53 protein-coding genes, 1 tRNA gene and 1 riboswitch (1 of these 55 running past the window's edge) are annotated in these 57,671 nt (G+C 48.5%); of the genes, 32 read left to right on the top strand and 22 right to left on the bottom strand.

Annotated features, from left to right (window positions below):
* Positions 1-588, top strand: the 3' portion of a protein-coding gene (locus tag Psch_RS15750; RefSeq protein WP_190258758.1) for a hypothetical protein. The gene continues 153 nt to the left of window position 1, outside the view; only the last 588 of its 741 coding nucleotides appear in the window; its start codon lies beyond the left edge, outside the window; the stop codon is at positions 586-588.
* Positions 589-674: 86 nt separating this feature from the next.
* Here Psch_RS15750 and pssA read toward each other — a convergent pair whose 3' ends face one another.
* The gene (gene pssA / locus Psch_RS15745) at positions 675-1,178 is read right to left on the bottom strand and encodes a CDP-diacylglycerol--serine O-phosphatidyltransferase (protein WP_190258757.1); all 504 of its coding nucleotides are present in this window, start codon (positions 1,176-1,178) and stop codon (positions 675-677) included.
* A gap of 13 nt (positions 1,179-1,191) precedes the next feature.
* Entirely contained in the window at positions 1,192-1,866 is a 675-nt protein-coding gene (locus Psch_RS15740; protein WP_345789086.1) for a phosphatidylserine decarboxylase family protein, read from the bottom strand.
* Positions 1,867-2,054: 188 nt separating this feature from the next.
* Between Psch_RS15740 and mnmL the strand changes: the two genes are divergently transcribed.
* The gene (mnmL, locus tag Psch_RS15735) at positions 2,055-2,996 is read left to right on the top strand and encodes a tRNA modification radical SAM protein MnmL/YtqA (RefSeq protein ID WP_190258756.1); all 942 of its coding nucleotides are present in this window, start codon (positions 2,055-2,057) and stop codon (positions 2,994-2,996) included.
* A gap of 341 nt (positions 2,997-3,337) precedes the next feature.
* Positions 3,338-4,030 carry a cell wall hydrolase gene (locus tag Psch_RS15730; RefSeq protein ID WP_243124150.1) on the top strand — a complete coding sequence of 231 codons (693 nt, stop codon included), beginning with the start codon at positions 3,338-3,340 and terminating at the stop codon, positions 4,028-4,030.
* A gap of 30 nt (positions 4,031-4,060) precedes the next feature.
* Here Psch_RS15730 and Psch_RS15725 read toward each other — a convergent pair whose 3' ends face one another.
* The 5 genes from Psch_RS15725 to polA form a co-directional block, all read right to left on the bottom strand.
* On the bottom strand, positions 4,061-4,627 hold the full coding sequence (locus Psch_RS15725; RefSeq protein ID WP_243120756.1) for a lytic transglycosylase domain-containing protein: 567 nt from the start codon (positions 4,625-4,627) through the stop codon (positions 4,061-4,063).
* 66 nt (positions 4,628-4,693) lie between these two features.
* Positions 4,694-5,311, bottom strand: coding sequence for a dephospho-CoA kinase (gene coaE, locus Psch_RS15720; RefSeq protein WP_190258755.1), 618 nt, complete (start codon positions 5,309-5,311; stop codon positions 4,694-4,696).
* A gap of 132 nt (positions 5,312-5,443) precedes the next feature.
* The gene (gene ytaF, locus Psch_RS15715; protein ID WP_190258754.1) at positions 5,444-6,088 is read right to left on the bottom strand and encodes a sporulation membrane protein YtaF; all 645 of its coding nucleotides are present in this window, start codon (positions 6,086-6,088) and stop codon (positions 5,444-5,446) included.
* 115 nt (positions 6,089-6,203) lie between these two features.
* Complete coding sequence (gene mutM / locus Psch_RS15710) at positions 6,204-7,031, bottom strand: DNA-formamidopyrimidine glycosylase (protein WP_190258753.1); 828 nt, start codon at positions 7,029-7,031, stop codon at positions 6,204-6,206.
* Positions 7,032-7,043: 12 nt separating this feature from the next.
* Complete coding sequence (polA, locus tag Psch_RS15705; RefSeq protein WP_190258752.1) at positions 7,044-9,788, bottom strand: DNA polymerase I; 2,745 nt, start codon at positions 9,786-9,788, stop codon at positions 7,044-7,046.
* Between the two features lie 182 nt (positions 9,789-9,970).
* On the opposite strand from polA, the gene Psch_RS15700 reads away from it, so the two are divergent.
* The 7 genes from Psch_RS15700 to Psch_RS15670 all read left to right on the top strand — a co-directional run bounded on the left by Psch_RS15700 (position 9,971) and on the right by Psch_RS15670 (position 16,747).
* Positions 9,971-11,410 (top strand): S41 family peptidase, encoded by a 1,440-nt coding sequence (locus Psch_RS15700; protein ID WP_190258751.1) that lies wholly within the window; start codon positions 9,971-9,973, stop codon positions 11,408-11,410.
* An 81-nt stretch (positions 11,411-11,491) separates the two neighbouring features.
* Positions 11,492-12,964 carry a DUF7986 domain-containing protein gene (locus Psch_RS15695; protein ID WP_190258750.1) on the top strand — a complete coding sequence of 491 codons (1,473 nt, stop codon included), beginning with the start codon at positions 11,492-11,494 and terminating at the stop codon, positions 12,962-12,964.
* A gap of 100 nt (positions 12,965-13,064) precedes the next feature.
* A complete protein-coding gene (locus Psch_RS15690) occupies positions 13,065-13,667 on the top strand; it encodes a DedA family protein (protein ID WP_427910114.1) in 603 nt (200 codons plus the stop codon).
* A gap of 230 nt (positions 13,668-13,897) precedes the next feature.
* Entirely contained in the window at positions 13,898-14,482 is a 585-nt protein-coding gene (locus Psch_RS15685; RefSeq protein ID WP_190258748.1) for a phosphatase PAP2 family protein, read from the top strand.
* A gap of 93 nt (positions 14,483-14,575) precedes the next feature.
* Positions 14,576-15,499: an N-acetylmuramoyl-L-alanine amidase family protein gene (locus Psch_RS15680; RefSeq protein ID WP_190258747.1), complete on the top strand. Its 924-nt coding sequence runs from the start codon at positions 14,576-14,578 to the stop codon at positions 15,497-15,499.
* Positions 15,496-16,128, top strand: a complete 633-nt coding sequence (locus Psch_RS15675) for a coenzyme F420-0:L-glutamate ligase (protein ID WP_190258746.1) — start codon at positions 15,496-15,498, stop codon at positions 16,126-16,128. Before Psch_RS15680 ends, Psch_RS15675 begins: the two co-directional genes overlap by 4 nt.
* Before the next feature lie 112 nt (positions 16,129-16,240).
* A complete protein-coding gene (locus Psch_RS15670) occupies positions 16,241-16,747 on the top strand; it encodes a YhcN/YlaJ family sporulation lipoprotein (RefSeq protein ID WP_190258745.1) in 507 nt (168 codons plus the stop codon).
* A gap of 37 nt (positions 16,748-16,784) precedes the next feature.
* Here Psch_RS15670 and Psch_RS15665 read toward each other — a convergent pair whose 3' ends face one another.
* The gene (locus Psch_RS15665; RefSeq protein WP_190258744.1) at positions 16,785-17,534 is read right to left on the bottom strand and encodes a polysaccharide deacetylase family protein; all 750 of its coding nucleotides are present in this window, start codon (positions 17,532-17,534) and stop codon (positions 16,785-16,787) included.
* A 91-nt stretch (positions 17,535-17,625) separates the two neighbouring features.
* Between Psch_RS15665 and Psch_RS15660 the strand changes: the two genes are divergently transcribed.
* On the top strand, positions 17,626-18,756 hold the full coding sequence (locus Psch_RS15660) for a D-alanyl-D-alanine carboxypeptidase family protein (RefSeq protein ID WP_190258743.1): 1,131 nt from the start codon (positions 17,626-17,628) through the stop codon (positions 18,754-18,756).
* A gap of 171 nt (positions 18,757-18,927) precedes the next feature.
* Here the strand turns inward: Psch_RS15660 and Psch_RS15655 are convergent, their stop codons facing one another.
* A complete protein-coding gene (locus Psch_RS15655) occupies positions 18,928-19,188 on the bottom strand; it encodes a YjcQ family protein (RefSeq protein WP_190258742.1) in 261 nt (86 codons plus the stop codon).
* Between the two features lie 422 nt (positions 19,189-19,610).
* Here Psch_RS15655 and Psch_RS15650 point away from each other — a divergent pair, with 422 nt between their 5' ends.
* From Psch_RS15650 to Psch_RS15635, 4 genes are all read left to right on the top strand, one after another.
* Complete coding sequence (locus tag Psch_RS15650; protein WP_190258741.1) at positions 19,611-19,805, top strand: hypothetical protein; 195 nt, start codon at positions 19,611-19,613, stop codon at positions 19,803-19,805.
* 198 nt (positions 19,806-20,003) lie between these two features.
* Entirely contained in the window at positions 20,004-20,570 is a 567-nt protein-coding gene (locus Psch_RS15645; protein ID WP_190258740.1) for an IS607 family transposase, read from the top strand.
* Positions 20,560-21,660: an RNA-guided endonuclease InsQ/TnpB family protein gene (locus tag Psch_RS15640; RefSeq protein WP_206663785.1), complete on the top strand. Its 1,101-nt coding sequence runs from the start codon at positions 20,560-20,562 to the stop codon at positions 21,658-21,660. The genes Psch_RS15645 and Psch_RS15640 overlap by 11 nt, the downstream gene beginning before the upstream one ends.
* Positions 21,661-21,885: 225 nt before the next feature.
* Positions 21,886-21,960 (top strand) — tRNA-Val (locus Psch_RS15635).
* Between the two features lie 73 nt (positions 21,961-22,033).
* On the opposite strand, the gene Psch_RS15630 is transcribed toward Psch_RS15635, so the two are convergent.
* Positions 22,034-22,474 carry a GNAT family N-acetyltransferase gene (locus Psch_RS15630; RefSeq protein WP_190258739.1) on the bottom strand — a complete coding sequence of 147 codons (441 nt, stop codon included), beginning with the start codon at positions 22,472-22,474 and terminating at the stop codon, positions 22,034-22,036.
* 125 nt (positions 22,475-22,599) lie between these two features.
* On the opposite strand from Psch_RS15630, the gene Psch_RS15625 reads away from it, so the two are divergent.
* On the top strand, positions 22,600-22,803 hold the full coding sequence (locus tag Psch_RS15625) for a hypothetical protein (RefSeq protein ID WP_190258738.1): 204 nt from the start codon (positions 22,600-22,602) through the stop codon (positions 22,801-22,803).
* 61 nt (positions 22,804-22,864) lie between these two features.
* On the opposite strand, the gene Psch_RS15620 is transcribed toward Psch_RS15625, so the two are convergent.
* Positions 22,865-23,245, bottom strand: a complete 381-nt coding sequence (locus tag Psch_RS15620) for a hypothetical protein (RefSeq protein WP_190258737.1) — start codon at positions 23,243-23,245, stop codon at positions 22,865-22,867.
* A gap of 170 nt (positions 23,246-23,415) precedes the next feature.
* Here Psch_RS15620 and Psch_RS15615 point away from each other — a divergent pair, with 170 nt between their 5' ends.
* Positions 23,416-23,727 carry a hypothetical protein gene (locus tag Psch_RS15615; RefSeq protein ID WP_190258736.1) on the top strand — a complete coding sequence of 104 codons (312 nt, stop codon included), beginning with the start codon at positions 23,416-23,418 and terminating at the stop codon, positions 23,725-23,727.
* A 214-nt stretch (positions 23,728-23,941) separates the two neighbouring features.
* Here the strand turns inward: Psch_RS15615 and Psch_RS15610 are convergent, their stop codons facing one another.
* Positions 23,942-24,469, bottom strand: coding sequence for a hypothetical protein (locus Psch_RS15610; RefSeq protein ID WP_190258735.1), 528 nt, complete (start codon positions 24,467-24,469; stop codon positions 23,942-23,944).
* 156 nt (positions 24,470-24,625) lie between these two features.
* Between Psch_RS15610 and Psch_RS15605 the strand changes: the two genes are divergently transcribed.
* Both Psch_RS15605 and Psch_RS15600 read left to right on the top strand, forming a co-directional pair.
* Complete coding sequence (locus Psch_RS15605; protein ID WP_190258734.1) at positions 24,626-24,805, top strand: hypothetical protein; 180 nt, start codon at positions 24,626-24,628, stop codon at positions 24,803-24,805.
* Positions 24,806-24,974: 169 nt separating this feature from the next.
* Positions 24,975-25,157 (top strand): histidine kinase, encoded by a 183-nt coding sequence (locus tag Psch_RS15600; protein WP_190258733.1) that lies wholly within the window; start codon positions 24,975-24,977, stop codon positions 25,155-25,157.
* A 481-nt stretch (positions 25,158-25,638) separates the two neighbouring features.
* Here Psch_RS15600 and Psch_RS15595 read toward each other — a convergent pair whose 3' ends face one another.
* Positions 25,639-25,989 carry a DUF1657 domain-containing protein gene (locus Psch_RS15595; RefSeq protein WP_190258732.1) on the bottom strand — a complete coding sequence of 117 codons (351 nt, stop codon included), beginning with the start codon at positions 25,987-25,989 and terminating at the stop codon, positions 25,639-25,641.
* A gap of 700 nt (positions 25,990-26,689) precedes the next feature.
* On the opposite strand from Psch_RS15595, the gene Psch_RS15590 reads away from it, so the two are divergent.
* Positions 26,690-28,294, top strand: coding sequence for a class I adenylate-forming enzyme family protein (locus tag Psch_RS15590; RefSeq protein ID WP_190258731.1), 1,605 nt, complete (start codon positions 26,690-26,692; stop codon positions 28,292-28,294).
* An 87-nt stretch (positions 28,295-28,381) separates the two neighbouring features.
* On the opposite strand, the gene Psch_RS15585 is transcribed toward Psch_RS15590, so the two are convergent.
* The 5 genes from Psch_RS15585 to malQ form a co-directional block, all read right to left on the bottom strand.
* On the bottom strand, positions 28,382-29,599 hold the full coding sequence (locus tag Psch_RS15585; protein ID WP_190258730.1) for a glycosyltransferase: 1,218 nt from the start codon (positions 29,597-29,599) through the stop codon (positions 28,382-28,384).
* A gap of 89 nt (positions 29,600-29,688) precedes the next feature.
* Positions 29,689-32,529, bottom strand: coding sequence for a malto-oligosyltrehalose synthase (treY, locus tag Psch_RS15580; RefSeq protein ID WP_190258729.1), 2,841 nt, complete (start codon positions 32,527-32,529; stop codon positions 29,689-29,691).
* A 1-nt stretch (position 32,530) separates the two neighbouring features.
* On the bottom strand, positions 32,531-34,960 hold the full coding sequence (locus Psch_RS15575; protein ID WP_190258728.1) for a DUF3536 domain-containing protein: 2,430 nt from the start codon (positions 34,958-34,960) through the stop codon (positions 32,531-32,533).
* A 5-nt stretch (positions 34,961-34,965) separates the two neighbouring features.
* Complete coding sequence (gene treZ / locus Psch_RS15570) at positions 34,966-36,816, bottom strand: malto-oligosyltrehalose trehalohydrolase (RefSeq protein ID WP_190258727.1); 1,851 nt, start codon at positions 36,814-36,816, stop codon at positions 34,966-34,968.
* Between the two features lie 4 nt (positions 36,817-36,820).
* Positions 36,821-38,881 (bottom strand): 4-alpha-glucanotransferase, encoded by a 2,061-nt coding sequence (gene malQ / locus Psch_RS15565; RefSeq protein WP_190258726.1) that lies wholly within the window; start codon positions 38,879-38,881, stop codon positions 36,821-36,823.
* Positions 38,882-39,155: 274 nt separating this feature from the next.
* Between malQ and Psch_RS15560 the strand changes: the two genes are divergently transcribed.
* Positions 39,156-40,451 carry a glutamate-5-semialdehyde dehydrogenase gene (locus Psch_RS15560; protein WP_134219860.1) on the top strand — a complete coding sequence of 432 codons (1,296 nt, stop codon included), beginning with the start codon at positions 39,156-39,158 and terminating at the stop codon, positions 40,449-40,451.
* 352 nt (positions 40,452-40,803) lie between these two features.
* Positions 40,804-41,088 carry a zinc ribbon domain-containing protein gene (locus Psch_RS15555; protein WP_134219859.1) on the top strand — a complete coding sequence of 95 codons (285 nt, stop codon included), beginning with the start codon at positions 40,804-40,806 and terminating at the stop codon, positions 41,086-41,088.
* Between the two features lie 187 nt (positions 41,089-41,275).
* Here Psch_RS15555 and thiC read toward each other — a convergent pair whose 3' ends face one another.
* The 3 genes from thiC to Psch_RS15540 all read right to left on the bottom strand — a co-directional run bounded on the left by thiC (position 41,276) and on the right by Psch_RS15540 (position 44,552).
* Entirely contained in the window at positions 41,276-42,571 is a 1,296-nt protein-coding gene (gene thiC / locus Psch_RS15550; protein WP_134219858.1) for a phosphomethylpyrimidine synthase ThiC, read from the bottom strand.
* A gap of 294 nt (positions 42,572-42,865) precedes the next feature.
* Entirely contained in the window at positions 42,866-44,317 is a 1,452-nt protein-coding gene (locus tag Psch_RS15545; protein WP_134219857.1) for an IS200/IS605 family accessory protein TnpB-related protein, read from the bottom strand.
* On the bottom strand, positions 44,301-44,552 hold the full coding sequence (locus Psch_RS15540; protein WP_134219856.1) for a MerR family DNA-binding transcriptional regulator: 252 nt from the start codon (positions 44,550-44,552) through the stop codon (positions 44,301-44,303). The genes Psch_RS15545 and Psch_RS15540 overlap by 17 nt, the downstream gene beginning before the upstream one ends.
* Positions 44,553-44,734: 182 nt before the next feature.
* Positions 44,735-44,833, bottom strand: a riboswitch (TPP riboswitch).
* A 380-nt stretch (positions 44,834-45,213) separates the two neighbouring features.
* On the opposite strand from Psch_RS15540, the gene Psch_RS15535 reads away from it, so the two are divergent.
* From Psch_RS15535 to Psch_RS15500, 8 genes are all read left to right on the top strand, one after another.
* The gene (locus Psch_RS15535) at positions 45,214-45,357 is read left to right on the top strand and encodes a hypothetical protein (protein ID WP_190258725.1); all 144 of its coding nucleotides are present in this window, start codon (positions 45,214-45,216) and stop codon (positions 45,355-45,357) included.
* 147 nt (positions 45,358-45,504) lie between these two features.
* Positions 45,505-46,389 carry an FAD binding domain-containing protein gene (locus Psch_RS15530; RefSeq protein WP_190258724.1) on the top strand — a complete coding sequence of 295 codons (885 nt, stop codon included), beginning with the start codon at positions 45,505-45,507 and terminating at the stop codon, positions 46,387-46,389.
* Between the two features lie 3 nt (positions 46,390-46,392).
* Entirely contained in the window at positions 46,393-46,893 is a 501-nt protein-coding gene (locus Psch_RS15525) for a (2Fe-2S)-binding protein (protein WP_134219835.1), read from the top strand.
* Entirely contained in the window at positions 46,886-48,205 is a 1,320-nt protein-coding gene (locus Psch_RS21470; RefSeq protein WP_190258723.1) for a xanthine dehydrogenase family protein molybdopterin-binding subunit, read from the top strand. Before Psch_RS15525 ends, Psch_RS21470 begins: the two co-directional genes overlap by 8 nt.
* Positions 48,198-49,196, top strand: a complete 999-nt coding sequence (locus Psch_RS21465) for a xanthine dehydrogenase family protein molybdopterin-binding subunit (RefSeq protein WP_190258722.1) — start codon at positions 48,198-48,200, stop codon at positions 49,194-49,196. Before Psch_RS21470 ends, Psch_RS21465 begins: the two co-directional genes overlap by 8 nt.
* A gap of 265 nt (positions 49,197-49,461) precedes the next feature.
* The gene (locus tag Psch_RS15510) at positions 49,462-51,276 is read left to right on the top strand and encodes a thiamine pyrophosphate-binding protein (RefSeq protein ID WP_190258721.1); all 1,815 of its coding nucleotides are present in this window, start codon (positions 49,462-49,464) and stop codon (positions 51,274-51,276) included.
* Positions 51,277-51,493: 217 nt separating this feature from the next.
* The gene (locus Psch_RS15505) at positions 51,494-52,147 is read left to right on the top strand and encodes a hypothetical protein (protein ID WP_190258720.1); all 654 of its coding nucleotides are present in this window, start codon (positions 51,494-51,496) and stop codon (positions 52,145-52,147) included.
* A 72-nt stretch (positions 52,148-52,219) separates the two neighbouring features.
* The gene (locus tag Psch_RS15500; RefSeq protein ID WP_190258719.1) at positions 52,220-53,461 is read left to right on the top strand and encodes an MFS transporter; all 1,242 of its coding nucleotides are present in this window, start codon (positions 52,220-52,222) and stop codon (positions 53,459-53,461) included.
* Positions 53,462-54,005: 544 nt separating this feature from the next.
* On the opposite strand, the gene Psch_RS15495 is transcribed toward Psch_RS15500, so the two are convergent.
* Positions 54,006-54,968: a LysR substrate-binding domain-containing protein gene (locus Psch_RS15495; RefSeq protein WP_190258718.1), complete on the bottom strand. Its 963-nt coding sequence runs from the start codon at positions 54,966-54,968 to the stop codon at positions 54,006-54,008.
* Positions 54,969-55,407: 439 nt separating this feature from the next.
* Between Psch_RS15495 and Psch_RS15490 the strand changes: the two genes are divergently transcribed.
* Both Psch_RS15490 and Psch_RS15485 read left to right on the top strand, forming a co-directional pair.
* Complete coding sequence (locus Psch_RS15490; protein WP_190258717.1) at positions 55,408-56,823, top strand: sodium:solute symporter family protein; 1,416 nt, start codon at positions 55,408-55,410, stop codon at positions 56,821-56,823.
* Between the two features lie 62 nt (positions 56,824-56,885).
* Positions 56,886-57,335 carry a hypothetical protein gene (locus Psch_RS15485; RefSeq protein WP_190258716.1) on the top strand — a complete coding sequence of 150 codons (450 nt, stop codon included), beginning with the start codon at positions 56,886-56,888 and terminating at the stop codon, positions 57,333-57,335.
* Positions 57,336-57,671 lie beyond the last annotated feature (336 nt).

The raw sequence follows: 57,671 nt of genomic DNA, 5'->3' as shown, positions 1-57,671 counted from the left end.
CTTAAGAAGCACAACACTCTTCTAGACTTTGGAAAGGCGCTTTTAACCCACGGGTTTGTGCCCAAAGGGCTCGACTACTACGGGGATGAGAAATACCTGGATTTTGAAAAGGGTTACTGTTTTGAAAAGGCCAAGCCGTTTATTTTAGAGACTGTGGAGGCCTGCAATATTCCGCTGTCCATGGGCTGGTGGAAGGCGCATAATATTGTCGAAATGGGTATTGAGCTGCTGGTCAGTTCGCGTGATTTTTACAGCGAACGATTTAAGAGCGCCTTTGCCAACCGTGTTTTAATATCCGAAGTTAACGAGATGTTACACGACCTTTGGAAACGTAATGACATAAAATTACCTTACAGGGTTGAAAAGTTTGCCGGGCTAATTGAACAAGATAAGGCCGACGCAGAGTCCCTGGCCGAAAAATACAGGCTTCAAATGTTCTTTAAACACAAAGTGGAAATAGACACCAAAAAGGTGGCGCTCCTCATTGAAAAAGCTGCGGCAAGCGTAGATAATGAGCTGGACGAGTTCTTCAGTACGACCGGGAATCTGGTCAAGAATAATATTACAAGCTTTATCCAGAGGGCCTAATAAAGAAAAACCTAAAGAAAGATAAAAGCGCCTGGACCACATCCAGGCGCTTTTGCGATAATTGTTAATATATGTACCTAAATGATTTAGATTTTGGGAATGCGAATGCTGCTTACCATCAGGAGCGCCAAAATGATGCTGAGAATTAACACCGCAGGAGTGCTGGGTACCAAGAGCACCAGTATAGACAGTATAGCGCCGGCAGCAGTGATAGGGACACCCAGAAAAAAGGTTGTCGACTGTGTTACGTTAAATCTGGCCAGTCGCAGGGCGCCGCACAGTGTGAAGAGCAAAAAGCAAAGCAACCCCGGGGTGCTAAGGTGGTGCGCCAGCGCACTGCTGTAGAGCAGAGCGGCGGGGGCCACACCGAAGGAAACCAGATCGGCTAGAGAATCAAACTCCTTGCCAAAATTCGATACAGCGTTGCAGCGGCGGGCTAAAATCCCGTCAACCCGGTCCAAAACGGCGGCCAGTACAATAAGGACAACGCTTAACTGGAAGTTGTAGTTTATTACAGAGGTGATGGCAGATACGCCGAGCAGTAAATTAGCGGCTGTACATAAGTTTGGCATTATCTCCATCCTGCTCATATGTTCACCCCCATCATTTATTATCGTCTAAGCCGGGCGGGAGCATTCCCAGGGCACTTTCTCCAGCCTTGACCTTATCACCTTTTTTGACATATAAATCAGAGCCGGTAGGAATGAATATTTCAGTACCCGAGCCAAATTTTATGATACCAATTAATTCTCCAACTGCCAACCTTTTCCCTTCGTCCGCCCAGCACTTAATACGGCGGGCGATGAACCCGGTAATCTGGCAGACCAGCACTTTAAAATCGCCGCTTTCTATGCCTATAAAATTCTTCTCATTTATATCTGAGGCGTGGCTTTTAAAGGCCGGGATAAACTTGCCCGGTCGATAGTACCTGTACCTTACCTCACCTTGCAAGGGGGAGCGGTTGAGGTGAACATTTAGAATAGATAGAAAGATGCTGATGCGTATAGCAGGACCCTGGATAAACCTGTCTTCAATCACCTCGTCAATCTCCATAATCACGCCGTCCGCCGGAGAAAGAATACAGTTCTTGTCGTCAGGGACATTCCTTTTAGGATTACGGAAAAAGAATAAAACAAAGACGATCAGAACTACCGGTACAACTGCCAGGGTTGGAAATATAAGGTAAAACACTGCTGCCAGCACGCTGAGGGCAACAATATAATGCCAGCACAGCTTTAGGGTTAAAGCGAAACGGGACAGCATATTTTCATTAACCACTCAGCCACTTTTCCCCTTTACCTAAATAAAAGATTTTGCCGCTCAAAAATAATCTTAGTCTATAATAACCTGTGAGGCAAAGCATTGCAAGATTAAAGCTGTCTTCCACAGACTGGAAAGGCTGGATTTTCCAAACTATTATCCACGTGGTAATATAAATTTATATTTCAATTAAGGTGGGGGAGCCAATGGGGAAAAACCGCTACAACCTGTATTCAGAACACCTGGTCAAGAAATTTGGAGAAAAGGTATACAAACTCCCGGTCAACCTGCCTGGGACCTGCCCCAATCGTGACGGAAAAGTCGGTTGGGGCGGGTGCATCTTTTGCGATGAAGATGGTTCAGGGTTCGAGTGTTTGTCCAATGATCTGGCAGTAGGACAGCAGGTGGCCATGAATAAAGCGTTCTTTCGCAAACGATACAATGCCGGAAAATTTATTGTTTACTTTCAGGCATTCACCAATACATACCTGCCGTTTGACCGCTTCAAGGCAAATATTCTGGACGCTTTGGACCAGGACGTGGTGGGCATATCCGTCTCAACCAGGCCTGACTGTGTAAACGACAGTTACCTGGATTTTTTGTATGCGGTAAAGGAAGACCATGGTGTGGATATCAATATTGAGCTTGGCCTGCAGACGGTTAACTATCGCACCCTGGCCAGGGTCAACCGGGGACATACCCTGGCGGAGTTTATCGATGCCGTACTGAGGATCAAAAAACACGGGTTTGCTGCCTGTGCGCACCTGATCCTGAATCTGCCCTGGGACGAACTGGCCGACACTGTGGAAAACGCTAAAATCCTTTCCGCCCTCGGTGTGGAATATGTAAAACTACATTCCCTGTATGTGGTGCGGGGAACAGCGCTTGGTGACATGTTCGAGCGCGGAGAGTTTGAGGTTATATCATTGCAGGATTATGTGGAAAGGGTGGGGGAATTTTTGGCCTACCTGGAGCCGTCCGTTGTAATCCAGCGACTGGTTGGCCGCGGCCCCAAGGACAGCCTTCTATTCAGCAACTGGGGCGTCAGTTGGTGGCTGGTAAAACAGCGTATTGAGGAGTATTTGGAGCAGAAGGATATTTACCAGGGGAAGAAATTCGATTACCTTAATGGAAAAGCGCTGAGATGAACTAACTTTGCTTTTTAATCTCACATTATATTGGTCTTAACCAGTTATGATGAAGTGTTATTTAATCACACTTGCTCTGTCCAGCAGTTTAAGGGATTTATACTGTATTCCTTTGAGGTCTTGTGCGAATGAATTCGCACCTACATATTTTTTGTATTTGATTGAATTAGAAAGAACAAATGAATTCTATCTTAAGTTCTTTAGTTGATGTTTTCAAAGTTGCTTGAAAAACAGTCTATCAGCTGTAATTTTAATTTGTCTCAAATATTACCTTTGACTATCATAAATCCTTAGGTTATACTCATAAAGTCCCCGGGAAAATGAAAATGGGGTGATATGATATGAAGATATCCAAGCTAATGAACCATATCAGGTTGGATTTAATGAGATTGTTGAAGGTTTGCAAGCGTATTAAACTTGAACAGCTTAAGATAGTAATAGGCAAGCTTTGCAGACAATATGACCAAACTAAGATGGGTATATGCCTGGCAGCATGTGTAATGTTGCTTCCGGCCGCTCTGTTGCTGCATCAGGGAGCAGCCCTTCAGAAAATCATGAAACCGGTTAAAGAGGAGCAGCAGATTATTTCTGCGCCGCCGGAAGAGCTGTCCGGGGACGTGCAGCAACCGGCGCAAGCCGGCCGGAGCGGGGTTCCCGAAACCTCCAGAGGCGGCCAGGTGGACCGCGCCAGTGTCAACCTGTTGGCCCAGGTTATCGAGGGTGAGGCTGCCGACGAACCGTATCAGGGCAAGGTAGCGGTAGGCGCTGTTATCTTGAACCGGACCGAAAGCGGTGAGTTTCCACACACTATCCCGGGGGTTATCTATGAACGAGACGCTTTCGAGTCGGTCAGCAACGGCCAGTTCCAGAGGCCCTTGAGCCGGGACTCGATGAATGCTGCAATTGAAGCCTTAAACGGCAGTGATCCCACCGGCGGGGCCCTTTACTTCTGGAACCCGGCCAAGTCCAGCAGCCAGTGGGTATGGTCCCGGCCAATCGTGACCCAAATCGGCAGGCACGTGTTTGCCCGCTGAGCGTGCGGTAGGGAGGCTAAATAAGCCTCCCTACTTGTATAAGTAGCTGTAGAGCCGGTAATAAAGTAAAACCTTTTTCACATAGTGTCTGGTTTCAGGAAAAGGGATCTGGGAAATGGAGGCTTCGGGGTTAATCAGGGTCTTTCCTGCAAGCCAGTCTTTGACATTCCCGCGCCCTCCGTTATAAGCCGCGAGAATCAGAACGGTACTGCCGTCGAACTCTTTGCCCAGGTCGGAAAGATACCAGGTCCCGAGCTTGATGTTGGTTTCCGGGTCGAAAAGAAATTCGCTGTCAAATGCAGATTCACCCGTCTGGCTGGCTGCCCAGAGGCCGGTCTCGGGCATAATTTGCATCAGTCCCCTGGCTCCCCGCACCGAAACCGCTTTGCTGTTGAAGTTGCTTTCAGCTTTAATCACAGCCGCAATCAGCGCAGGGTCCACATTGTAGACCTTGCCGTAAAAGGTTATGGTGTCATGATAAGGGAGCGGGTTAAAAAAACGGACGATGCTGTCAAAGTTGAGTATTGCCAGCAGTAAGAGAAAAATAAGGAGTATTCTGCGTTGCATCTTCTTCTTGTTGATCCTTTTGCGAGACACTGCCGACAAACATATCACTCCGCTTAGATTTTTGAGCTTATATAATGTTTATATGCTGCGCTTACCCTAGAGATGTTTTTTTTGGAATTCATCCCAGTTATGTTCCACTTGTTTTCTCGTGGCTGAAAAATCACCGCTGTTATCTATGACTCTTTTGGCGTACTTTAGCTTAACGGCCTGAGGAAGCTGTGCGTCCATCCGGCTGCGGGCTTCCTGGTCGGTCAGGTCGTCTCTTTCAACCAGCCGCTCGACCTGCTTGTCCTCGTCAACTTTTACCACCCATACCTCATCAACATCCCGGTCCAGTCCCACTTCAATCAGCAGGGGGGCCTCGATGACCAGTACCCCGGCAGGAGAAGAGGCATGCGGGTCCTGCCTGAAACAGGTGATGACACGGTCGATTGCCTCCTTAATGCGGGGGTGGGTGATCTGGTTTAGGCGGGCCCTGGCCCGGGGATCGGCAAAAACAATTGAACCCATTTTTTTACGGTCCAGCGAACCAGCCGGGTCCAGGATGTCAGGCCCAAATTCTCTTGTCAATTCTGCCAGGGCCGGGGCGCCGGGCAGCACAACTTCCCGTGCGACCTGGTCGGCGTCGACAACTTTCGCCCCTAAATCACGCAGAAGGCGGGCCACACTGCTTTTCCCGCTCCCAATGTTTCCTGTAAGCCCGATAACCGGCATGACAACCTCCCTAAATCTTCCCTTTTTATTTCTTCTTCGACTATTATTGTTCCTCCAAGAATATTTACAACCCCGAAAATAACGTTGCAGATTTGCTGGTTTTGATTCTCTACCGTGGCGCCGCTCCAAGGCTCAGCAGATTTTTAGAAGTCCCAGCAGAATCAGGATGCAGCCCGGCAGGGCGGTGAGCTGCCGTTCCAGCAGGCTGGCTCTGTTGCTGCGGCCGGCGGCTATTCCGAGGCAGGCCAATAAGAAATACCCGAGACCCACGGCCGGCGCGGTGATCAGCATGGAAAAACCAAGCAGGGAAACGGCACACCCGGCTACAAAGGCGTCCATCGCCAGTGCGGTCCCCAGGATGAGCGCCTCGCGCGGGGAGATCACCCCGGAACTGTCAAAGTCAGCCCGGGCCGGTTCCTTGAGGATCTGGATGACCAGGCCGAAGGGGCGGAGCCTTATTTCAACGCTTTTGGCTGAGGGGTGTTCAGGAGAAAGGCGACTTTTTAACTGTTTCTTCCATAGGGTTTGAAATAGTATCCAAAAGCCAATCAAAAGGAGCAAGGCGCTCCCCAGACGGTAAGCCAGGGGAGCCGGAATGTTTGCCGCCAGAAGCCGACCGGCGGCCATTGATATGGCGATTGAGAGCATGGAAACCAGGCTGATAATTAAAAGCGACAGAGGTGGAACTTTTATCGCTTTTACCCCGTAAGTGAGACCGGTGCTAAAGGAGTCAACATTCAGCGCCAGGGCAAAAAGGATATATAAAGGTATTTCCAATGTTCTTTGCCTCCTGCCAAAAGGGTTCATTCCCTTTTAATCTATGGAGGCTTGGAGCAGTTGGTTACTGACATCTTCGAAGGATTCCCCGGTTTGGAATATAGCCAACGAAAGACTAAATTTTTTGGCAGAAGGGACAGTAGTAGGAGCTGCGGCCGCCCACCTTTTTCCTGACGATGGGCCTGTTGCAGTGGGGACAGGGTTCACCCTCCCGGCTGTAGACCCGCAGCAGTTCCTGGTAGCCGCCGGCCCGGCCGTTGCCGTCAATAAAGTCCCGCACTGTGGTACCCCGGTTTTCGATGCCTTCCTGGAGCACCTCCTGGATAGCATGATAGAGGTGGGCGATTTCGCGGGGGGTTAATGTTGTGCAGAGGCGTTCCGGATTGATCCTGGCGCGGTGCAGCGCTTCATCGGTATAGATGTTGCCCAGTCCCGCGATAAAGGTTTGGTCAAGCAGCAGTGGCTTAATCCGGGCATGCCGGCGGCGCAGCTCTTTTTTTAAGTAATCCCTGGTGAAACGGTCGTCCAGGGGCTCAACACCCAAGTCCTTGAATCCGGCCAGTTCTTCCAGGGAAGGCACGGGGACCATCCACAGCCTTCCAAATTGGCGGGTATCACAAAAGCGGAGCTGGCAACCGTTGCTCAGCGTAAAGATAACATGGGTGTGCTTGGCTACAGGCGCTTCTTTTTCTGAATAAGTAAGCCTGCCGGTCATGCGCAGGTGTACCAGGAGGGTGTATTTTTCGCTGAGGTGTAAAAGCAGGTATTTGCCGCGCCTGTTGATCTTTATTATTTTTTTATCCAGGATAATTTCTTTGAACTGATCAGGGTCCGGGGTTTTGATAACCTTGGGCATCAGTATCTGGACAGCAGTAAACTTGAGCCCCGCAAGTTTGGGCTCAAGTGTCCGCCTGACGGTTTCCACTTCGGGAAGTTCCGGCATTATGTCATCTCCTTAGACCCTTTTTACGTCGTACCAGTTTGGCCCTATTTTAATATCGACGGTGAGCGGTACGTCCAAGACCAGGGCATTTTCCATGCAGTGCCTGACCAGCTCCTTCAGCCCGTCTATTTCTCCTGCTGGAGCGTCAAAAATAAGCTCATCGTGCACCTGGAGGAGCATTTTTGCTGTGAAGCCATGTTCGCCCAGCTCGCGGTGGATATTGACCATGGCCAGCTTGATGATATCCGCGGCGCTGCCCTGGATAGGGGTGTTCATGGCCGTCCTCTCACCGAAATTACGCAGAGTGCGGTTGGGGCTGAAGAGGTCGGGCAAGTAGCGGCGCCTGTTTAAAAGAGTGGTAACATAACCCTTTTCCCGCGCTTCGCGGATCACCCGCTCGATGTAGTTCTTAACTCCGGCATAACGGGCAAAATAGCTGTCAATATACCGTCTGGCCTCCTGGCGGGATACCTTGATGTCCCTGCTCAGGCCGAAATCGCTCAGGCCGTAGACGATACCGAAATTAACGGCTTTGGCCCGGCTGCGCATCTCCCGCGTCACGTCCTCCGGGGAGACGTCAAAGACCTCCGCGGCAGTCCTGGTGTGGATATCTTCCCCGTTATTGAAGGCATTAATCAGCACCGGGTCACCGCTTACATGAGCCAGTATGCGCAGCTCAATCTGCGAGTAGTCTGCAGTCAAAAGCAGGTTCTCCGGCTTGGAGGCAGTAAAAGCCCTGCGGATCAGGCGTCCTGCCTCCAGACGGATCGGTATATTCTGCAAATTAGGCTCTGAACTGGACAACCGCCCGGTCGCGGTAACCGTCTGGTGAAAAGTAGTGTGCAGGCGGCCGGTTTTAGGGTTGGTCAGAGCTGCCAGCCCGTCGGTGTAGGTTGACTTCAACTTTACCAGCTGGCGGTACTCCAAAATTTTGGCTACCACCTCGTGGGCCATGGCTAGTTCCTCCAATACCTCTGCATCGGTAGAATAACCGGTCTTGGTTTTTTTACCCGCAGGGAGCTTCAAATCCTCAAACAGGACTTTGCCCAGCTGTTTGGGTGAGTTGATATTAAATTCCTGGCCGGCCAGCCGGTAAATGGCGCCCGCCAGATTGTCAATCAAGCTGCCCAAATCTCTTGACATTTCTTCCAGCTTGCTTTTATTTACCGTGATCCCTTCGATTTCCATGCTGGCCAGGATTGCAACCAGAGGCATCTCCACGTCATAGAAAAGCCGGTCTTGTTCCTGGAGCTTCAGCTTATTGTCCAGCACCTCAACCAATTGCAGGATGCAATGCGCCCTGGCAGGGAGCTGGTCCTTGCCCCTGGGCAGTACCTCGCTCAAATGTTCCAAAGAGACATCCTCAAGTTCGCGGTTGGGGTTAGCCGGGTTGAGCAGGTACGCAGCGATCATGGTGTCGAAAGCCAGGTGCTTGAAGCCGATGCCGCTGCGCTGCAGCAGCCAGATGGTTTCCTTGCCGTTATGGCAGTATTTTTTGACGTTGGGGTCCTCGCAAACAACCTTCAAGGCCTCCATAGCTTTCGAGTTAAAATTGTCCGGGCTGGTTGCGGCTGTATTGGAAAACAAAGTGAGATTCTCGCCGGCGGCTTCATCCTGACAGTCTGCTTCGACTGGTTGCAAGTTCAGGCAGTAGGTTTTATCTCCTTTGAGGGCAAATCCCAACGAGGTCACATTCCCCCTGGCGTCGCCTGAGGCGGCTAAAGTCACCAGCCCCGACTTTTGAGTTGCTTTAACGAAGCTCTTGAGGCTGGCTGGAGTGAGCAGACTCTGAAAATCGACAGGGTAGGTTTCCAGATCAGGTTCCGGAAAGGCCTGCTGGGCGGCGCTGGATTTGCGTAAGCCCTCCCTTTTTTTCCTCCCCGTTACCCCGTCATCCCGGTAAATGGACTTAATCAGGGATTTGAATTCCAGCTTCTTAAATATCTCCAGAAGTTCCTTGTAGTCCGGACCCTTCCACCGGCATTGTTCCAGGTCGATGTCTATCGGCGCCTCCCGGTGGATCGTTACTAGCTTTTTAGACAACGCCGCCTGTTCCCTAAAAGCTCTGACCTGTTCTCCGGTCCGACCGGTAATTTCACCGGCTGCGGAGAGGAGCGACTCCAGGCTGCCGTATTCTTTGAGCAGCCGTGAGGCTGTTTTTTCACCAATGCCCGGGACGCCCGGGACATTGTCCGACGGGTCACCGGTCAGTCCCTTAAAGTCGGTATACTGCAGGGGAGTTATGCCGAATCTGTCCCAGACCTTTCCTTCGTCGTATTCCTCCAATTCACTGATGCCCTTCCGGGTGAGTTTAACGCTGGTTAGCGGAGATACAAGCTGGAGGGCGTCCCGGTCGCCGGTCAGAATAATACTTTTAATCCCGGCCTGCTCGGCGTGTGCGGAGAGTGTTCCAATCAGGTCGTCAGCCTCAAAATTGTCAATCTCAAAAACCGGTATGCGCATTGCTTGCAGGACTTCTTTTAATAATGGAAACTGGGGCCGCAGGTCCTCAGGTGTAGGGCTGCGGGTGGCCTTGTAGTCTTCGAAGTCGGTGTGGCGGAAAGTTACCCGCCCCTTGTCAAAGGCAACAGCAATGAGGCCGGGGTTTTCTTCGGCCAGTACCTTGAGAAGCATATTGGTAAAACCGAGGACAGCATTAGTTGCCAGCCCCTGACTGGTGGAGAGAAGGGGTATGGCGTGATAAGCGCGGTGGACAAGGCTGTTGCCGTCAATAATGATCATAATTTCTGGAGGCACAGTTATTAACACCTTTCTAAGCATTTTTATATTATTTCACCGGTTGGACCCGAAATACCTTCTCTACCCTAATATTGGAGCGCAGGAAAAACTTGCAGGACTTTGCCTGGCCGAGGGAGAATAGAGCGGATAAAAATAGTGAGGTGATCCAATTGAGCAAAAGAGCCCGGTGGGTTCTGTGCATGGCATTGTTCCTGACCTGTTGGATGGCAGGTCCGCCCCTGGCCGGCGCTTCATCGGCCGGCGCTTTTGAGGAGATCCTGGAGTACGTCCATGAGCTGCACATCAGCAGCCCGCAGGAGGAGGAACTGTACGACGGAGCCATCAACGGGCTTGTCGATACTTTGGAAGATCCCTACACAGTGTATATGAAGCCGGACGAGTTGGAGGAATTCAGCAATTCCTTGCAAGGCACATTTGTTGGGGTGGGTATTGAAGTCGCGCCCGGTTACAGCTATCCCAGCATACTTCGTATCATCGAAGGCAGCCCGGCTGAAAACGCCGGGATCAGTGCCGGTGATATCATCATTAAAGTTGACGGGAACGATATAGCTGAAGAATCACTTCCCAATATCGTCCAGAAAATACGGGGACCGGAAGGGACCAGAGTACGGTTGACCATACGGAGGGATGGAAGGGACGACTTTGATGTTGAGCTGCTTCGCTCCAGCATCAATTTGCCTTCCGTACAGGGGGAGCTTCTTGATGGTGGTATCGGCTATATTAATATCGATATCTTTGGGAGCAGTACCGCTGATGATTTCGAAGAAGCTCTCATTACGTTGAAACAAAAGGGTGCGGAGAAGTTGATATTGGACCTGAGGAACGACCCGGGCGGCTATCTCCAAGCGGCCGTCCAAATAGCCGGGGATTTTGTGGAGAAAGGCAGGGTGGTAGTCAGTATCGTCGACAGCAATAATGAGCGTCAGAGTTACTATACCAAAGGCAATATGGTTGCCGAAGGTATGCCTGTGGCAATCCTGGTCAACGGAGCCAGCGCCAGCGCGTCGGAAGCCCTGGCCGCCGCCCTGCAGGATTACGGCGTGGGGGCACTGATCGGCGACAGGACCTTTGGTAAAGGGACGGTCCAGACCGTCATTCCACTGCAAGCCGGAGGGGCTTTAAAACTGACCACAGCCAACTATCATACCCCGAATGACAGAGTTATTGACCATACGGGCTTAGCTCCGGACATCCAGGTACTGACCCCGGAGCTTCAGTTGGAAGCGGCTAAAAATTGGTTAAACCCTCCGGACAAAACAACGGTTATCCTTGAGGACGGCGGGACGGAGGCCATTGTTAACGGAAGCGCCGTTAAGCTTTCGCAGGCGCCGCTGCAGCAGGGCGACACAATATATCTGCCGCTCAGGTTTGTCTTTGAGGCGCTGGGCTACCGGGTTGACTGGCAGTCTTCTGACGGCAGCGTCAAGGTGGCAGATACCCGATCGGAAGCGCTCTTTTATCCCGGAGAAGACGGGCGGGTTTTATCCGGCGGACAAGTAGTGACGGAGGCAACTCCCCTTCTTCATAAAAATGAAATAACCTATATACCCCTCTCATCGCTGAATTTTTTTAATTTGAAAGTGGAGGTCGATAACGGCCGGATCACCATTGAGAAATAATTTCATATGTGATATAAATAATAGTCGATCTGGTCAAGAATAATTGCTACTCAGGCATAACTTATATGGGGAGGTGTTCTCATGTCCGGAACCGAAAAGTCATGTCCGTGCGGCAGCGGAAAGCCCTACCTTCACTGCTGCAGCCGGAAAGTCTTCCCTCTTGACCAGATCAGGTGGCGTCACACCGGGCAGGATTTACGCCGCAGGCTCGGTGATTTTGCAGACCAGCCCTTCTTTGCCTGGGAAGCGGCACGGGCACAGGACCTGTACCTGGGCTGTATGGACCAGCAGTTGGTTGATCGCTATGATGACTTCACCATGGAACGCTGCTTTGAATGGTTTATCTTTGATTATAAACTGTCCAGCGGCAAGACGGTGATTGAAACATTCTGGCAGGAAAACCTCCAAGACCTGGGGGAAAAAGGTTCCGGGCTGGCCAGGGACTGGGCCAATTCTCCCATATCTCTCTACGAGGTAACCATGGCCCTGCCCGGTGAAGGGTTGTTGATCAGGGAATTACTCGGTCGCGGGGTAATCCGCGTGCACGATGTGAACGCGGCATCTGAAATAGAATCGGGAAGCATCCTCCTGATGAGGGTCCTCAAGGTGGGAGAGGAATACGAGTTTTCTACCAGCGGATTGGCCTTGCCCGGTAACTGTAAGGAAGCGCTCCTTAATTACCTGTACCAGGACCGGCAGGAGTATTTTGACAAGCGAAGGACTAAGGCCCGGGGCTGGAGAAGCTACCTGAAAGAAAGAGCACATAAAATCAACGCCTACGTCCTGGAGCTTGGCGCCTCAGGAGCGCAGCAGGATCAAGACAGTCCGGGGAAAAGCGGGCTGGAGCGCATGGCCGTATTTGCCGTGGAAAACTGGCAGGAAGCCCTGGAAAAGATTAATCAATCGGGTGACTTCACGTTGCTCCGGGATCTCTATGATTCGTCAGGGGGGTTCAGACAGGCGGCTGCCGCCCTGTTGGGCCGGTCTTGCGGAAAAAAGCCGCTGCGGGTGGTAATAGGCCACCTGCTCCTGACACCAAAGTTTATGGTCATAACTGTCGCAACAACGGGGTTTATGCAGGAAGCCAGGAGAATGTTAATCGCCCTGTTTCAGGAGAATATTGTAGAGAGCATAGGCCGCCGCCGGGAACGGCCGGCCGAAGGAATGACCGCGCCGCTTGCGTTTTACTCCTGGCCGGAACCCGGCTATGCGGCGGTAGCCGACCGGGTCCAGGACGGACTTAAAGCGCTCGGTTATGGACCCAAACAGCAGAAGGGAGCCCTTAAACTTTGGTATGACTTTTGCTCCAAAGAGCAGCCGTCCATTCGCAAAACAGCGGTCTGGGCCGCCACGGTGATATATGCTTTTAGCAGGCTGGAAAACGAAAAAGCGGTTAAACAGCAGGATTTGGCCGGGCAGTATGGAGTTGCGTCATCGACCATCTCGTCCAGGTTCAGGCTGCTCTGCCAATCCCTCCAACTGGTCGCCTACGATAATCGCTATACCAGCAAAAAACCACCCCTGCACGGTTGCAGGAAAACCATCCTCTTCTAGTCTACAAGGGCAACATAACCGGCCGCAGTTCTAAAAGGGATGCGCATCCCGCTTTTTTACAGACGGGATGTGTTTTTATAAGGAGGACATTTTGACTTTTATAACTGGATTAATTGAAGTTGTTTTCAAAACTATTACCGATGCAATCGCAGCCACCGGGTACTGGGGGATTGCGATCGGCATGGCCATAGAAAGCGCCAATATCCCCCTACCCAGCGAGGTGATTTTGCCTTTTGGCGGTTATCTGGTCTCAACCGGCCGGCTCGAGTTTTACCGTGCCGTGCTGGCTGGAACAATAGGCGGGACAGTTGGCTCGATCCTCTCCTACTACCTGGGGTTGTTGGGGGGGAGGCCTTTCCTGCTTAAATATGGCCGTTACTTTGGCTTTTCAATAAAACACCTGGACCAGGCTACCGGTTGGTTTGAGCGCTACGGTGAGGTCACGGTCTTTTTTACCCGGTTGATGCCGATTGTACGCACCTTTATCTCTCTTCCCGCAGGAATCGGCGGGATGAATTTTAAAAAGTTTGTTTTTTACACCTTCATGGGCTCACTGCCCTGGAGTCTGCTGCTCACCTATGTAGGGTTTAAGCTGGGGCAAAACTGGAAAGCGATTGAACCCTTGTACCACAAGCTGGACATAGTTGTCGCGCTCGGCCTGGTTGCCCTGGCCGTCTACCTGTGGCTGCGCCGCAAGCGCTAGCCACATGGGTATAGCCAACAAGAGCCTGATTATCCTTTGCACTAACCTGTAAACGCGCAGGTCTTAATTTTTCATTGGCTCCACAGGTATGCGGATATGCTTAGAATCCATTCGCGCCCGCATCGCTTGGTTTTTCATGCCCTGCTGACGCCTTGTCAACCGGGATGTCCCATCCTAATATTTTCCGTCTCTAGTATTAATAAGAACAGAATTACGAATAACAGGTGGCTATGATGCTGGAGAGCGTCTTCTTAACTATCAAAAACTTGGACATACAATGGTTTTATTTCGTTAATCAGTCCCTGCATAATGCCCTCTTTAACGTGGTTATGCCCTTTGTCAGCAATGTCGGCGATAATGGCCTGCTCTGGTTGCTCTTCGCGCTCCTTCTCTATCTATTTGGACCTAAAACGAGAAGGACCTCTTTTTTGATGCTGTTAGCCCTTTTCATCAGCTTTGTGATTGGAGAGGAAATCTTAAAGCACATATTTCAGAGACCCAGGCCTTTTTTAGGCCTTGAGGGAGTAAACCTGCTGGTGGGTTCACCCGGTTCTTTTTCCTTTCCGTCAGGACATGCAGCCAACGCTTTCGCCTCAAGCCTTGTGGTCGCCCGCAAAATACCCCGGCTGGCCTGGCCGGCGCTGCTGATGGCGGTTGTTATGGCATTTTCCAGGGTTTACGTTGGCGTCCACTATCCCCTGGACATCCTGGGCGGAGTCCTGCTGGGGGTGTTATGCGCCAGATTTGTTTTGGGGTTGGAGGCAAGTGTTTACAGGCCTTCCAGAAGGACCAGGCGCCCCCCCCATATCCCATAAAATAACACATATATTCTTACCGGTAGAGAATAAGCTTTAGTAATGACAATTTTGCCTGTCCAGGTCGCATGATTTTGGGAAGGAGGCCCCCTATTGTCTTCTGGAAAAATCCCCAGGATCACCAATATCTGGTCTAAAGTGGTTGAAAACGAGGATGGTTTGCTCTTTTCCAGAGTAGTTATCGAATCAACCGGGGCCTTTCAGACTAAAGTAAAGCGGCAGGGCGGTAAAATCCTGCTCGAAGGTTCAGGGGTTATGGCCAATATGCCGTTAGGGCCTGTGGAAATTAACGATGGGCTGATCCGGAGGGTATCGCTGGATCAGGCCGGTCACGACAGGATTACTGTAGCTATCGAAACCGAACACCCGGCGGCATTTGACTTTGGGGTTACCGGAGAATTGCCCGTAAGGACATCCGTCACTCTGGAGAGAAGCTTTATTACCAGGTTATTTCAAGGCAAGAAAATAGTGATCGACCCCGGGCACGGCGGAGAGGACCTGGGAGGCCGGGGACCGGTTAACCTTGTCGAAAAGAACGTGGTAATGCTAATTGCCTTAAATTTAAAGAAATTGTTTGAACAGGCCGGGGCGGAAGTTATCCTGACCAGACAGGAGGACCAGGCGGTTTCTCCCACGGAACGGATGAAGGCTGCGAAGGACCAAAATGCCTGCATCTTTGTAAGTATTCATACCAATATTGACCAGAATAACAAGGTAAGCGGGGCGGCGGTGCTGTATTCATCCTCCAGCCGTGACAGCGCCGGCCTGGCTGGACACGTCAAGGAAGAACTGCTCAAGAAACTCAAACTTGTGGATCGCGGGATCAGAAAAAAAAAGGAATACGGGATATTAGGCTCAATACCGGCCATTGAGGTCGAGGTAGTCACCATCACCAACTGGGTGGAAGAAGGGCTGTTGCGTAGCCCGACAGTGCACAAGAAAGCGGCGGAAGGGATTTTCAACGGGGTGAAGAATTACCTGGCGGGTTCCGTCCGGCAGCAAGAGGTGTTAGTGTGATTACGGCCAGGATACCTATCAGGACTCACATCCTTACCGAGAAGGACGATATTGTTGATGTCGTTAAAAAATATACCGGAGACATAGTGGAGCCCGGGGATATTGTCACCGTAGCTGAAAGTGTGGTGGCGATTACCCAGGGCCGGGCGATCCTGCCGGAAACAGTGCGCCCGGGGTTTCTGGCCAAAATTCTCTGTCGTTTCCCGGGCAAGGACGGGAGCCTGGCGACTCCCCATGCCATGCAGCTCGCTATTCAAGAAACCGGGACCCTGCAGATCCTACTGGGGGTTGTCGCGGCTGCAGCAGGCAGGCTTGTAGGGCGCAGGGGGGATTTTTACCGGGTGGCCGGACATCACCTGGCGCTCATCGATGATGTGGCCGGAACAATGTACCCCTTCGAGAAACACATTGTCCTCGGGCCTAAAGATCCCCAGCAGGTAGTTGACAGGATCAGGGACGCCATCGGCGCCGGGGCGGTTATCGTGGATGTGAATGACACGGGGAATGTCGATATCCTGGCTGTCTCCAAGGGGGTCGACACCGGAGGGTTGACCAGGGACCTGGCAGACAATCCATTCGGCAACGACGACCAGCAGACCCCCATCGTAATTCTGAAAATGGCCGACTAAATAGCGACGAAATCCGTGCCCGCTCTGGCAAGCGGGCTTTAGTTATTTTATGTGCGAATAAGTTTAATCACATTTGAGATAATAGCCATGAAAGGGAAAGGAGGGTTGAAAAATGAAAAAGCCTGAAAAGTTTGTAGCTTGGGTTGCGGCGGTGGTTTTCGGGGCAGCGTTGCTGGCTGGCTGCAATGCGGTGAGGAAGCCTGAGCCGCAGAATCCACCTACCCAGCAGCAGCCCACGGCGCCTGCAGCGCCCAGCCAGCAGCCCATGCCCACCGATGCCGGTGAATTAAACAATATAGCAAATAAAATCTCCAGCGCAGCCATGAAGGTACGCGGAGTCAACACCGCCACCACAGTTATAGCAGGATCGATAGCCTATGTAGGTGTTGACCAGAAGGCTGGAACGGAGCAGAGTGAAACTGACAGGATCAAAAGCGAGGTCAGCGACGAGGCCAAGAAAGCAGAGCCGCGGCTTACCACTGTTTATGTAAGCAGTGATGCGGACACAGTAACACGTATCAGGCGGGTAGCCGAAGGAATAGCCGCAGGGCAGCCAATATCCGCTTTCGATAGTGAACTGGCGGAAATTGTTAAGAGGATGTCCCCCACCTCCAAGTAAGGGAAAAAACCGCATCCAAAAATGCGGTTTTTAAGAATTAATCAGTGACGCCCTGGCCAATCTTTAAGAGTGAGGATACCGTCACCAATTCGTAGCCCTCAGCCCTCAGCCCGGCAATAACATCAGAGAGCGCGCCGGGGGTCTGAGAGGCGGTATCGGAGGCGTTCATCAGGATAATTGAGCCCGGTTGAACGCCCTTGACCACGTTATTTACAATGTTGTCCTTGCCAGGCGTTTGGATATCCATTGAGTTCAGGTTCCACTGGACCACAGTGTATCCGGCTTCAGCAGCCGCAGACAGGAACAGTTCGTTCCATTCCCCGTGCGAGATCCTGAGCAGGGTGGGAGTTACACCGGAGGCCTGGCAAGTGACCTCCTTCATGGTAAGAAGTTCTTCATTCAGTTCGGCCGCGGTACTGTTATCCGGGGTCACCTGGCGGTCAAGGCTGCTCCCGATCTCATGCCCTTCAGCGGCGATACGGCGGGCCAACTGAGGGTATTTTTGAGCCCAGGCGCTGGATATGAAAAAAGTGGCCTGCTGGTTTTGTGTCTTTAGGGTGTCCAGCACCGGACCTGGTACCTTGCCGCCCCAGTTTATGTTGAAGGTCAGCGCCACAACTTTATGGCTGGTCTTGGCCTTGCAAATAGCCTGGTGCTTGGCGTGGACAGGCAGGATGCCATCCGGTTGGACCAGCGCAACTGTAAAAATGAAGGCTGTCAAACCTACGAGCAGGACTGCCTGCATAGGCTTTTTAATTTTAGAGAGGTCCAAAAAATAAGTTTTCATCACCGTCACTCCGTACCTAGAAGTATTTACCATTATATATGAGCGAAGTAAACGGGATATTACAATTATTGCCAATATTTCAGGAGGCAAAATGTCCGGATTGTCCAGGTATAAACCAGTTCTTCTTTTAGCGCTTATATTGTGCCTGTTTTGCCCATCTACAGCGCTGGCAACAGCGCCCCGCGTAAGCTCAAGCGCCGCTGTACTTATGGACGTGACAACCGGCCAGTTGTATTTTACCAAGAACGCCGCCAGGCGGGCCGACCCGGCCAGCTTGACCAAGCTCATGACAGCTGTCGTTGCCCTGGAAAGTGGTAAACTAGATGATGTAGTCACTATAACCGGACGGTCGTCATCAGTGGAAATGGGGTCGATTATCGATCTGCGCAAGGGTGAAAAAATAACCCTGGAGGAACTCCTCAAGGCTGCGCTGGTGACCTCCGCCAATGATTCCACCGTAGCCATAGCCGAGCATGTCGGGGGCAGCCATGACCGCTTTGTCCGCATGATGAACGCCAAGGCGGTGGCCCTGGGTTTGTTCGGCACCAGATATATAAATACCAACGGCTATCATCACCCCAACCACTATACCACCGCCCGCGATCTGGCGGTGCTGACCAGGTATGCCCTCGGGCTCCCCAAGATCAATGAACTGGTGCAGACGCGGGAGGCTACGGTACACTGGGTTGAACCGCAGCAGCGGGAGGAAAAGATAATAAACAGCAACCGCCTGCTCTCCATCGGCTATGATGGCATCGACGGGGTGAAAACAGGGACCACGCCCATGGCCGGCAACTGCCTGATCGCTTCAGCCACCCGGGATGGGCGGCGTTTAATTGCTGTGGCGCTTAACTGCTACGATCGCTACCGGGATTGTATAACTCTGCTGGACTACGGGTTTGAGGTAGTGAAGCCGGTGACTGTTGCCGGGGCAGGCGAGAAGGTCACACAAGCGGCGGTGACTGGAGGTGTCCAACCATCAGTGGATGCTGTAGCCCAAGATGCGTTGGAGGTAAGAATAGACCCTGATTTTCTGCCTAAACTGGAACAGCGCCTGGAAATCAAGGAAACCGTGCCGGCGCCGGTTAAACAGGGACAGAGCCTTGGCCAGGCAGTTTACTTCCTGGATGGCCAGGAAATCGGGCGGTTAAACCTTGTGGCGGCAGAGGACGTCCCAAGACCAGGATGGCACAGGCAATTATGGGATAAAGTGTTTGATTGATAAACTCGATAAGCTTCTCGTGGCTCGCTTAGTTTAGATCACGCAGAGACAGAAACTGCTGGTTTCGCAGAACAGCAAAATATCCATGTGGAGATAATGAGTACCTCTGCCAAAAAAAAGACACCTGTTTAAACAAGTGTCTAAAAACTAACTTGATATAAATATTTAATTTTACAACAAATTTTTACTTACATATTCTTTCCCAGTGTCAGTAATAGAAATGTTTTTTGTAAAAACTGCAACAATATTACCACTACTAAGAATTATATTAGCTCCTTTGATTAGTTCTAAGTCGCTAAGTTTTTTTAATGCTATGTTAAATTCATCGAGATCCATATTTAATTTTTCTTTTGTAATCTCCTGACTAATATTGGGTGAATCTTTTTTACTCTCATCAAAGATAGCTAATAATACTTTATCTTCATTACTCATAGTATCACCTCCTTTCTACTAAGAGAAAAAGGTGCTCCTGCATAAATATTTCGATAAAACCTAATATTAATTTTTTAGTCTATATATTATTAAATATATCATGATTATTAAACATTAGACAATGATGGCAAAGCGGAGTGAGCTGGAGTAAATAAAAGATATAAGGAGATTAAGAGTGATAAATAATCTTTATTTAATTAAATTATGATATTTAATTGATATTTCTTAGTTATGAGTAATTATTTATTTTCTATGTAAAGATATTGTTAGTTTTGTTTGACTTGTTTAAAGAAATAATGGTTATTTGTATTGATTGTACAATAAAACAATTGTTATTTTTGTATTGATTGTTCAATAAAATCATTGTTATTTTGTATTGATTGTACAATGCATTAATGAAAAGTGGTTGAAAGCCCGATATCTTGTTTATGACTATTGAATTCTTTGATATTGATACTAATGGCATTGAAGATATTGAAAAGTTCAAAAAAAGTGAACCAGGCCACGTTATCAATGAAAGCCATATGGATGGCTCCAGAGGAATTCGGATTGACGCTGAAAAAGAATTCTTGTTGGAGCGGAGGATTCGTAAGGGCAGGAGGGAACAGTTGTTTTGAGGAAGGCTTAAATATTTAACAGAGTAAATGCCTTAAAGAGACCCTTAAAGGGTCCACTTGAATTTATACATGAACGCTTTAATATTTTGGAAAAAAACTGAAAGAAGTGGTCGGTTAAAACGTTTGACTTTCCCTCAGGGGTTCCAAGCTGTTAATTAAAATATAGAAATATATTGCCTTTCATGGTACAATACTTCCATGAAGCTAAGTGAATGGGCAAAGAAAAACGGAATTACCTACAGGACTGCCTGGAAATGGTTCAAGTCAGGAAAATTACCTGTTCCCGCGGAACAAACCCCAACAGGAACAATCCTGATCAAAGAAAGCGGAGAATCATCAGGAACAGTCGCTTTGTATGCGAGAGTATCCAGCGCAGACCAGAAAAGCGATCTGGACGGTCAAATTTCCCGCCTGCTAACCTATGCAAACGCACAAGGTTGGGAAATCGGTAAAGCCGTAACAGAGATCGGTTCCGGCTTGAATGGGCGCCGCCCGAAATTAATGAAATTGCTGTCAGATCCAAAGGTTCGAGTGATCGTGGTGGAACATCGTGAGCGTCTCATGCGATTTGGCTTTGAATACGTGGAAAGCTGTCTTTCCGCCCAGGGTAGACGTGTGATCGTGATGGATCAGTCTGAAATGAAAGATGACTTAGTTCAGGACATGATTGAAGTCCTCACATCTTTCTGTGCCAGGCTGTATGGCCGCAGAGCAGCTAAAAACAAGGCCAAAAAAGCAATGGAGGCTATAGAGCATGATCATTAACCGTGCCTATAGGTATGAGCTGAAGCCAAATGTGCGAGAGCGAATCCTCATGGCCAAACATGCCGGATGCGCCCGCTTCGCCTACAACTGGGGTTTAGCCCGCCGGATAGCGTTATATCAAACGGAAAAGAAGTCTACCAATGCCATAGCGCAACACCGGGAATTGAATAAACTCAAGCAAACGAATTTTCCCTGGATGTACGAGGTATCCAAGTGCGCTCCCCAAGAAGCCCTTCGGGATCTGGACCGGGCTTTCAAGAACTTCTTCGCCGGCCTGAAAGCTGGAGAGCGTGTTGGCTTTCCCAAGTTCAAAAAGAAGGGCGTGCATGACTCTTTTCGATTGACGGGATCGATCAGAGTTGAAGATAAGGCCGTCCAGCTTCCCCGTCTGGGGGTGCTCCGCCTCAAAGAAGAAACAGGGATAGCCGGCCGGATTCTTTCGGCCACTGTCAGCCGGGAAGCGGATCGCTGGTTTGTCAGTTTAACCTGCGAGGTGGAGATTCCAGAACCAGAACAAGTCACCGGCGAAGTTATCGGTATTGATGTTGGACTTAATCATTTTGTGAGCATTTCTGACGGGACAAAGATCGAAGCCCCTAAACCTCTGGGCAAGTATCTGAAAAGACTCAAGCGATTATCCAAGAAACACAGCAGGATGCAAAAAGGCTCCAACAACCGGAAGAAAAGCGCTCTTGGATTAGCCCGGCTGCACCGGCGCATCCGCAACAGCCGGCAGGACTTCATTCACAAGCTCACGACAGCTCTGACGAAAACCAAGTCGGGGATCGTGATCGAAGATTTGAATGTCCACGGGATGTTGCAAAATGACCGGTTGTCCAGGCATATCGCAGACGTGGGCTGGGGAGAATTCCGGCAGCAATTAGCATATAAGACTGTGTGGTACGGGTCAACACTGATAGTCGCTCCCCGTTTTTATCCCAGCAGCAAGACATGCTCATCTTGCGGTTATGTGATGGACAGCATGCCCCTATCTATTCGTGAATGGGACTGTCCTTGCTGCGGAGCGCATCATGACCGTGACGTTAATGCAGCTGTCAACCTGAAGAAATATGCAATAAGCGTTGCTTAAAATTTGAGTACCGGAAGTTCTCCGGGAATTTACGCCTGTAGAGATCCCTCTGGCGGGGATGGTAAACCATTTAGTCACGGGTCGATGATGCAGGAATTTCGTAGTAGAAATATTCTTCTATGAAGAAAGGAACGGTTGGCACAGGTAATGGGATAAAGTGTTTGATTGATAAAGCTTGACTTATGGCGGGCTATCAGGCATAATATATTGTACTGACAGCTTAATGGGCGGGTAGTTCAGTGGGAGAACGTCTGCTTGACACGCAGAAGGTCGTAAGTTCAATTCTTATCCCGCCCACCAGTGAAATCAAGCCCTCCGGGGATCGCGTAAAGTGCCCGGAGGGCTTTTTGATGCCCGGCACTCATTTGTCGTTTTATTTATTGTTGTCTAAGAATGCTTGCAACTTTAAACTCGCCTTGGCTTCTGATAATTTGCGATCAGTAATGTCAAAACCATGTTTTTGGTGAAGCTTTATAAGTCCATTTACACTTATTCCCTTTTCTCTAGGGGCTATATAAACAGAAACATAATTTGCGTGAAGTTTATAAAAAGACAGCTCCAAAAAGTGTTTAATTAATAGGCTGGCTATTCCATTCCCTCGGAAGGCTTTTACAACGAATAACTTCTGAAGTGTAATCCAGCCTGGAGCTTGTATATCATAATCAAAGAAACCAACCTCATTTCCTTTATCATTATAACAATGAACTCTTTGCCATCTGAATCCTACCTTTTGGGCATCCCTGACAAAGGAATACTCATGCATACCAAGACCACCTTTTTGTTTATATTTATATATTATGGCAATATCAAACAATTATGAATTTAAGTCCTGAAGCGGGTTTATTGTTCGCGGCCATGAGCGCATGATGCTGCTAAGTTCCCCGGTGCCGAGCAGGTACCCGTTAACTGTCAGGACTATGGCAACCGAAGGCCGAAGAGTTGGCGGACCTGGTTTTTGACAACCGGTTCGCGGAATTGGCGGAGATTGATAACGCCATGTTAATTGATTTGGCAAAAGAAATCAGGAATGCATTTGATGTGGAACTGACGGGGTATAATGAGGCTGAATTGGAAAAGTTGGCGAGAAACTTGATCCTGATGGCGAGTTCCCGGAGTGCGATGAGTCAGTTGAAAAGGACGTAAGGAAGGAGGTCTGCCCTGAGTGCGTTCATAAGTCCCATAAAGGATGAAGTATAATTAAATATTATTGTGTTTTTTCAAATTCAATTTCATGTTTTAGTATTTCTTCAATTCTTCTTTCAATTTTACCCAGGTCAAGGTTGGCCTCTTTTTTTATGCTTTTTCTAAGCATTGGGCCTATCTGGTGTATGTCATCATAGATGTCCCGGAGAAGCTCCAGTGATGCGTTGGCTTCCATAATTTCTTTAGGGGTTTCAACCATATTGGCTAATACCGAAGTTTCAGTTCGGGAGGCAATCAGAGGATTACACATTTGTTCTACATAAACACGGGTTCTTCGCCCAGGGCCTCTGTCTTCTTCGATGGGCTCCAGTGCGATAATTTTATCGGAACGAACGAACTTTCCATATCCCAAGGGAATAATGACGTTTTCTCTAATTTCCACAGCATTTCAGTCCTTTCAAGGATATATTTTTACCGTTCTCCTTTTACATTATCCATGAGAGAAAGTGCGTTAATGTCGGTAAAAGCATTCAACGTAAAGTAAAATCATATCGGTCAACTCATCGGCGGGTAAAGGACTTCGGGAGGGGCGGATTGAGATAAAGACCGTGGATGATCTGTGGGGGGTGCGCCGGGAGTGGCGCTCCACCTGCAAATAAAAACGCTCTTAAGACCGGGGAGCATGAAGCCATCTGGAAAGACATGCTTGACGAGGACGAACTTGACCTGTATGAGCAGATTGAGACCGATCCCTTGGCGCAGATCGTCGATACGATACGTTTGCTTTCCCTTCGGGAACGGAGGATGGTGCAGCGGATTCAAAAGCTTAAAGAAGGGTTGACGAGAAGCAGAAAGGGGTTCTCCAGGAACGTAAAACTACCAAGGAAGCCCACCAGGGTTACGATGAAAAGACCAGCAGTATGAAGGTCATTATTGTCGGGATGATCTGTTGTGTCAGAGGTTGAAGAAACGGAGTTCCGGTCTATCGATGATATTATCAGGCTGTTCAATTCTTATCCCACCCACCAGTGAAATCAAGTCCTCCGGGGATCGCGTTAAGCGTTCGGAGGACTTTTTGTAGCGCATTTGGTTTCTTTGTCGGTTTTTTTGGTATAGGCCTTTTCGGCGTGGTTGAAGTTTACGGTGTTTTCGTTTTTATGGCTTCGTCAACTTTTAATTTGGAAAAAATATTTTTAATTTCTATATCAAGATAATTTGAGTTTTCTTTAAAACTTGCTGTCTTGTAATTATATCTTCCAAGGTAGACAGATGAGTTATCTGGTGTTTGAGTTACTGAAAGTACGGAATTAATTCTAATAATAGCAGGTGTTCCTGGATTAATTTTAATGGTTCCGCATGAAAGAAGACTGTTTATTTTAATCTTTTGCCCTTTGTACTGAGGTGACACCATCGATAAGTCAATTGTACCTCCGCTAAAAGCTAAATTGTATTCTTCAGCCGGATTTGTAACTTGGATAGTTTTATTGCTAAAAACTATATCACGATTGGATCCTGGCTCAGGCCTATGGAAAAATAATGAGACTCCTACAATAATGATGATTATAGCAGTTGAGACTATGAAAATTGGTACTTTAACCTGGAAAACATAACGGGCTAAAATTAACAATCCAAGTATTATTAATAAAATTCCATAAAAGTAATTCAATTGAAGTACCCCCTTCCATTTTTGCTATTAGTAGATTATTCAAAAATGCCAGTTGTTGCTACATGTTTAGAAGGGGGAACCGGTATCAAAGAGGACTGCTCAGGCGATTGCAGAAAGAGTATCCCGCTAGCGAAGGTATCTGAGAGGGCTGCCAAGGTGAAGGTCCTCCTTTGTTTAACCATACTGGAAAAAACAGTATTGACAGCGTTGGTGACCACATTTGACCCGGCAGTTCTGCTGGGGTTGAAGTTGCAATCCCAGCCATCTGGGCGCATTGAAGTCCTGAAAGATAAGCTGGCCCAGTTTTTAAGCCTGCCAATGAACCTCCGGGGATAGTACGACTACCACGGCAGCAAACTAAATAAGTAGACATACAAAAGGCCTCGCTCTCCGGAGCGGGCTTTTTTTGTTTTCTAAATATAATTTCCTACAAAATGCAAGAGATGTCGATTAATAAGTTAATTGTATATAAGTAGTAAAATTGCTCAAAGGGGCACTGGTTAAAGTGGAAGAAAAGATACTAAATATTTGCAGCAAGTTATTTGATAAGCTCACCATTCTGAAAGGCTACCTCATACTTGGTAAAGAGCATAAAAAGATTGATTATTCATTGATACTAATTAATGAAATTAATGAAATTGACTCTCTGATATGTGAAATTGTAGATACTGTAAAAAACAATGAATGACGCAAGTTAAGTGGTTTTTGGTTTTAATAATTTTTTTATTATTTTTAAGAAAAGGAAAGTCCCTGTGAAGGGGCTTAATTATTTTACAAGAATAATGGCGCAATTCCGTTCTTCGGAGCGGGGCTTTTTGCGTTTATTTACCTAATATTAATGAAAACATAATATATTTTTCAGCTTAATTTAAGAATCCAACGCTAAAATATAATCAATCGTTGAACTGCTTATTGAACTAAAAATAACCGGTTGTCAGCCGGATGATATACCAGGATCACCTTTTTAACCTCCTTTTTCTTCCTTCTTTTTGCCCGCCTTAAAAGGCGGGTTTTGCCATGAGTAAACTCTGCTATTAAACGGCTTGCCGGCTGGCTTGTATGTACATGAAGGAGTCCAGTCTCTTCAGCTTTTGTACATGTAGCAACTGTGCGACGCGGACAGTATAAAAAGGATATGGGTTTACCATATCCTTTTTATACTGTTGTTGTTACGGCATCGGCCGATAGTATTGTTGCTGTTGTGGCTGTGTCCGGAAATACTGTTGTTGTGGTTGCATAGGGTTATACTGTTGTTGATATTGTTGATATTGTTGATATTGTTGATATTGCTGTTGTTGTGGTTGCATCGCAGGCTGCATTACTCTATACTGGGGTTCTTTCTGTTCTATATAGTTAACACGGCCTCTCAATACCTGACAAACACCTTCAACTTGCTGGTTTAATGCTGAAAACATCTGTTTTGCCATTTGATCCTGTGTGTCCAATGCGAACATTTGTAGATTTGCAGCAGCTGCCTCAAGGCTTGCAAGAGTTTGGTGCATTTTGGTCCCTATTGTCATGAAAGCCACCTCCTATAATTTAAAATCTTTATTTATGATTAACCAAATATTCTATTTTTAAGCTAGTAAAATAATCCATTGCCTTTGTACAATACCATTCCAGGGGTATTCTTACTCCAGTGGCCCCGTTTTAGATTTCCGCTTTGCAATTTTCACAATGAATGTTGCAACAATAAAGAAACCTAAACCTATGGCAATGGCTATACCAGTCATGGTTTGCCTCCTAAAGGTTTATCAATTTATAATCTACCCAACAGGTTAAATCCAATCCTCGGGGAATATTCCCAGTATAATTGATACTGACTACCTCTTTCAAATTGCATTTCTACTGGGCTTACTGAAGGCCAGGAAATGAAATATGAATTCACCTCCGGCGGGGAAGGCTATCAGCCTTTAAGTGGAGATGAAATAGATGGGCTTTGGGATTTATCAAGCAAGCTCAAATAAGTCACTTACACAATTTGCTTACGCCGGAGAGGCGTATTCTTTATGGAAACATTTTGAGGGGGAGCGCCCCGGGTTTATTCGCCCTCAAACGAGGAACTTATTGATTTCAAAGCATGCGAGAAAAAAATAAATTTGGCAGGAAATAAAACTCTTGTGTTGAATATTCTTTATCAGTAGCAATGTATGCAAATTAAAAAATCATATTTGAAAGAGGGATCTGTAGAATGGTAGAACGGTGGGGGGTTGTTTTTTTATGCCAATAACAGAAATGCTTTGTCGTAACGCGCGGATGTACCCTGACGATACTGCTCTGATTGAGCGTGAGCCGGCTGTAGACAAGCGAAGAGAGATTACCTGGCTGGAATTTGAAAACTCGGCCAACAGGCTGGCAAACCTTTTATTGTCAAGAGGTATCGGGCAGGGAGACAAGGTTGTTATTCTGATGATGAACTGTCTGGAATGGCTGCCTGTTTATTTTGGAATTCTGAAAACCGGAGCCCTGGCAGTGCCGCTGAACTTCCGCTTTACTGCGGAAGAAATCAGGAAATGTGTAGAAACCGCGCATGCCAAAGCGCTTGTTTATGGATCCGAGTTCCGGGAAAAAATCAACGAAATACGCGGTGCGCTCAGCTGCACCGAAAGCTTTATTTTTGTAGGCGAGGATTGCCCTGAAACCGCTGAAAATTATAACGAACTATTGGCCCAATTCCCTGCCGGCGCTCCTGAGGTTAAAATTTACGACCATCATGAAGCCGCGCTTTACTTTACTTCCGGTACCACCGGTATACCCAAACCGATTCTGCTAACGCACGCCAACCTTGTATCGGCCTGCATTACGGAAAACCGCCATCACCTTCAGACACGCGAGGACAATTTCCTTTGCATCCCCCCGCTGTACCATACCGGGGCTAAGATGCACTGGTTCGGCAGTCTAGTTGTAGGTTCTAAAGCCGTTATCCTGCGCGGCATAAACCCCCGTTGGATTATTGAGGCCGTATCGGAAGAAAGGGCAACCATCGTATGGCTGCTTGTCCCGTGGGCGCAGGATATCCTCGACGCCATTGAAAGCGGGGAAATTAACCTTGAGGAATATAACCTTGCTCAGTGGCGGCTTATGCATATTGGAGCCCAGCCTGTGCCTCCTAGCCTGATCCGCAGGTGGCAGAAGTACTTTCCTGGTCAGCTCTATGACACCAACTACGGCTTAAGTGAGGCAACCGGTCCTGGTTGCGTTCACCTTGGAATTGAAAACATACACAAGGTTGGGGCTATTGGGATTCCCGGTTTTAACTGGGAGGTAATGATTGTTGATGATCGCGACAGGCCTGTTCCCAGAGGTAAGGTTGGGGAATTGCTTGTCAGGGGACCGGGCGTGATGAATGGTTATTATGAAAGCCCGGAGGCCACCGGGAATGTTTTGAAGAACGGCTGGCTTCATACCGGAGATATGGCGTGGCAGGACGAAGACGGGTTTATCTTCCTGGTGGATCGCAAAAAAGATATCGTTATTTATGGTGGAGAGAATATCTTCCCGGTGGAAATTGAAGATTTCCTGCAGGCTCATGACGATATCAAGGATGTCGCTGTGATTGGCATGCCCCACAATCGCCTGGGGGAGATTCCCGTAGCGATTGTGGAGACCAAGCCCGGCAGGTTGCTTACAGAGGCTATGGTCATTGAATTCTGTCAAGCTTTGCCCAAGTACAAAAGGCCGCTTAAGGTTTTCTTTGATAAGGTGCCCAGGAACCCCACAGGCAAGATTGAAAAACCCAGACTGCGTATGAAGTATAGTGGCAAGAAAGAGGCCTTTAATCTTGATGACTGCGCCCCAAACGATAGAAAACTGGCCACTGGTTAGGACAACAGTATCGTTTAAAAGAGCTGGTAAAAAAAGCCTTTCAACAAACGGAAAGGCTTTTTTTGTATGTATCCTTCAGGGTAGATATTAACGTGGGCGAGAGTTGATAAGGTTTATGAGTTTAAGCCAGTTCCGCAGGTAGACCGGCAGGATGTAGTTAAGGCGCACGTGCTCACGCCCTTTGGCTCCTAAACGCCTGCCCAGCTCAGGGTCGGCCAGCAGGCGGTCTACCTGAGCGGCGGTTTCTTCCACCGTTTTGGCCGACAGCCCGGTTTTTTCGTCCAGCACCTGGTGGGCCAGGCCTCCTGTAGGTGTGGCCACCACCGGCTTGCCCTTCCACAGTGCTTCGGTGGCGGTCAGGCCGAATCCCTCACGGAGGGACTTCTGCGCCACCACGTCGGCCCGCCTTTGCAGGACATTTATTGCCAGGTTGGCGTCCGGTGGCAGCGCCAGGATGGTTATGTCCGGGTCATTGTCCGCCTCTAATCGCACATCATCAAGGACGGCCGCCCCTTCGGGATCGTCGTCTGCGCTGCCGCCGGCCAGGATCAGCCGGCATTCCCTGTTTTTCCTGACCAGCTTGAAAGCCTGGATCAGACCGACGGGATCCTTCAGACGGTCGAAGCGGGATACCTGCAGGATTACCGGTGGGCCCTCAGGGTCTATTCCCAGTTTTTTCAACACAGAGTAGTACTCCTCCTGGGATACATCCCTGTTCTTATCGGACAGGGGAGCGATGGCCGGCGGCATAAAGTACTGGAGAACCGGCAGGTTCCGGGCATACTCCGGCAGGTGAAAAACAGAAACGTCGCAGGCAGACGCCATGGGCGCCAGAAAATACCAAACCGCCGGAACGGCATAGCGCGGGTCGATGTGGCAATACCACAGCCAGCGGCCGCCGGACTCACTGCGGAAGGCAGTCAACCCCAGAGGCTGCTGGTCGTGGATGATCACCAGGTCGTTTTCCTCCGCCACCAGTTGCCGGTTTTTCCGGGCCGTGGCCAGGTAGCTTTCCATCATATCACCCGTGATTTTAACAGGTTGGCCGTGCAGCCCGTTGTGGAACTGCTTGGTAGCGTTAAAAAAGTCCGGGTTCCCTTCCAGCACCGACCATCTGACCAACAGTCCCGCTTCCTGCATCAGCGGCGCCAGTGTGTGCAGTATCTCGGCCACACCGCCGCCCAGCTTGGTGGAGTTGATATGCAAAACGCTGTAACCCTCTAATTTTTCTCCCAATTCCCTGATTTCTTTTATAACCGCGCTTCCGGCCACATTCTCGTAATCTTTCAATTCTAAGACAGGCATTATTTGTTCTCTCCTTTTCAATAGTGAGAGTTGCTGAAGTAGTGATTATTTTTATTCCCTCTATGCGTTGTATGTGTTACAAAACACGCTTACTCTGACGTTAGCAGGGCGACAGGCAGGCTGTGGAACAGACTGGCCAGCGGCAGAGTGTTTTTTCCGTCTTCCCTATTAGCGTTCAGAACCTCCCCGGTAAAAATGTTCAACCAGCGGCCTGGTGACTGTGCAGGCAGAATAAGGGCACTGTCTTCCCATGCCTTCCCCGGCAGGAAGCCGGTTTCCGGCAGTCCATCTTCGCAATGGGCTGACCGATTGGATATCTGGAGCTTGGCCAAAAGAAGGGACACTACAGTCAGGCTCCAGCAGCTTTCCAGCCTCCGGGCAAAGGCGCAGGTATGTTCCTGCCCGTGCCCGGTGGCTGCCAGAGGGATATATTTCCCGGTGATGAACAGGTCCCGGTGAGCCCGGCGGAAGTTCAGAGCCTTATAGATAAGATATAGTTTTATCCGGCCGTCCGGCCAGCAGGAGAGCAGGGTTTGGGCCAGGTGAAGCCCGCCGCCGGCTTTCTCATCTTCTTCCTTAAGTTCTGCCAGGAGCCGGACCCGGGTCTTAAAATCAACCGGTCGCCGGTTATCCGGGTCCACCAGACTTAAATTCCACAGCTCGGTTCCCTGGTAAAAGTCCGGTATCCCCGGGGAGGTTATCTTGAGCAGCGCCTGTCCCAGTGAGCTTAGCGCTCCGTAATAGGCGGTGATTTTCTGGAATCTGGTGAACTCCTGTAAAAATAAATTCCCGTCCCTGGGCTCCAAAATGGATGTTACGAACTTTTCCAGAGCGCTTTCATATTCGGGGTCGGGGTAAAGCCAACTGGTGTGGACTTTGGCCTCCCGGGCCGCCTTAACCAGGTAGGCCCGGAGCCGGTTCCCGAAATCGGCCATATCTTCTTCTTGTAACGGCCAGGCCCCCACCAGGGTCTGGTAAATAAAAAGTTCAGTGTTTTCGTCCGGTACAGGCCGGCCATGTAAAAGCGGCTTTTGGGAATCGTTCCACTGCCGCCAGCGCTCCACCCGCCGCTCCCATGCGGCGGGGATTTCAGACAGTACGTTGATCCTGGCGCGGACATCCTCGCTCCGCTTGGTGTCGTGGGTGGAGGTGGCGTTGATGGCGCAGGGCCAGCGCTCAATCCTGATCTTGTTGCGGCGGTGGAACTCCTCCACCGGTATGCCTGCGGTCCCCGGGCGGCCTCCAACCTCGTTAAGGGAGACCAGCCGGTTATACATATAAAGGGCGGTATCCTCGCAGCCCTTGGCCATAACAGGTCCGGTAAACTGTTGCCAGCGCATGGTAAAGCGCAGCCATGACGCCCGCTGGTCCGGGGAGAGGTAATCCGGAAATTCCAGCAGCAGTACCCGCTTCAAGAACTTGCAGGCCGGGCCGGCAGAAGGATTTCCCTGCATGCCCCCGGCGGCCGCTTGTTCGATGTAAAAACGGTCTTGTGCGGCCACGTTAAAGTCGTTTATATAGGTGCGGTAGACACCGAGACGAGCTGTTATTTCCACCAGCGCTTGTTCCAGTTCGGCAAGTGTGAATTCACGGCCCCAGCGGTCCTCTTCCGCCAGACGGCCCAGCCGGTGTGCCAGGGTGCGCGTGTCGCCGGCGAAAAGTTCGGCTATTACCCGCTTTTTTTGGGTGTACACCACCGTCTCAAAATCCTCCCCGGACCCGGTGAGCCCAGTATAAAGCCGGTCCAGCTCCGCTGCCCCGCACCGGTCCACGAAGATACCGTTCAGCGTATTGAGGAAATCGTAGCCCGTTGTACCGCTAACCGGCCAGGCGGTGGGCAGGTCCTCGTCGTCGCCCAGTATTTTTTCGACCACCACGTAAAAGCTGGAAAGGTCTCCCCTGCAGGACAGGCGGTCTTGAAGGCGGGCAAGGTAGGAATATGGGTCGCGCAGGCCGTCAACATGGTCAATCCTTAGTCCGGTGACCTGTCCGGACCGGGCCAGGTTCAAAATCAAGGAATGCGTGGCCTCAAATACTTTTTCGTCCTCCATCCGGAGAGAAACCAGGCTGCTGACGTCAAAGAAACGCCTGTAGTTTATTTTCTCCCTGGCGGATCGCCAGAAGGCCAGCCGGGAATACTGTTCCGACAGTAATCCGTCCAGCCGGTCAAAACTCTGCGGGACACCTTTTTTTCCGTTGAAAACATCAAGTTTATGGTCAGTGAAGGTTTTTATCCAGGGATAAGTGTTGTACAAGCGCCAGAAAATAACCCACGCATGTACGAAGTCGGGCGCCGGTTTCTCCAGCATATTAAGCAAACCGGTCAGCTGCGGTAAAGGAGGGCGTCCCTGAACTCCGGCCAGCTCCCTGGACCAGCCGGCAAGAATCCGGCCAGAGGAGCCGGGGCTAAGCGGCAGGCGATGATCAAAGTAGCGGATCCATAAACCATCTTCCGTTGCTTCTAGTGTCAGTTCCCGGTTTTCCAGCGCCTTCCCGTAGGGTTCACCCAGGATGGGCAGCAGCACCTTGCCGGCCAGCCCCGGGCTGATTGGGTTCCAGTCGATGTCGAAAAAACCGGCGTAAGGCGAACCGGGTCCGTTACGCATGGTATCCAGCCACCACGGGTTTTCGGCGCCGGCGGCCATGTGGTTGGGCACTATGTCCAGTAAAAGCCCCATCCCGTGCTGCCGCAAGGTTTCCGTCAGGGCCGTGAAATCCTCCTCGCTTCCCAGTTCCGGGTTTAGACTGGTCGGGTCGGTCACGTCGTAGCCGTGAGGACTTCCCCGCCTGGCTTTAAGCAGGGGGGATGCGTAAAGCTCGGTCATACCCAAGTCTTGCAGGTATGGTACCAGAGTCCGGGCGCCGGCGAAACTGAAATGTCGGTTGAACTGGATTCTGTATGTGGCGGCGGGGGGCTGCGGGCTTAACATTTTATTTGCCCCTTCGTATGCGAAGTTTATCACCCAGCGCATTAAAACGGTCTACCCATGCCTTTGCCTCCCCATCACCCTGTGCGGCCTTTTTCTTGCGTTCCTGGCATACCGTTTGAAGCAGTCCGTAATAGATGTTTTGCACCTTCCAGAGGTTAACCTCGAAGGGCAGTGAACGGACCATATCGATAACAGCGTCCAGGTAAGCAATCTGGGAGAGGTCGGATTGCTGGTGGAAATGTTCTCCAATCTCCTCCAGGCTTTGTTCCAGAACATAGCCGAGGCCGGCCCCGTCCAGCGGAATGTTGGACATTTGGGCCTCTCCCAGGAGGGCTTTGATATAATCGATGTCCAGCATATCAGCCGCAAAGGCCTGGCGGAGGCTGGTGTTTACCATTAATTCGGCGGCCGCCGACAGGGCCCTGGGCTGGGGAGTGTCCATATCCTTTAAGAAATGCATCAGGGAGGCGTGACGGTCGAAAATCTTCCTGTATTCCGCGGTTACCTCGTCCAGGGTGGTTTCCAGAATGATGTCCAGGACCACCCGCTGTTTATCCCGGAAAAGCTGCTTCAGCGAGTAGGTGGCCCCTTCAAAGTGCTGATCCAAAAGCCGGATCACCCCTGTAAAATCTCCGCGTTCGAAGGCTCCGGTCAAGTCTTGCAACATCCGGTTATAGGCCTCCTCGTTCTGGAAGGGCCTGACCCCGCAATTCACATCGTGGTTGCCTAAATTAATCACTCCGTAACTGATATGCACAGATTTCTGCGTGATCTCTGAAGTAACACGGGCGTGCCCGGCGCACAGCCTGGCGGATCCGGCCAGGCGGTTCTGGTAGTTTTCCCGGTGGACGTTGTAGCAGTATATCCCGGAATAATCGTCGTACGACTCGAACAGGGAGCAGATGGCATAGTGGGCGCCTACTTTGAGCAGGTCCACCATCGCCGGCTGGACGAACTTTTCATAGATATGCGCGCCGTCCCGGTGATCCGGGATGTTGCTTTTGGCCTTGGCCATCATTTCCAGGAAGTCTGGCTCCGGGTCGCTGTTGAACAGCTCCCGGGCCAGTTGGATGACCCGGGCGGCGTACTTAATCACCTGTACGGTCTCGATGCCTGAGATTTCATCAAAGAACCAGCCGCAGCTGGTGAACATCAACATGGCGTGTCGCTGCTGCTCCAAAAGCTTTAACGCTCTGATCGTTTCCTCCGGGTTCAGCCGGCGGGTGGCGTGTTCCTCCAGGAACTGCTTGATGCTTTCCGGCGACCGCCTCAGGATCACATTGATATAACCGTTTCTGGCTTCCCAGGGATCCCTGAAAAACTGGCGCGCAGTTTCCTGGTACCGGGGGGCCAAGCTGTTCCTGAGCCAGTTCAGTGAGTTCCGCAGGGGAGCCCGCCAGGCCTGACCCCAGCCGGGGTGCATGCCGGAGTTGCAGCCGCAGTTGTTCCGCCAGCGTTCCACTCCGTGGGCGCAGCTCCAGGCGCTGTTCTCCACAATTTCCACCTCGTGGGTGGGCGGGTGCTTTTCCAGATATTCCCCATAGTTGGTGAGCCGGGCCAGGTTGTTGCATTCAATATAGTGCAGGGCGAAGGCCAGGGCCATATCCCCGTGCCGGTGGTGGTGCCCGTAAGTTTCACCGTCGGTGGCGATGTGCACCAGCTGCGGAGCGCCGGAATTTTCGTTGAAAGCGCCGGTCAGCCGCCTGGCAAAGCGTTCACCATTGGTAAGCAGTTTTTCAAATGCCACGGCCCGGGAAATTTCGCCGTTATAAAAGAACACATTGATAATCCGGCCCGAAGCGGGAATACGGACCTGATAGGGCATGGTGGTGTCAATCCCCCCCGGTCCCGGATCATACCACTGCCCGGCGCCCAGGGAGCGGACCCGCCTGGCTTGATAGGGAGCCAGGACGGTAAAGCGGATGCCCTGTTCCGCCATGATGTCCAGGGTTTCCAGGTCTACCGCGGTCTCGGGCAGCCACATTCCCTCGGGCTTGCGGCCGAAGCGGTATTCGAAATCCTTAAGACCCCAGATTACCTGGGTATATTTATCGCGACGGCAGGCCAGGGGCATGATCATGTGGTTGTACGCCTGGGCCAGGGCCGACCCGTGCCCCGAAAAGTTTTGCCGGCTTTGCCGGTCGGCTTCAATAATGGCCTGATAGACCTCAGGTCTTTTTTTCTCCAGCCAGGAAAGCAGCGTGGGGCCGAAATTGAAGCTGATTTTGGAGTAGTTGTTGACAATTTTCCTGATCCAGCCGTCCCCGCTTAGAATACGCGAAACGGTGTTGGGTTCGTAACATTCGGCGGTTATCCGGTCATTCCAGTCGTGGTAGGGATAGGCCGAGTCCTGGAGCTCAACATCCTCCAGCCACGGGTTTTCCCGCGGCGGCTGGTAAAAATGGCCGTGCAGGCAGATATATTTTTCCATTGAGCTTACGCCTCCTTTATGCGCTCAAACAAAAGACAGGCCATGGGACTCAAGGTGATCCACATCTCTTCCGGAGATGTTAGAGCAGCAGGAACTTTGCTTCCCTCTCCCAGCCACTGCTCCTCCGCGGAATCCAGAAGCTTGCGCCAGTTGCCGGCCGGCAGAGGCAGGGAGACGGCGGTCTCCTTATTATGAAAAGAAAAGACAGCGCAGATTTCATCGTCACTGCTCCACCTGCGCAACAAAAGCACCGGTTCATAGCCAACGGCATCAGCTTCCATGTTATTGCCGTTGAGGCCGGACAGGACCGGCAGTTCCCGGCGCAGCCGGAAAAGTTCCTGGTAGAACCGGCGCAGCGCGTGGTGACGGCCCTGCCGGCAAAGGCTATGGTCGAGCCGGGATCTCAGAAAGGTCTCCTTATCCTGGGGGTCGGGGACTCCATTTTCCCAGCCGAAGGAGGCGAACTCCTCCCGCCTTCCTTTGCGCACCGCCTCCACCAGGTCCGGGTCCGAATGGCTGGTGAAATACTGAAAGGGCGCTGTTTCACCGTACTCCTCGCCCATAAACAGCAGGGGTGTAAAGGGAGAGAGGATGAGCACACCGGCGGCCAACTTCAGCCCGTTAAAGGAGACCAGTTGGCTCAGCCTTTCTCCCCGGGCGCGGTTGCCTACCTGGTCGTGATTCTGGGTGAAAACCACGAACTGGGAAGTCTCGCAAAAATGTGCTTGCTGACCGTGCCGCCGCTGCCGGTAGGCGGAATACTGGCCGGTGTAGACATAACCCAGGCGCAAGGCCCGGACCAGGTGCTGAAGCTGCCCAAAGTCACGGTAGTAACCGCTGTGCTCCCCGGTCAACAGGGCATGCAGGGCGTGATGAAAGTCGTCGCTCCACTGGCCGTCCAGGCCGTACCCCCCAACAGCCCTGGGCCGGATCAGGCGGGGATCGTTCAGGTCACTCTCAGCCACCACGTAAACCCGACGGCCCAGTTTATCCCCGGTCCGGTGTAGTGTCGCAGCCAGTTCCTCCAGGAAAGGCAGGGCAGATTTGTCGGTGATGGCATGGACGGCGTCCAGCCGCAGGCCGTCCATGTGGAACTCGGTCAGCCAGTAAAGCGCATTTTCCATGAAAAAGCGCCGTACTTCATCGCTGCCGGGCCCGTCAAAATTAAGCGCCTGTCCCCAGGGGGTAAGATAACGGTCCGTAAAATATGGCCCGAAATCCCTCAGGTAATTTCCTTCGGGACCCAGGTGGTTGTACACCACATCCAGAAAAACCGCCAGTCCGTGCCGGTGGCAGCTGTCCACCAGCCGTTTGAGACCTTCGGGCCCGCCGTATGAGTTCTGCGCCGAAAAGGGGTAAACACCGTCGTAACCCCAGTTGCGGCTGCCCGGGAACTGGGCCACCGGCATGATCTCGACAGCGGTGACCCCCAGTTGACGCAGTCCTTCAAGGTGGGGAATAGCGGACTCAAAGGCGCCCTCCGGGGTAAAAGTTCCCACATGAAGTTCATAGAATACCAAATCCTGTCGGGCCAAACCAACCCAGCGCTGATCCGACCATGCAAAGTCATGAGGGTCCACCACCTGCGAAGGGCCGTGAACACCCTGAGGCTGGTGCCTCGACGCCGGATCAGGACGCTCCTTCTTTCCATCCAGGAGGTAGAAGTAGAGACTGCCAGGCTCGACTCCCGCAACTTCTCCATGATGATAGCCATGTTGACCCCTCGTCAGGGGCGCCAAACGCTCCTGGGGGGACACTATATGTACCGCGACATGCTCGGCCAGGGGCGCCCATACTAAAAACCGGCAGCGGCCGTCTCCCTTATAGATGGCTCCCAGACTAACCTGAGCGGTCATGGTTTCATCTCCTCAGGCCATTGATTTTTTGCAGCTCTTCCAGCACTTCGCGGTTTTGGCTAAACTCCTCCAGGGCCAACCGTGCCTTCCGCCGCCAGTTGGGATAGGCGCCAGTGGCGCCGGGGACGTTCTGTGGTTCTGTCTCCAGCCATAAATCCTCAAGATTGACCAGCAGGACTTCAGCCCGGCTGGCGGCCAGGTGCTCCAGGCAGGCCCTAAAAACTGCCTTTAAATTATTGGTGGGTACCTTGAGACGGCCCCGGTGGTATAGAAAAACCGGCAGGGCGGCCCGGTCAAAGGGTCTTTTCCCTTTGTCCAGCCAGAAAGATGCAAAGGGCGGCATGTCGTGAGTATTAAGGGAAGCCAGGGCGCCGGCCGGGGCGTCGCGAAGAAGCTTTCGCGGTTCCCTGGTGTATTCAAAGGGCAATACATACATGCGATATACATTATGCCTGGCCATAGCCGTACGGACACTGCCGGGTACCAATCCCAGGTCCTCGCCCACCAGCAGCGCCTGGTACCGGTGGGATTCCAGGGCCAGGACGGCGTAGAATTCTTCGGCGTGGTAGCGCACGTAAACCCCTTCGCCGGCCGGCAGCCCCCCGGGCACCCAAAAGAGGCGGTGCAGGCCCATTATATGATCGAGGCGCAGGATACCGGAGTACTGGAGATGATTGCGCAGACCGGCGATGTAGTAGCGGTAACCCTGTACCCGGATTCTTTCCGGGTGCAGGGGAGGCAGCCCCCAGTTTTGCCCCCCGCTGAAAAAAGCGTCCGGCGGGGCGCCGGCGCTGGCTTCCGGCACAAAGGCGGTGCGCTCGCGCCAGACATCGTACCCGTGTCTGTGGACACCCAGGGGGAAATCAAGATACAGGTTTTGTCCGTTTCTTCGGGCCCGGGCCGAGAGATCCCGGAGCTGCCGTTGAGCCAGCCACTGCACATACAGGTGATAGCGCTCAGCCGCGGGGTCATAGTCCCCCTCCCGCAGGATCCCGTCCCGCATCGGGCCGGGCCAATCCGTCCAGCCTGTGCGGCGTTTTTCCGCGGCTGCCCGGAAGCGGGCATAGTCACGGGCTGCGGGGTTTTTTGTCAACCAGCGCTGCAGAGCCTCCTGCCCTCCGGAGTTTGCGGCAAAAAAGGCCTCAGCGCAGTATTCCAGGAGCTTGCGTTTAACTGCCATTGTACGGTGGTAGTCCACCAGGGGCGTAGACCGTAAGCGTGCAAATTCCTCCTGAACTGCCGGGGAATTGAACAGTTCCCGGACCTTTGGGCTGTTTTTAAATTCTTCGGTTTGTTCAACATCAATGTAAAACTCGTTCCAAAACAAGCGGCTGACCGGCTCGTAGGGACTCGGTGAGAAGGGCTGGTCCAGAAAGGCAGCAAGCAATGGCAGAGTACCTACAAAACCTCCTCCCAGATCCCGGACCCAGTTCAGCAGGGCGTCCAGATCGGTGAAGTCCCCGGCGCCCGGACTTCGGGAGGAGTGGAGGGCATAGAGCGGCAGAAAGCACCCCCATACGCGGTGTCCTGTCATACTGGAGGAGGCTAAGGTGAAGGCCCGGCGAGGGGCGCAGATAATTAAAACCTCGTGCCGGCGGGCCGGCAGGTCCAGCGTTAGCCGGTGGTAGCCCCAGGGAAGCCCGGAGGGTAGGGAGAGCCGCCTTACTTCATAATCCATCCCTTCAACCGAAGCTGACTTCAACAGCTGCAGGTCGCCGGGACGGCAAACCCAGCGCGCTGCACCGCCGTTTCCCAACTCCATCCGGCAATCGGCAATGTGTTCCCGCCATGATAAAGGCAGGCGCAGTTCCAGGTGAACCGGTTTTTTATCCCACGACACGGCCACCGGTTCACTTAAACGGTCCCACTGTTCCCGAATTCTTTCACGGAGCGCCCCCGGCAAACCGGACAGGCACATAAGCGGCGCGCCCAGTGCACGCAGCGCCGCCAGCAGCGAGTCCGGCGTGGCCAGCCGGCGGTGTCCATCTATATCCGGGTAACCTGTCTCTATTCCGTATAAACGGCAAAGGCGGTGAAGCAAGCGAATTTCTTTTCCCGACACCATAATCAATCCCTACCGAGCTTTAAGTTATTGCGATAAGCCATTAGAATAGCATTATGGAATTAGCAGGGATTTACAAATCCCTTTTTTGTATTCTTACCTCTAATCCTAAAATATTATCTCCCGCATGTAGTCCCTGTATAATAATTTTTATAACACCTGCCGACGTTACTGAAAGTTGAAGGTGAACTTGTTTATGGTAACCGTTTTTTTAGTTTATATGTTTATATTTTTGCGTTATAATTCAGTCAATACTTATTTATAAGGAGAGGTCAGGATGGGGATCAATGATATAGCCCGTCAGGTCAAGGAAGCTTCCATTAAGCTGGCTGCAATGGAAGCGGAGCACAAGAACAGGGCTTTGGCGCAGATAGCCAGGTCTTTAACTGAACGCGAGAACGAAATTGTCAAAGCCAACCAGGAGGATTTGAAGCGGAGCGTAAAGGAAAACCTTCCGGAGCCTCTGTTAAAAAGGCTGAAGTTCGATCAATCAAAGATAGCGGATGGCGTTGACGGGATCAACAGCCTGATTAAGTTGGAGGATCCTGTCGGCAAGACGCTGCTTTCGACCGGGCTGGACGATGGTCTGGAATTATATAAAGTTACTTGTCCGATTGGGGTAATCGGAGTGATTTTCGAGTCCAGGCCCGATGCCCTGGTGCAGATTTCTACCCTCTGCCTGAAAAGCGGCAACTGTGTGCTGCTTAAAGGCGGCTCCGAGGCCATGGCGACCAACCGGATCCTGGCAGACGTCATTACGAAAGCAACTGAAGAAGCAGGAGTCCCCGCCAACTGGCTCAAGCTTATGGAGACCAGGGCGGAAGTCAGCGAAATGTTGAAGCTGGATGAATATATCGACCTGATTATACCCAGAGGCTCAAATGATTTTGTCAGATATATAATGGATAATTCGAGGATACCGGTAATGGGTCATGCGGACGGCATATGTCACTGTTATGTCGATGAAGCTGCCGGGCTGGATATGGCGGTTAACATTGTGGTTGATTCAAAAACCCAGTATGTGGCCGTATGCAACGCGACGGAAACCCTGCTGGTGCATGAAAAGGCTGCCGCCGGATTTCTGCCCTTATTGAAAGATGCTCTAGAACAAAAACAGGTGGTGATAACCGGCTGTCCCAGGACACAAAAAATTATTCCTGTGGCTCCGGCCACAGAACAGGACTGGAAGACGGAGTACCTGGACTACAAGCTGTCGATTAAAGTGGTAGATGATGTTGATGAAGCGATCAACCATATTAATTATTACGGCTCCGGCCACACTGACAGCATCATTACGGAAAGCGAGGAAAATGCGGCTCGCTTCATGGCCCTGGTTGACTCGGGGAATGTTTTTTGGAATTGCTCCACCCGCTTTAGCGACGGTTTCCGCTACGGTTTTGGCGCTGAAGTGGGAATAAGCACAAGTAAAATTCATGCCAGGGGTCCGGTAGGTCTGGAAGGGCTGGTTATTTATAAATATAAGTTAATAGGCAAAGGTCATGTTGTAGCGGATTACTCTAACAGAGTAAAAACATTCAAGCATAACAAATTGGATAAAAAATTCCCTTTATAAATTAATAACCTGGGGTTAGCTAAATTTTTGTTATAATCGGCTGTTAGATATGTATTGGTTGACATCAAAAGGACGTTGCACTGACACTTTTCGACGTCAACAATTGGTAAACTGACACTTTTGCATTCTTGTACAACCACTCTCCAGTAATATACTTTTATCATCTTTCGGCAGAACCCCCACTTCCAAAGTGGGGGATGAATGCCGGTTACCGCCCCGGAACATATGTTTCAATCGCTGGCATTTTGTGGTACAATGAAAGTGTGACGTAGAGTGCGTGCAAAGGAACACGTTCAGGCGCAATAAGAAAAATCTTAAGCAGAAACGTCATTGTCGCGGATTAAACCAAAAGATGAGCCAATGGCCATTCGGGTTGTTGCTGGCTTATCTTACATATAAGCTGGCTGCTCTTGGTATCGACCTGATCAAGATCGATGAGAGTTACACTACGCAGACATGCCCTGTCTGTGGTCGGAAGAAAAAGCCTTCCGGCAGGACGTATCAGTGTCATTGCGGGTACATATGCCATCGGGATGTGCATGGCGCAAGGAATATCTACGCCAAGCACAAATATGGCGAGATTCGCACACTGGATTGGAGTGTCGAAAACATCAAGTATCTACGGCCTGCTTCGTGAGAAGTAGAAAGTAGTAGAAGCCTGGAACCGGGCCCGATGGGAGGCAAAAGCCGTTTGTACCATTGTTGTCGGGAGAATCGGCAGGAAGGAAAGCATCCTTTGTGGATGAGGCTACCTGAACAGGTTGCTGCCAGAAATTCTTACCGGTAAGCTCCCTGAAGCCCCCACTTCTACAAGCGGGAGAGGTTCACAAGGGGTTTTCGCCAGCCATTATTTTGTTCATTGTCCGCACGGCGCACATCTTGCCACACATGGTACAGGAGTCGTGGTTCTCAGGCATGGACTCCGACCGGTAAAGTCTGGCCTTCTCCGGGTCCAAAGCAAGTTCAAACATCCTCGTCCAGTCCAAGCGTCGCCTCGCATCGCTCATCTCGTCATCCCATTTCCTGGCCCCTGGCACCCCTTTGGCAATGTCGGCAGCATGAGCAGCAATCCTTGAGGCGATAATGCCCTCCTTCATATCATCCAAAGTGGGCAGGCGCAGGTGTTCAGCCGGAGTTACATAGCAGAGGAAATCCGCACCATGGGCTGCTGCCAAAGCCCCCCCAATAGCGCTGGTAATGTGGTCATAACCGGGAGCAATGTCGGTAACCAGCGGCCCCAGCACGTAAAATGGGGCGCCGTGGCACAGCTTCTTTTCGAGCAGCATATTCGTAACAATTTCGTTTAAGGCCATATGGCCGGGCCCTTCGATCATCACCTGGACATCCCTTTCCCAGGCCCGCCTGGTCAATTCCCCCATGTTGATTAACTCCTGGATTTGTAAGGCATCAACGGCATCCCTAAGGCTGCCAGGGCGGCAGGCATCACCCAGACTGATGGTGACATCATAATGCCGGCATAGATCCAATAGATCGTCGTAAAACTCGTAAAAAGGATTCTCCTGGTCATTCATCGCCATCCAGGCGAAAAGGAGGGAACCGCCCCTGGAAACTATGTTGGTAAGCCTCGGGTTTTTCTTTAACCTGGCCACAGCCTCCCGGTTGACCCCGGCGTGGATAGTCATAAAATCCACCCCGTCGCGCGCGTGTTTCTCCACTACTCCCAGGAACTCCCTGGCGGAAATATTTTTAAGTTCCCGTTCATAAAAGCCCACAGCATCGTAAATGGGCACGGTGCCAATCGCAGCGGGTGAAATCTCAACCAACCGCCGCCTGAATTCCCCGGTCTTGCCGTAACAGCTCAGATCCATTATGGCGTCCGCCTGCAGCTTTATAGCCCACCTCACCTTTTCCAACTCGGCTTCGATATCGCAGCAGTCCTTCGAAACCCCCAGGTTGACATTAATTTTCGTCTTAAGGCCCTGGCCAATGCCGCACGGATCCAGGGATGTATGGTTTTTATTAGCGGGAATCACCACCCGGCCCTGCCCGATCAGTTCCCGTAGGACATCTGGACTCACCTGCTCCTTATATGCTACCGCCTCCATCTCCTTCGTGATTATTCCCTTACGGGCTGCTTCCATTTGTGTCGCATAGTTCAAGTGTTAAACCTGGTTTCTGAAAGCTAAACAAATCTGATTTATACAGGATAATCCAGATTTCATTAGATTTCTCTCCCGCCGACTAACGGGAGGCAGTGTCACAGGATTCAACTGCTTAGCTATGGACTTTCGCCCATATTCCGAGTGGCTCGCCTTGCGCTCACCGCCTGGCCCAGGGATGGCCAGTACTGCCCGGAGGGGGTGTTACCCACCGCCTGGTCGTTACTTGCGGCAACAGCCTTTCGCTGCGTGTACTGTGCCGCACCGCAAACTTCATGGCCAAGAGGGTTTACCTTAGCTCACCAGTTGTTTCCTGTAATGATGCCAGGAAACCAGGCTTTTCACCTCCTGTTTGGTATGTTTTTTAACAGCAGCAATTGCTGCTTTCTTGATTACGCTCCACTGCTTCCAGTTGGTTAACAACGTGAAGCTCTCTTTTTTCTTGACGTACTTTTGCTCCAATTGTTTAGGTATCTTTTCGTTACTGAATCCTAAGCCGCGCCTGGCTATTACGTAAGCTGCCGCCTCATGATTCGAGATCCCGTGCTGCTGTTGATATTTCAGAATACCAATGACCGAGGTGAACGGCGGCGGCACTTTTGCCAGGTGTATTCCCTCGCGGGCGGCTTTGCGTTCTACTGCCTGCAGGAATTTCGACCACATAAAACCGTTGATTATCCGGTTAAACTTGGCTGTTACGGACTTGTCGTTTTTAAACTCCAGGTTCTCTACGGCGAGGACGCAGTTTAACCGTTTTGCCAAATCTACCACCATGGCTGCAGCCTCGCCGATCAGCTTATTCCGCCGGTTGCTCCGTGCATATGTCCATTCTCCCTGCGGTATCCAAAGGCTTTCTTTGAATTGCCCTAGGTAGTCTGCATGGGTTATGCCCAGACCATCGGGGTTGGTATCCACTCCGATAACCCCGTTATAGGCTGTGTATTGTACCGGCGCTTCTTCTTCAATGGTGACGTGAATGTAATAACAGCCGTTCTTCCGGATAATTTCCACCTGGTAGGCGCTGCCTGTTATTAAATAGTCTATAACCATCTGCCGGTAGTTGAGCCCGTTGATCAGCCCTGTCTTCTTGGAAGGCTTATAGGCCAGATAGACCGGGACTGTGATTCGGTTGTAACGGATAGACTTTTTTGTCTCGACCGGCTCTGCTGCTATATCCAGGTAGATGATACCGTCTTTGGCATATAGCCGGGTGTTCAGGTTGCCGCCCTTGGTCTTATCACCCCTGGAAAGATAACGGTTGCTCCGGGCGTCCTGCCACGTATCAAGGGTAATGTTGCCTTTGCATCTCTGATGGAAGAGTCTCTTCCCGCCGAATACCACCGACGGAAATGTGCCGGCATCAAGGTGCTTCTGCCAAAATGCCAGTTTCCTTTCTTCTTTGTCCAGTCGCTTTTGCAGGTTGTCTTTCTTTCTGGGGGACCTGGCTTTTTCCAGACGCTTTCGGGTGAATTCCACTTTCTTTGTAGCATTGGCATGGTTTAGCTTTACCAGCTCTTTTTGTGATGAAATAGTTGCCTGGGCATCGTGCACCGTGTCGTTGGCCTGGCGGGAATTTAGGTTGAATTTACTTTGTACGGCCAAGCGTATGTCCTGGGTTTTCCAACCATCCAAAAGCCTTTTAAAGCCCCACCTTACGGCGGCGCAATAGCGTCCCATGAGGTTGTCGAGGAAGGTTTTTTGAACTTCCGTGAGCTGGAGAATGACGCCCCTAACCGTGGTTTTCACAGGCAGTCACCTCCTGCTCAATAAGCCAGGTCAGCTTTTTTGCCACTCTCCAGCCACGCTTACCGTATATCCTGGCGGAAAAACTAGAAGTCATTATTTGTGATTCCTTGTACCGCCTATGGCCGCCAGGTGTAAGCAGTGGTTTTAATTTCCCTTCTCTTTCCCAGCAATGCAACGTATGAGGCCATACATTTAATAACTTTGCTAGCTGGTGAGATGTTAACAGCTTTTCCATTGACACCACCTCTTACCATCACCCTAACAGAAACACTTGTTCGGTGTCAATGGTTTATTGGTTTATTTTTACTTTTGTTTAATTAATCTGTAGCTGCTTCACACCTCCTTGTATGAAAGTAACTTAACAAACAAAAAGCCCACCCGTTAGGGTAGGCCTCTGATATGCTGCTACTGCTCCAAAAATAACAGCTTCTGCTTCCCTACGCTGGTATTACCCAGATCAGGTTCAGAGGGTCGAGATTCCTCTCTCTCAGCCACAAGGCGCCCCTAGCTCATTATTCAATTGTATATAAATTATATCAAATCTGACAACTACTGTCAACAGCTACTCAGCTGGTCTATGACAAGTATTTACAGCGGTATTCCGTGGATGCAATGAACGTTTAATAAGTCTATAGCCGCTTTATTATTCGGTGGATCAAATTTTATACGTAAAAGCAAAGATTCAACCTTAAATGGTTACGATTTTACATTTATTGTTTCCATTTAATTGGTAGAAATGGATTAAGAATGCAATCTATAGATGTTATCTATGATATGTCCTAATATATTAAATTTTAAGAATTAGACTAGTATATATGCATACTTTAAAATTATAAGTAGAGGTGCAGACTTAATATGATAAGACAAAGCCATTGTTTAAGAAGGATAAGGATGTAATGAATGAGTTTATTGCTTATTTTTGTGTTTCTCAAGAAGAATTTATGTTGCAAACCTTTCTGAAAGAAAAACTTGATACGTTGAGGAAAATGATCGTAGCCGGAAAGAAGCTTACAGATCCTCGGTTGTTTGACCAGCTTTAAGGTATTTGTCGCGGTGAAATCCATATTATAACATTAAGAAAACAAAGGGGGTTATTTAATATAGTAATAAAATAAATTATTGCTATCTGAGCTGTAACAAGAATTGCTGTTGATGAAATGCTGCGTATAAGAGGAGGATGATACTTCATGAGAAAATACAAGTTTGAAGCGCCGCAGTCGTTTGAAGAGCTTTTTGAGATTATGCACAGAGCCAATTTCGAGAAGGACGAAATAAAGTTCGTGGCAGGGGGAACGGATTTTGTTCCCCGGCTTAATTTTGAACTGAATATGATCCCAAGCGAACAAAAACAGCCCCTGCAAATCATGTATTTGGGATGCCTTGGCATAGATTCCATTATTGAAAAGGACGGAATAATCTCTATAGGTGCTTGCTGCAAACTGAACGATATAATGAAAAATCCTGTTATTTGTGAAAAACTTCCCGTTCTGGTTGAAACAATTAGTCAAATGGCGGGGCTTACAATTAGAAATACTGGAACGATCGGTGGAAACATTATGAATGCCTCTCCGGCTAATGATAGCATCCCAACCTTTATAGTACTGGATGCAAACTTCATTTTAAAGTCGGAAAAAAAAGAGAGAACAGTAAAAGCTTCAGAATTTTTCACAGGGCCGGGAAAGACTGTCGCCAAACCGGATGAAGTTCTTACAAGGATTGAAATCAATTTGAAAAAAGGACATGCTTCCTTTAAAAAGCTTGGAAGAAGGCAGGCTGAAACGCTTTCTGTTGTTAATGCGGCAGCCTATGTGGAGCAGGAGAATAGTGTATGTAAAACCGTGCGCGTGGCAGTTGGATCTGTGGGGCCTACCGTAATTCGTTGTGAGCGGGTTGAAGTTGCTCTGCGCGGGAAAAAGCTTACGGAAGATGTAATTAAAACTGCCAGCTTAAAAGTGCTGAATGAAATCAATCCCATCGATGACCTCAGAGCAAGTGCATGGTACCGGAATAAAACTGCACCGGTAATGGTTTCCCGCGCGATCAAAGCGGCAGCAGGAATAAGGGGGGAGTAGCCAATGTCAGAGATTCTAAATTTATATGTGAACGGTACAAAAATGCAAGCGATTGCAAAGCCTGAATCGACGCTTCTGGAAGTTTTAAGAGACGAACTGCATCTGGTTAGTCCTAAATGTGGTTGTAACCATGGAGATTGCGGAGCTTGTACGGTAATTCTTGATGGAAAAGCGGTAAAGTCTTGCACTGTTCTGGCGCTTACGGCAGAAGGGAAAAAAGTTGTAACAGTTGAGGGTCTCAGTAATGGCTCCGAACTTCACCCGGTTCAGCAGGCATTTATCAAATATGGCGCTCCACAATGTGGTTATTGCACGCCTGGTATGGTAATGGCGACAGTTGCGTTCCTATTGGATAATCCGACTCCAAAGGAAGAGGAAATCAAGGATGCCTTAAGTGGAAATCTTTGCAGATGCGGTGGATATAAGGAGTATGTTAAAGCTGTTTCGGCTGTAGTAAGCGGAGAATTCGGCCGCCTCCCGGAAGGAAGTGAGATAAATGCTTAATTATGTTGGCAAAAGCATTCCTAAATATGATGTTATGGGGCATGTAACCGGAAAAACAGTGTACCCGAGCGATGTTAAAATGCCTGGAATGCTTATATGCAAAACATTGCGTTCTCCTTACAAGAGGGCCAGGATTCATTCAATTGATATTTCAGAGGCGCTCAAGGTAAAAGGTGTTCATGCAGTTATTACTAAAGATGATGTTCCGTACAACAAATTTGCCATGTACCCGGATCAGGATGTTCTAGCTGAGGAAATGGTAAGGTTCAAGGGGCAGAATATAGCAGCGGTTGCAGCCGATGACAAAGCTACCGCTTTGGAAGCGTTGAGCAAAATAAAGCTGGACATAGAAGAGCTTCCTGCTGTAGTTGATCCGCGTGAAGCTATGAAAGAGGGAGCGCCTTTAGTACGTCCGGAAGGAAACCGCTACCTGTTTGATGGTAAATATCCGACCAGAAAAATTAGAAAGGGAAATATTGAAGAGGGTTTTGCTGAAGCGGATTTCATTGTAGAAGGAAGTTATAGGACGACATCCCAGGAACATGCGCCTTTGGAAACCTGCAGTTCACTTGCATATATTGACGGCACAGGCAGACTTGTTATTCATTCAAAATCTCAGGGTCTGTTTTTTACCCAGTGGGATTTGGCAAATGTATTTCAAATTCCACTGAGCAAATTGAAGCTTGTTGGCGGTACCATTGGCGGTGGATTCGGCGGTATGCTCAGCATTCATACCGACCATATCGCGGGTTTATTGGCTTTAAAGACCAGAAGACCTGTGAAATTTGCGTTCACCCGTGAAGATGAAATGCTTCACAGCTCAGTTCGTAATCCGTGGTTCTTCAAGTATAAGGATGGAATTCGTAAAGATGGTGTCATTACCGTACGCCAGGTAGAACTTATTCATGACTGCGGTGGGTATTCCGAGATGGGGATGTATGTTTTGGAAAAGAGTGTGAATTATATAGCGGGTCCAAATAAAATCAAGAATGTATGGGTTGACGGTACACTGGTTTATACAAACAAAATGCCCAGCGGCGCTATGAGGGGGTTCGGAGTAAATGTTGGGCAGTTTGCGGAACAACTTCAGACCGAAAAGCTCGCCAGGACGGTCGGGATCAGTCCCTTTGATATTCGCTTTGTTAATTCATTTAAGGAAGGGGACCTGGCGCATGCCCAAAATCCACTTGTAGCTGTTTCAGGCATCGAAGTTCTGCAAAAAGTGGCGAAAATGGCAGGTGTAGAACTTCCTGAAAAATATCTTGCCATGAGCTCTAAAGACTCTGGGGAAGGGGGAGTCCGTAATGATTAAAAAAGGAAGAGGGTTAGCATCTGTTTTCTATCCCACAGGTTTTAATGGTGGAGGGGATGCCGAAACCGTTTCCATGCGGGTTAAAAGGGATGGTTGTATTGACATTACCAATACTATTTCCGATCTGGGTCAAGGTCTAAAAATGGTGACGATACAAATTGCCGCAGAAACTCTGGGAATTGGCCTGGAAAACTTTACGCACGATAATACGAACACGGACACTTGTTCCTATAGTATAGGCGCAGCCGGAAGCCGGTCAACCTACACAGTAGGAAATGCAACAATTGATGCGGGAAAAAAACTCATAGAATTATTAAAGTCTTATGGGGCCGGTATGCTGCATTGCGATGTTTCAGAAGTGCAGTATGAAAAGGGCAAAGTGTTTAAAGAAAGCGATCCCTCACAGGCTGTAACATTGAAAGACATTGGAGGAGATGCCAACCCTAGTGGTGTACCGCTGATTGTTGCAGGAGGCTTTCGCCCCCCGGTTGCGCCGTACGATCCGGAAACAGGCAAGGGGCTTCCAAGCCGTACCGTGGGATGGGGTGCGACTGTTGCAGATGTCGAAGTTGACGATGAGACAGGTATTGTAAAAGTAGAAAATTTATATACCTGCTATGATATTGGGACGGTAATTAATCGTCTGTCGGCTCAAGGACAGGTTGATGGCGGTGACATCATGGGTATAGGTATGGCCCTGTTCGAAGACCTTACTCCGAATTACCCGGAGAGCATTGATATGCAAACATCCAATTATACTGACTATATCATACCGACTTTTATGGATATGCCCAAACATAGTGAAGTACAGTTTCATGAGAGCTATGATCCATACGGGCCATATGGGGCCAAAGGACTTGGTGAGATGGTTAACAATACACAACCTGCTGCCATTGTTAACGCGATTTATGATGCAGTTGGTGTTTTGGTGGAATCAATTCCGGCTACTCCGGAAAAGATTTTACGTTTATTAGAGGAAAAAGGGAAATAAGAGTATTCTCACCGGAATACTGAAACAGGCCATAATACGGATAATAAAGGGTAAAACACGCCGGCTTTGTTAGGCAGATTTAGGAGATTTCTATCTCTTTGTGTTACCCGAAATGTGTAGTGACTATAAGTGACAGCAAGCCGTACCAAGGGAAGCTTCACTTTGAAAAGAGATGATGTAAAAAAGATAACGACGAAAATAAGTTACGTAAAGCATCCATGGTAAGTTAAGGCAATGTTGATTTAGTAAAAAAGGAGGATGTCATATGATTTACACCGCGGACAAATTAGGTAAATACAAAGGTGCGGATGTCGTTGCTGAGTATATGTTAAAAGAAAAAATTCCTTATATGATTGGATATGCCGGACATGGGGCGATCGGCCTTTTAGATTCTTTTTATGACAAACAAGATCAGATCAAAATAGTTTGGCCCCGTATAGAAACGGCAGCGGGATTTATGGCTGATGCTTATTACCGTCTTACAAAAGTGCCGCTTCCCGTTTATGTTTCAACTGGACCTGGTCCAGCACTTTCAACATGTGCCGTGGCTAACGCATATTATGATTCTTCCGCGTTTTTGCTGATTACCGGAGAAGTGACCACCGATCAATTTGACACTGGTGCCCTGCAGGAACCCTATCGTCAACACCCGGCAGATTTTCCCTCAGTAGTAAGAAATTATGTGAAACAAAGTTATCAGGCTACTACTGTAAAACAGATTTCAGCATTTCTTCCGAAGGCGTTTAAATTGATGCAAACCGGCAGACCTGGTCCAGTTCATCTGGAAGTTCCATACGATGTTTACCAGACAGAAGGTGAAACAGTAGTTCCGGATCCTGAAAACTGGGCGGACTCCGTTTCCTGGCGTCATGGTACAGAACCTCATGTTATTACAGCCATCCTTAAGAAATTAAAGGAAGCAAAAAGACCTTTGATTTTGGCTGGAGGCGGTGTCCACGTATCGGAAGCCAGAGATGAACTGCTAAAATTTGCAGAATGTATGAATATTCCTGTCTATACTTCCCTCATGGGTAAGGGCGCTATGGCGGAAAGCCATCCGCTTCATTTAGGCGTTTGTGGTTGCTGGGGGCATTATCCCGCTGTTGAAGCTGCCCGCAATGCCGATGTAATTCTGGTTCTGGGGTGCAGGTTCTCCGATTTGCATACTGCTTCCTGGCAGCCTGGTTTTGCTTACAACATCCCGGCTACCAAACTGATCCAGATTGATATTGATGCTTCCGAAATCGCCAGAAACTATCCGGTCGATATGGGAGTTGTAGGTGATATCAAGACCGTTCTTGGTCAGTTAATTGAAAAAGCTAAGGAACTTAATGAGCCTGGTAAATATGATGTTTGGTTTAAAGAATTAAATGGATACAAGAAGCAATGGGATGATTTTGTAACACCGTTTAAAACTTGTGATGACAAACCCATTGATCCAAGACGGTTGATTTACGATATTCGCAAGGTTGCACCGAAGGATGCCATCATGTTCTCAGATGTAGGAAACAACCAGCCTTGGATTGAGGAGTTCTGGGGTTCTGAAGTCCCGGGAACCCACTTTACGGCCGGTGGATTTGCTGCTATGGGATTTGGCGTTTGTGGTGTTCTCGGTGCTAAATTAGCCAGACCTGAAACAACATGTATTAATGTTTGTGGTGATGGCGGCTTCTTAATGATGCCTCATGCTGTAGCAACCGCTGTTCAATATAATCTACCTGCTGTCTGGATTATTATGAACAACTATGCCATCGGCGCAATTCGTGACTTGCAGAGATTCTACTTTGGCGGACGTCAGATTGGCACCAACTTCGAAACCTATGAAGGCACAAAATATCACGATGGTGAACTTTGGAACCCGGATTTCGCAGCAATGGCTAAGTCCATGGGTGGCGAAGGCGTGCGCGTAGAAAATCCCGGAGACATTGCTCCTGCAGTGGAAGCAGCAATCAAGAGCCAGAAGCCCACTGTCATTGATGTGATCATTAACCGGGATATTCCAGTTCCTCTTACCAGTACGTGGCAAATGCCTCCTATTCCTCCCGCATTGCCTACTTTTGGCAAGATTAAAATACGCTAAGTCTGTGAAAGCAGGGACGGTTAGATTCTTTCTGACCGTCCCGTTTTAAAAAACCAGAGGTCATATGGATGTGGATTGAATTTTAAAGATTATAAATAGGAGAAAAATGATGGTTTCTGCAATAACTTTAGTAAATTACCTGAAGAAACGAAACCCTTACCCTTGCCTGAATGTTCTTGAATCGGCCGTCGTTTGCTGCCGGAGAAGCGGGACGAGCATGATACCTGCCCCTCTTTTGAAAGATATAGCTTCCTTGCATGGTAAGGAGGCGACGGAAAAGGAAATAAAAAACCTTGAAGAAATGGTAATTCTTGAACGAACAGAAGAAGGGATTTCTCTTAATAATGAAGTGTTGCCTCTGGTGTCTGATCTCATTAGGCAACTGAAAAAAAACTTAAAGCTGGCTCTAGCCGATAAAGAGCAAACAGCTGGTATATTTCTGAAGGAATTGGTTGCCTATCTAAAACAAAAAGTTTCCGGCTTAGTCGTGGCTGAAGCGATAGATGGAGCAGAGTATCTTTTAGTATGGTCGGGGAAAAAGTACCGGTTGCAATTGGCTTTTTCTCCTGCATGGTTGCCGGCTGCGGCAGAAGAAGCTGCAGCGGAAAACAGCTATGTAGCTATTTTAGGGCCTTTTGCAGCTCAAAATTGGCTAAAAATGTTTCGTTACTATGAATATCCTGAGTTTAGAAACTATACAGCTTACTTTGACCCCTGGTGTTGTCAAAAAATGAATATTAGTAAAGGAGAACTTTTCACTTACATTGATTGGTTTTTCCGGGACAATTATGGACTAAAGTTCTTTATTCCGGATGAGTTTATCAGAGGACTGCAAAATATAGGACTTCTACGTTACAATGACGAGAGATAAGAATTGCCAGGCTCTTTAGAAAAATTCCTTATCTGCTGTTATTACAAAAATTTAGTAGGAGGAAAGATATAAATGCAAGATACTGTAAATGTCTCGCAAAGTCAATCTGGGACACCGCAAAGATGGCAGGTTTTAGCGGCTACATTTCTTTCCTATTTTTATGATAGTTATGACTTGATTATTCTGTCCATTGCGATGCCCGTCATCATCAACGTACTTGGGATTTCATTGTCCCAAGGGGGCTTATTGTCTTCTGTAAGTATGATCGGCGCCATGGTAGGCAGTATTGTACTGGGAGTAGTTGCTGAAAATAAAGGGAGAAAATTCGCCATAATCTTGAGTTTAGTATGGTTTGGAATTGCAACATTCCCTGTTATCTTTATTACGCACTTTGGTAGTTGGATGGTATTAAGGTTTTTTACAGGTTTTGGTATTGGGGGCGTCTGGGGGCCTGCAGTCGCACTATTAACTAAACACTGGAATGCAGAATACCGTGCAAGAGCAAACTCTTTCATGTTAAGTACATTTGCACTCGGAGGAATTGCCGCGGCAATTCTAGGAAGATTTTCTTTAAGTGTAGACTGGCGGATTCTTTTCCTGGTGGGTTCAACATCGATTCTTGTGGCTATTTATTGTTATTTTGCAATCCCGGCTGACGAAACTGATGAACTAAATGCTGAAAAAAACGTAGTAAAAGAAAAAATTGGCGTTGGTGTTCTTTTCAAAGGAGGGATTGCAAAAATCACCATTTTGGCAACCTTGTTGAATGTAGCCAATATGGGAGGTTACTGGGGTGTTAGTTCATGGGTTCCAACTTATTTAAAGACAGTTAGAGGATTAAGCGTTGAGAGAATGGCAAATTTCACAATTGTCATGTACATTGGAATGTTTATAGGTTATCAAGCGTGGTCTTCTCTAGCTGATAAAATTGGTAGAAAAAAAGTTATGGCGATTTGCTTTTTGTTTGATATGGTCTCCGTTATTATGTATCTGATATTACCCAACGAAGTACTATTTTGGTGGGGCGCTGTGGTCGGTTTTGGTTTCGGTGGTGTGTTTGGCGTTATGGGCGCTTATTATGGTGAATTGTTCCCGGAAAGATTTCGTGCACTGGCTGGAGGATTCTGCTTCAATATAGGAAGATTGGGTTCGGTTTTAGCTCCTTTTACAGTGGGTCTTATAGGGCAGTATTATGGTTTGAAAGTTGGGTTGGAAATTACGCCGGCGGTGTTTGCATTGGGGTTAATAGCCGTAGCCCTTTTGCCGGAAACCATGCAAAAGAAAGTGTTGCAAGAAAAAGAAAGTATTGCATGAGAAAGAAAGTGTTGGTTCAAGTAATGAATATCAACCAAGTTTTCCTATCTAAAATAGCCTTGAATACTTCACCGTACATAACCTTATTAGTGAAATTGAGAACATATTTTAGTTGTCCAAAAACAATAATATAAAGATATCCGATAGGCTGGCTAAAAGGGACCCAGGGCGAATATGCTAAGCTTTGCATCCCCCCTCTTATGCAAAGTATCCGTTATGCAAAGCAAACTTGGAAATTATTCATAAATGCCGGATAATACTCCAGTTGCTTTGCATTAACCCCCTGGGAATCTAAAGTAGGAAAGTAATGAGGAGGGCACTGCCGCATCTGGCTTAAACCGATCTCACTATTAGAGTGAGTGGCTAACTGGGTGTGGTAAAATTAGCAGATGGGGTCTGTTTAAACCGTCGCAAGTATATTTTGATATTTATGTTATGTGTAATTAGGGTTCGTAAAGATTAAGGTGGAGATTTTCCTGCATAAACTGCTGGAAAATCTCCACCTTTACTATAATAACAAACTAGTTAACCGAACACTATCAGGTTATTTGACTTGTTCATTATCTGGGTAATAAGACCAGTTTAACCTATTCACACGAAACTTTTTGTTCATGCAATTATTAAGAATATAATTTTTGAATCGCTCAACAGGCAATGTTAGGTGACGATTTTTTATATAGCCAAGATAAATCAGTCTTGTAACCAAAGGATTACTAATTGGACGAATTTTAATATGAAAGCTATTGAAAGTCGGGCTATATGGAACAATGGCTATGCCAATACTGGCTGCAACCAACCCAGCCATAGAGGTTTCATCTTCTACCTCACAGCAAACCTCGGGAACCATATTAACCATTGAAAAAAGACGGTTAATCTCTTGTTTTAACCCATTTTTTGCTGCGTAATGTATTAACTGATAGGGTTTTGTATCCTCTAAATCAATCGTGGATTTACCAGCAAGAGGACAATCATATGGTAGAAGGGCAACGAATTCTTGCTCATATATAGGAATAAACTCTACGTTCAGATCTTTATGTTTTAAAGAAACAAAAATCAGATCGAATTTTTCATCCTTCAAACCGTTGATTAAATCAGAAGTACAGTCTTCCTTCGTAGTCCCGCCTTCATGTAAAAAAATTTTTATATTCTTATGCTCATTAACTTTTAAAAAGTTGGTGATTAAGTTGGGTATGAAATGAGAGCTAATTGTATAGGTAAATCCTATACTAATTATACCGTTTGTATCGCTAGACATTTCTTTAATTTTTTTAGTGCCCTCTTCCACCTCCCTTAATGCATTTTCCACATATGGCAAAAATAACTTCCCATGTTTTGTTAATACAACATTACGACCTTGCTTTTTAAATAATGGAACTCCTAGCTCACTTTCTAAAGCTGAAATTGCATGACTAAGACTGGGTTGGGTTAAGGAAAGCTTTTCGGCAGCTTTTGTGTAGTGCTCTAGCTTAGCTAGAGTTCTGAAATAGTAAAGCTGGTAAAGATTCATTTTGCTCACCCTTTAGCATGAAATTCAGTCTAAATTAAGTATATCAAAATCTATAGATATTGCCCATATAATCAACTGAAATAACCAAGGGGCATGCATATAGCGAATATAAAGAGTTTTATCCATAGATATTATCTATAAATACGTCCATATTAATCCATATAAACCATATAAATTACTATGGGTTATATTAAAATATAGATATTAACTATGAAATAGCCCGAAACATCTCAATAACATGCATTAGAAAAATATGCATAGATATATTATTATTAACTCAACTTTCTAAGAACAAAAGTTAAACTCGTCTCTTTAAGAAGAGGTAAAAATCCATGAAATTATCTTTTAAACCGGTTCAATATGTTTGCAGTTGTTATGAAAAGTTTAACAACAAGCATTTTAAGAATATTAGATTACAGGGAAGGGATATGGTTAAAGAATGAATTTGTTACTGACGGCCGGTCACATTGCCGGGATTGTAATTACGCTTTTAGCAATCATCGCAATCGGAATATACGCCGGTAGTATGGTTAAATCCCCAAAGGATTTTTCCCTTGGTGGAGGCCGGGTTAATGAGGCAGTGGTGGCGGGGACGATTATGGGTACTATGGTCGGTGGTTCCTCTACTATAGGTACGGCACAGTTGGCTTTCAATTTTGGTTTTTGCGCCTGGTGGTTCACCCTGGGTGGAGGTATTGCTTGCGCCGTGCTTGGGCTTGGCTTAGCCTGGAAGTTATATGATAGAAATATAGAAACAATGCCCCAGTACCTTGTTAGTGTATATGGCCATCGTATTGGTCCAATTTCAAGTATTTTATCTTCCGCCGGTATTTTTCTGAATATTGTTGCGCAAGGACTTTCGGCAGTAGCGCTGCTTACTGCTATGTTGCAAATTAATCCGAGCTTGGCTGCCTTGATAAGTGTGTTATTGGTACTAGCTTATGTATTTTTCGGTGGAGTTTGGGGTGCGGGACTAGTTGGAGTGGCAAAATTGGGTTTACTTTACCTGGCTACCATTGTCTGTGGTGTATTTGCTTATAAAATGGTAGGTGGTTGGGCCGGGTTAACAGCTCATTTCCCAATATACCCCTGGTTTTCACTGTTTGGCCGTAGTTTCAACCAGGATTTTGCGGCGGGGTTTTCACTACTGGTAGGAGTACTCTCTACCCAAACTTATATTCAGGCTGTTCTTTCCGCCAAGAGCCTTGCTAAAGCCCGTACTGGAGCATTAATTTCTGCTTTTATGATTCCCCCGCTTGGTATAGGAGGCATATTGGTTGGTTTATTTATGCGGGCTAATTTTCCAAATACACCATCCGAACAAGTCTTGCCTATCTTTGTTATGAATTATCTGTCTCCTTTTTTAGCAGGGGTAGTCTTGGCAACATTATTAGTTGCTATTATAGGTACCTGGGCAGGTTTAACACTTGGTGTCTCCACCATGCTTACCAAGGATATCTATAAACGGTTTATTCGAGTTCATGCTGGTGACCAAGAGGTATTGAAAGTACAACGTATATTAATCTTTGTTATAAGTGTTCTTGCAATCTTTTTTGTTGCCGGCAGTTTAAAGTCTATGATAATGGGTTGGAGCTTTTTATCCATGGGTCTCAGAGGTTGCGCTGTGCTTTTCCCATTGCTGGGGGCGGCGTTCTTCCCCCATCATGTAACGCCGCCGGCTGGAATCGCAGCTGCACTGATAGGCCCACTGGTGGACCTAATATGGCACTTCGCTTTTCCAAAAGGGCTGGACCCTCTATATGTAGGCCTGTTAGCCAGCTTCTTGGCAATTTTACTAATAAGTATGTTTTCAAAACGTAACAAAATTGAATCCACAAGCCCACACGGCTTATAATAAAGATTTTAACTAGAACTTCAAGAAATTTGTTTCAGCGAATTTAAGAGGTGATGGATAAGATGGATGATGATTTAGCTATTTTTTTAAGGAAAAAGAAACAGTTGCAGAAAGAAGGAAAAGAAAAGGTAATTGCTATTAAAGAACTATGTCCTTTGGTAATAAAAGCATTCTTTGAACGTCTTGAAGATTGGCTTTCAGATTTAATTGAAGAAAAAATAATATCAACGTCGTATGAGGTTTTAACAATAAATAAAAAAAATTTGGTTAACTATAAATCCAAGATATTTAAGCTGAAAACAGGTGAGTATGAAATTGATTTCATACCAAAAGAAAGGTTTGCTGTGGGGACAACCGGAAAAATCGAAATGAAAACAAATAAATGCAATATATGTTTTATTAGGGATATTGATGGAATTTGGAAACAAGTTATTTCCAAATCACCTTTGAGTTTAGAAATTTTGACAAGATCTCATTTTAGGGAGTTATTGAAATCTGTCTTAAGTCTGTAAACTAAACTATAATCGTTGTGGTTTAGTAGAGTCTCTGAAAAAACCTCAAAGGAAAAAAGCAAGTATCTGTCGAATAATTAAATAGGACTATTTAAATCCCCACCCGGCCTGCATGGTGGGGATTATTGACGCTCACAGCCATCTAAGTATACATGATTGGGGTTTCACCGAACTTGTGTGTTTTTTTGGTGATTAACATTTCTGCCTATTTAAGGTTAAGCCCCTTTTAGTGTAATATATGTATTAGATACTTAGTTACATCTTTTTCATATCTATTAGGTTTTTTCACCTGGCAACTCTGGCAACAAGGCGCCGAGTAATCAAGTTTCAATAATG

This window comes from Pelotomaculum schinkii (genome assembly GCF_004369205.1).
Lineage (GTDB): Bacteria > Bacillota > Desulfotomaculia > Desulfotomaculales > Pelotomaculaceae > Pelotomaculum_C > Pelotomaculum_C schinkii.
The sequence above is the reverse complement of the archived record's forward strand: the minus strand, read 5'-3'. Positions and strand labels throughout refer to the sequence as shown.

Coding starts and splice junctions, on each gene's coding strand:
- pssA (WP_190258757.1), bottom strand. CDS start 1,178: ATGAGCAGGATGGAGATAATGCCAAACTTATGTACAGCCGCTAATTTA.
- mnmL (WP_190258756.1), top strand. CDS start 2,055: ATGGGGAAAAACCGCTACAACCTGTATTCAGAACACCTGGTCAAGAAA.
- Psch_RS15730 (WP_243124150.1), top strand. CDS start 3,338: ATGAAGATATCCAAGCTAATGAACCATATCAGGTTGGATTTAATGAGA.
- coaE (WP_190258755.1), bottom strand. CDS start 5,311: ATGCCGGTTATCGGGCTTACAGGAAACATTGGGAGCGGGAAAAGCAGT.
- mutM (WP_190258753.1), bottom strand. CDS start 7,031: ATGCCGGAACTTCCCGAAGTGGAAACCGTCAGGCGGACACTTGAGCCC.
- Psch_RS15700 (WP_190258751.1), top strand. CDS start 9,971: ATGGCATTGTTCCTGACCTGTTGGATGGCAGGTCCGCCCCTGGCCGGC.
- Psch_RS15695 (WP_190258750.1), top strand. CDS start 11,492: ATGTCCGGAACCGAAAAGTCATGTCCGTGCGGCAGCGGAAAGCCCTAC.
- Psch_RS15685 (WP_190258748.1), top strand. CDS start 13,898: ATGATGCTGGAGAGCGTCTTCTTAACTATCAAAAACTTGGACATACAA.
- Psch_RS15670 (WP_190258745.1), top strand. CDS start 16,241: ATGAAAAAGCCTGAAAAGTTTGTAGCTTGGGTTGCGGCGGTGGTTTTC.
- Psch_RS15665 (WP_190258744.1), bottom strand. CDS start 17,534: ATGAAAACTTATTTTTTGGACCTCTCTAAAATTAAAAAGCCTATGCAG.
- Psch_RS15660 (WP_190258743.1), top strand. CDS start 17,626: ATGTCCGGATTGTCCAGGTATAAACCAGTTCTTCTTTTAGCGCTTATA.
- Psch_RS15655 (WP_190258742.1), bottom strand. CDS start 19,188: ATGAGTAATGAAGATAAAGTATTATTAGCTATCTTTGATGAGAGTAAA.
- Psch_RS15645 (WP_190258740.1), top strand. CDS start 20,004: ATGAAGCTAAGTGAATGGGCAAAGAAAAACGGAATTACCTACAGGACT.
- Psch_RS15640 (WP_206663785.1), top strand. CDS start 20,560: ATGATCATTAACCGTGCCTATAGGTATGAGCTGAAGCCAAATGTGCGA.
- Psch_RS15615 (WP_190258736.1), top strand. CDS start 23,416: ATGATCTGTGGGGGGTGCGCCGGGAGTGGCGCTCCACCTGCAAATAAA.
- Psch_RS15595 (WP_190258732.1), bottom strand. CDS start 25,989: ATGACAATAGGGACCAAAATGCACCAAACTCTTGCAAGCCTTGAGGCA.
- Psch_RS15590 (WP_190258731.1), top strand. CDS start 26,690: ATGCCAATAACAGAAATGCTTTGTCGTAACGCGCGGATGTACCCTGAC.
- Psch_RS15585 (WP_190258730.1), bottom strand. CDS start 29,599: ATGCCTGTCTTAGAATTGAAAGATTACGAGAATGTGGCCGGAAGCGCG.
- treY (WP_190258729.1), bottom strand. CDS start 32,529: ATGTTAAGCCCGCAGCCCCCCGCCGCCACATACAGAATCCAGTTCAAC.
- Psch_RS15575 (WP_190258728.1), bottom strand. CDS start 34,960: ATGGAAAAATATATCTGCCTGCACGGCCATTTTTACCAGCCGCCGCGG.
- treZ (WP_190258727.1), bottom strand. CDS start 36,816: ATGACCGCTCAGGTTAGTCTGGGAGCCATCTATAAGGGAGACGGCCGC.
- malQ (WP_190258726.1), bottom strand. CDS start 38,881: ATGGTGTCGGGAAAAGAAATTCGCTTGCTTCACCGCCTTTGCCGTTTA.
- Psch_RS15560 (WP_134219860.1), top strand. CDS start 39,156: ATGGGGATCAATGATATAGCCCGTCAGGTCAAGGAAGCTTCCATTAAG.
- Psch_RS15555 (WP_134219859.1), top strand. CDS start 40,804: ATGAGCCAATGGCCATTCGGGTTGTTGCTGGCTTATCTTACATATAAG.
- Psch_RS15540 (WP_134219856.1), bottom strand. CDS start 44,552: ATGGAAAAGCTGTTAACATCTCACCAGCTAGCAAAGTTATTAAATGTA.
- Psch_RS15535 (WP_190258725.1), top strand. CDS start 45,214: ATGAATGAGTTTATTGCTTATTTTTGTGTTTCTCAAGAAGAATTTATG.
- Psch_RS15530 (WP_190258724.1), top strand. CDS start 45,505: ATGAGAAAATACAAGTTTGAAGCGCCGCAGTCGTTTGAAGAGCTTTTT.
- Psch_RS15525 (WP_134219835.1), top strand. CDS start 46,393: ATGTCAGAGATTCTAAATTTATATGTGAACGGTACAAAAATGCAAGCG.
- Psch_RS21470 (WP_190258723.1), top strand. CDS start 46,886: ATGCTTAATTATGTTGGCAAAAGCATTCCTAAATATGATGTTATGGGG.
- Psch_RS21465 (WP_190258722.1), top strand. CDS start 48,198: ATGATTAAAAAAGGAAGAGGGTTAGCATCTGTTTTCTATCCCACAGGT.
- Psch_RS15510 (WP_190258721.1), top strand. CDS start 49,462: ATGATTTACACCGCGGACAAATTAGGTAAATACAAAGGTGCGGATGTC.
- Psch_RS15505 (WP_190258720.1), top strand. CDS start 51,494: ATGATACCTGCCCCTCTTTTGAAAGATATAGCTTCCTTGCATGGTAAG.
- Psch_RS15500 (WP_190258719.1), top strand. CDS start 52,220: ATGCAAGATACTGTAAATGTCTCGCAAAGTCAATCTGGGACACCGCAA.
- Psch_RS15495 (WP_190258718.1), bottom strand. CDS start 54,968: ATGAATCTTTACCAGCTTTACTATTTCAGAACTCTAGCTAAGCTAGAG.
- Psch_RS15490 (WP_190258717.1), top strand. CDS start 55,408: ATGAATTTGTTACTGACGGCCGGTCACATTGCCGGGATTGTAATTACG.
- Psch_RS15485 (WP_190258716.1), top strand. CDS start 56,886: ATGGATGATGATTTAGCTATTTTTTTAAGGAAAAAGAAACAGTTGCAG.